The sequence below is a fragment of the Methylocystis iwaonis genome (assembly GCF_027925385.1).
Classification (GTDB): Bacteria; Pseudomonadota; Alphaproteobacteria; order Rhizobiales; family Beijerinckiaceae; genus Methylocystis; species Methylocystis iwaonis.
The window spans coordinates 540,001-595,641 of record NZ_AP027142.1 but is presented as its reverse complement, the minus strand read 5'-3'; the positions used below and the strand labels follow the sequence as shown (position 1 = coordinate 595,641).

Sequence of the window (55,641 nt, the reverse complement as noted above, 5' to 3'; positions counted from 1 at the left end):
CAAACGATGCGCCAGAGCGGATAATTTCAACTTCTGCGCGGCGGCCTTTCCGATGACCTCCCACTCCGGTGGGATGATCTCGACGAGCTCGACAAGAAAATGGGACAAGCTCGAGAGCCGCTGTTCGATAAGGTCGATCGATTGGGCCTCTTGCAAGAAGGCGTCCTTTTCCTTCTTTCCCGGGCCATCGACGCTCTGGGCGAGTGAATGCAACCGGTCGACGGATTGGGCGAGGTCTATCAACTCAGCCGAAATCCGCGACAAAATTTCAGTAATAGGCTGCGGCGTGCGGCTAGGCATGATCGTTCCCCCCTGATACGCAAAAATCGACTTCTATGCCGCGCCTTCGCCATGGCTGAGCGACATCGCACTCGCTTCAAAACAGCTCGACCGAGCCCGCGGAAGACGGCTTGATGACGCGTTCGCTCATGACCCTCGCGTCGTCGCCTCCCGAAAGGAAGATTTGCCGGGCCTGTCCGGAAACCGGGAAATATTCGATGCGCCGGCCACGCGTGCCGCCCAGCGCTTGCGCAACGATCTTGATCCCCTCGTTCGTCAAGAACCTTTGCGCAAAAGCGGCGTTTTTCGCGCCGATGTCGGACAATCCCTCCATCATCCGAGCGCCGCCGAAGAGCTTTCCCTCCAATCTTTCACGCCGCGCGCCCCGCTTCAAAAGCCCATTGACCAGCAACTCCATCAGGTGAACGCCGGCTCTTTCGGCGTCGCCGTTTCGGAAGGACTCCATATCGCCCGGGAGCAGAAAGTGATTCATGCCGCCGACGCGCGCCTCGGGATCGCGCAGGCAAGCCGCGACGCATGACCCGAGAACGGTCGTCAACACGACCTCGGGATCATCCACGACTTGATACTCGCCCTGAATGACGTGAATTCGCTTACCGGAGCGCTGAGTGGCGTGACGCATTAAAATTTACCGATGATGGCTTCGAGCGCCTTTTTCAGCGTCGCGACGGTGAAGGGCTTTGTGAGGTAGTTGTTCACGCCCAATTTGATTGCGCTCTCGAGAACCGCGCGCTCGGAGCGGCCGGTCAGCATGATGACCGGAACCTTCTTCGTCGGCCCATACTCCCGAATCGCTTTAAGCAACCCCAGCCCGTCGAGCTTCGGCATATTGACGTCCGAGATGATCAGATGCGCCGGCGTCGACATCATCATCTGAAGCGCCTGCTCTCCATCTTTCGCCAGCAAAATGTTGCGGATGCCCAATTCTTCGAGCCCGTCACGAATCAGCATCCTACTCGTGTTCGTATCGTCCACGACGAGTATCTTGATCTGGTTGGCTATGGACATGACACCCTCGCTTTTGCCGCATTTGTCGCCGCGATAATCCGCGGACCAATTTTGTGAAGCGGCAGCTGCGTCTCAACTGCGCCTATTTCATATGCCGCTCTCGGCATTCCGTACACGATACACGTCGCCTCATCCTGGCCGATGGTGCTCGCGCCGGCGTTCCTCAGCTCGAGCAATCCTTCGGCGCCGTCTCGTCCCATACCCGTTAAAATCGCGCCGACCGTATTGGCGCCGCTTACCCTGGCGGCCGACCTGAAGAGAACATCGACGGAAGGGCGATGCCCGCTCACCGTGTCCCCCTCGACCAGCCTGCAAATGGTTCGACTGCGCTTCACGAGCTCGAGATGGGCCGATCCGCCCGGCGCGATCAGCACGCGGCCGACCTCTAGCGGATCCCCGTCCTTCGCTTCCGCGACCGACGCCTTACACGCCCGATCCAAGCGCGCGGCGAAACTTTGTGTGAACAGCGCAGGCATGTGCTGCACGACGACTGTCGGCGGGCAATTGGCTGGCAGCGCGGACAGCACCGTGAAAAGCGCGTCCACCCCACCCATCGAAGACCCGATGGCGACAATTCGCCCGTCGGGAGAATATGCTCTATCGCCTGCGCCATTATCGTCGGTTCGAGAGCGAACCGGAGGACCCATCGGCTTCGGCGCCGCGCCGATTTGCACGACCTTTTGCGCAAGATCGTCGAACGAGGTCCGGTCTTTCGGCGACGGCTTGGCGATGCATTCCATCGCGCCGATTTCCATCGCCCGAATGGTTGTCGCGGCGCCGCGCTCGGTCAGGCTCGAAATGACGACGACGCGCGTCGGCCGCAGCCTCATAAGACGTTCGAGAAACTCCAGCCCGTTCATCTTGGGCATTTCGATATCGAGCGTGACAACGTCCGGATTGAGCTCCTTGATGGCGTCTCTCGCAGCAAGCGGATCGGCCGCTTCGCCCACCACTTCGATCCGAGGATCGCGACGAAGCGTTTCCGCAATCAACGCCCGCATGCTTCTGGAATCGTCGACGACGAGCACGCGGCAGCTCATGCCTCGCCCCCGCGCAGCTTGTACGTCGTGACCCCATCGATGACGAGTTCGGTGGACGCCGACCCGTTCACGCGCTCGGAATGTCCGATATAGAGGCGCGCGTGGCGCGCCATCATCGGAATGAATCTCTGCCATATTTTCATCTGAGTGGCCTCCTCGAAATAGATAACGACGTTCCGACAGAAAATGGCGTCGAACGGGCCTTTGAAGGGCCAGGAGCCGACCAGATTCAGTTCTCGAAAGGCGATCAACGCGGAAAGCTCTTCCGAAGCAATCCACGGGCCTTTCTGTCCTTCCTCCAGAGGCGCGAACCACCGCGACCGCATCGACGACGGCACCGCGCTCATCGCCTCCGCGTCGTAAACGCCCGCCTTGCCGGCGGCGATCATGTTCGGATCAATATCCGTCGCGAGAATACGGACGTCGTAATCGGCCGCGTCCGGCATGACGGACAGGACCGTCATCGCCATCGAAAACGGTTCCTGTCCGTTAGAACAGGCCGCCGACCAAAGACGCAAGCGTGCGCCTTTGCGCACCGCTCCCGCGCGCTCGGCGACGAGCTTCTTCAGACTCTCGAAGTGATGCGGCTCGCGAAAAAACTTGGTGACGTTCGTCGTCAGGGCGGCGAGCATTTTCTGACGCTCGTCGACCCCTTCCCGGCTTTTCACCAATTCGCAATAGTCGCGGAAACTTTCCAGACCGAGCGCCCGCAAGCGTTTCGCGAGACGCGAATACACGAGCGGCGCTTTGGCGTCGCTGAGGAAGATTCCCGCATCCTCGTGCAACATCGAACAGATCTCGCGGAAGTCGCGATCCGTAAAGGGAAAGGAACCGGAGCCGGAGATCTGAATCTGTCTTCCAGGCATCGAAACGCTCATCTATTCGCCCTTACCGTGTCGATCGCCCGAGATGCAAAACGACTGTCATCATTCCGCTGCGAGATTGAGGCCTTCCGCCGCATCGCTGTCCGCGCGCAAACTATTGATGATCCCGTCGACGTCGATGATGAGCGCGACCCTGCCGTCTCCGAGGATCGTTCCCGCCGCAATGCCGAAGACACGCCCATAATTCGCTTCCAGACTTTTGATGACCACCTGGCGTTGGCCTTGAATCTCGTCCACCAGCAGCGCGCATCTGCCGCCCGACTCCGACTCGGCCAACAAGGCCACCTGCGTGGTCGGATCGACGAGGCTCGGGCGGTTGTGGAGCACCGCGCCAACATCGACCAACGGAATAAAGGCGTCTCTGCTGCGAATCAGGCGCGTGCCGGACCCGATGAGGTGCACGCTTTCCTTCTTCGGCTGCATCGTTTCGACAATCGCCGTCAAAGGAACCACAAAGGTCTGCTCGCCGATCGTTACGACCATCCCGTCGAGAACGGCCAGGGTAAGCGGCAGGCTCAGGGAAAAAGTCGATCCCAGTCCCGGGCGCGACGCAATAGAAATGCGACCGCCAAGGGCTTGAACGGCCCGCTTCACCACGTCCATCCCGACTCCGCGGCCCGAAATCGCCGAGGCGGTCTCGGTCGTGGAAAATCCCGGCGCGAAAATCAGATTATCGATTTCTTCGTCGCTCAACAGGGCGTCCGGTGCGATCAGATTTTTCGACACTGCGATCTGCCGGACCCTTTGCCGATTGATGCCCGCGCCGTCGTCCGACACTTCGATGACAACCCGGCCAGATCGGTGCATCGCCGACAATTTGAGCGTTCCCTCTTCGGGCTTGCCGACCGAGAGTCGTTGCTCCGCCGATTCGATCCCGTGATCGACAGCGTTGCGAATCATATGCGTCAGAGGATCGGTGAGCCTCTCGACCACAGTTTTGTCGACTTCCGTCGACTCCCCCTCCGTGACGAGTCGCACGGATTTTTTCGTAATTGCCGCCACTTCACGAACGACGCGGGACATCCGCTGGAAGATCGGCTTCACAGGCTGCGCGCGAATCGCCATCACGCTGTCCTGGATGTCGCGCGTCAATTGTTCGAGCTCGTCCAACGCGATCATCACCGAAGACGCGCGCGACAGGCCCGCCTCCGAAACGCGCTGCGATAAAACCGCCTGATTTATCACCAGCTCGCCGACCAGATTGATCAAGCGATCGACTCGCTCTAGGTCAACGCGGATCGTCGGCTGCGGCGCCGGCGACGACGGCTCACTCTTCCGAGGCTCCGCCGACGGCTGCGCTTGTGGCTGAGGCTGCTGCGGCGCGGCTTCCGGAACTATGGCCGCTGCTTGCGCGTCATGAGTCGTGACTGTGAGTTTAGGCTCCTCGACAAAAACCGCCGGCTCCTCGACGTCCTCGATCATACTGGCTTGCCGCGCGTCATTCTCTTCTTCGATCGAAAGGTCGCAATCGAACTCCACGAATTCGAAGACAGCCTGAATATCCGCCCGCGCGTCGTCCTTGGTTTCGAGATGAACCGTCCAAGAGAAATAGGCGCCTTCCGGATCGAGCTCATCGAGAAAGGGCGTGTCGGCGGTGTTGCACGCCACACGGAATGAGCCCAACTCTCCAAGCGCGCGCAACAGCAAAAAGGCCTCATTCCCTTTGGCGTAAAGCGCCGGCCGGGGTCTGAAGCTCACGACGTAGCGGTGCGGCTCCGGCTCGCTGTCGTCGAAGTCCCCGAAGATAGTGTCGAGGGAAATAGCGACCGGCTCGAAGTCCAGATCGGCGAAATCTGCGTCTGAAGCAGCATCGCTTTCTCCGCCGGCTGCTTCGCAGAGCGACTGAAGCTCGCCTTTGGCCTCGGCGACTTTATCGGGGTTCACGGCGGACCCCTCACGCGCGCCACCGACCAGATCCGCAAGGACGTCGGATGATCTTAGAAAGCAAGCGGCGACTTGCTGGGTCGCCTCGATCCGGTTCGATCGCAGCAGATCGAGCGTCGTTTCAAAAACATGCACGAACTCGACGAGATCGTCGAAGCCGAAGGCGCTGGCGCCGCCCTTGATCGAATGCACGGCGCGAAACACGGCGTTGACCGTCTCGGGATCACGGTCGCCCTCATCTATCTTGATAAGCCCGCTTTCGAGGTCTGCGAGCTGCTCATCGCATTCCTGAAAGAACGTCTGCCTGATCGCCGCCATCGGATCCATAGATCATCCCCTACATCAGGCCGTAACGCGACGAATGGCGTCGACGAGTTTTGCTGGATTGAAAGGCTTTACGATCCATCCGGTCGCGCCGGCGCGGCGCGCCCGATCTTTCTTTTGATCGTCGCTTTCGGTCGTCAGGACGAGAATGGGCAGAGCGCGATGCGTCTCGTGAACGCGCACGTTCTCGATGAATCCAAACCCGTCCATGCGCGGCATATTAATGTCGGTGATGATGGCGTCGGGAGTTACGGTCTCGAGCACCTCCAGCCCGTGAACGCCGTCCTCCGCCTGAACGACGTTATATCCAGCATCGGCAAGCGCGATGCGTAGCATCTCGCGCATCGTTCGCGAGTCGTCGACCGTCAATATCGTTTTCGTCATCTTCTCGATTTCCTATTCGCCGATAGTCGGAATGCCGAGTATTTCGAGCGCGCCAAGGAAGGCGCTCGACGGGTTCGAAAGGGTGAGAGCGACTCCGTCGCGCGCCCATGTCTGCTGCGCCGAAACGAGAACCTGAACGCATTGCGCGCCGACTTTTTCGACCTCTGACGCATCGATGGCGAGGGGCCGCCCGCGAAAGCGGCCGAAATCAGCGGCGAGCGGCGCCGCCGCGCGTAGATCGAGCGTTCGAGGGAGGTTCAGTGTCGAGAACAACCCACCGCTGTCATTCGAAATGTCGGTCATGCCAGGAATGCTCCGATCTTGCATCTCAAGCCGCAACGGCCTCGCTCGACTCCGGCAGGAGATTCTTGATGATGAGAATGCTGATCACCTCGTCCTCCGTGGCGACGATGCCTTTTATGAAGAGGCGGGTCGGATCAGCGCCCACCTCCGGCGCCGGCTGGATCGCCGACGGAGCCAACATGAGAATGTTGGAGACGGCGTCGACGAGCAGCCCGACAACCGCGCCTTCATGCTGGAGCACGATGATCGCGTGTCGGGGTGTTGGTTCGCTCACCGGCAGGCCAAGGCGCGCGGCGAGATCGATCACGGGAAGGACCGCGCCTCTGAGATTGATGACGCCGCGAATATAGGACGGAACTTGTGGAAGCGGCGTCGCCGGAGACCAGCCGCGGATCTCCCGCACGGCAATAATGTCGATACAAAAGGTCTGCTCGCCGACATGGAAGGCAATATATTCGGAAGGCTGTTGAGCGTTAGTCAGTTCGGCGCGGTTTTTCATAATTTGAAACTCCTCACAACCTTCCGTTTCGATGTTGGTTCGGACACTCGAATTGCCAAACGCTCGATCGACGACCGCACCGCGGGATTGCGGTCTCGACGTCGCCCTCGCCGCATAGCGCCGCCCGCCGCCGCAATCGGAGCTATCCGGACCAAGTGAACGGCCTGCGCGTTATTGACGAAGGGCAAGCCGCCCTCGGAAGCTCCCGACCATAACGCTAGGGATTTTTTGACAGGGACATCCCGGAATCGACCGGAGGAGCGGGGGACGGCGTCATGCTGATCAACCCCGCCGCTGCGTTCGGGGTCTCCCCATTCTGGATTAACTAATGCGTTCCGCTTAAAATTTTCTTATGCGCCCCCGCAAGCGCCCACAGACGCGGAAAGCTTCGCGCAAGTTGCACTCCATAAAGAATGAACTCACCTGCGCAGACAGCCCTACCTGGAACGGATCTACGTTCATGTTTCCTGCCGCCATGCGAGCGCTACCCTCGATATGTCTGCTGGCTTTGCTCTGCGCGACCAGCGCCTATCTCGGCCAGGCGCACGCGGTCGAGGGCCAAGCCGGCGACAGGCCAACCGCCGATCGCGAGAACGGGCAGGACTACTGTTCGAGTGTCGCCAAGGCCGCATCCACCGCCAAGATGGCGGCGCAAGAAACCCGCCTGCGCGAGCTGGAATCGCTGATCAAGCGCCGCGGAGAAGAACTCGAAGCCAAAAAGCGCGAGCTCGAGGCAGTCCTCGAAAAATACGAGGCGTTGCTGAAAAGAGCCGATGAGAACCTCGTCACCGTCTACTCGAAAATGAAGCCCGACGTAGCGGCTGCGCAATTCGCAGTGCTCGACGACGATGTCGCCATCGCCGTGCTCAGTCGCCTGAACCCGAAAGCCTCGAGCCAAATCCTCTCGGAAATGACCGCATCCAGGGGCGCGGGCCTCATTAAAAAACTGGCTGCGTATAGTTCGGCAAAGCCTTCAGGAAAGCCGCAATGACAAAAAAACTAGCCGCTTTGCTTGCTCTATTTCTTTGCGGCTGCGCCACTGATCCGCGTGACATCGGCCGCGAGCCTCATATGACGGCGGTTGGCAGCGGTTTGACTCCCTTTGACGAGAACCTCCCCGTTGGGGCAACGAGACTCCCCGCCCCAGGTCGGGGAATGCGTTTCGACGACAACCGCATCAATATGTTTCGCGATGTGCGCGCAATGACTGTCGGAGATCTCGTCACCATCACGATCTCGATGGACGACAAGGCGATCGTGGGTAATTCCACCGACCGCTCTCGCGACTCGAAGGTCCACACCAAATGGCAGTATCTGGCGGCGTTCCTGCCCGGCTTCCTCGGCGGCGGACCCGTGAACGCTACGGGCAACTTCGAAAACGAAATCGACTCGACGACCTCCACGCAGGGCCAAGGTTCGATCAACAGACGGGAACAGATAAAGCTCTCCGTCGCGGGAATGGTCACGGCTGTCCTTCCGAATGGCAATCTTGTCGTTCAGGGGTCGCAGGAGTTTCGAATCAACTACGAAATGCGCGTCTTGACCATCGCCGGCATTGTGCGCCAGCGCGATATTTCGAAGGACAACACCGTTGCCTATGACAAAATCGCCGAGGCCCGCATCTCCTACGGCGGACGCGGACGTTTGATGGAGGTCCAGCAACCGGCCCTCGGGCAGCAGCTTTACGATCTCGCTTGGCCATTCTAGCGAAAGGCCAAAGGTCAGAGTCTCATGAGCGACACCGAAAGCAAAACTGCGTCGGACACGATGACCGTCATTGCAATTACGCTGGCAATGACGGTCGTGATCGCTATAGCGGGCGCTTTTGTCGGAATGATGCTTGCGCGCACGCCCGAACCCCTCAAATCTCCCGAGCCTCCAGCCAGTGAGGCCCCGGCGAGCGATGGCAAGCATGTTTCTTCCACGCCGGCTCATGGAGAAACGCCGTCACGCGCAAGCGCGCGCAAAGCGGGCAAGACCGCATTGAAGGAGCTCGCGCCGATCGTCACGAATTTGTCGGATGGCAATTCGAGTTGGATCAGACTGCAAGTCGCCATCGTCTATGATCCCGACGCACTCACGCATCCGGATATTCTCATAAGCGAGTTGACCGGAGATATCGTCGCTTATTTGCGGAGTCTCTCCCTTCGCTCGATCGAAGGAAGCGCCGGCTTGCGCAGGCTCAATGAAGAACTTTCGGAGCGCGCTTCTATCCGCTCGGAAGGCGCTGTCCAGGAGCTCGTCATCCAATCTCTGGTGGTGCAATGAAGCGCGCTCTGATCATCCTTCTCCTCGCCCTTGTTCCGACTGCCGCCTGGGGAGCAAATCAGACCTTAGATCTGAATGCGCTAATTCCAGCCGGCAGCGCCTCCGCCTCCGGTCGAATCATTCAATTGGTCGCGGCGCTGACCGTCTTGTCGGTCGCGCCCGGCCTCCTCGTCACCGTCACGAGCTTCACCCGCTTCTCTATCGCTCTTTCATTCTTGCGTGCAGGTCTTGGGCTGCAAAGCACCCCTGCGAATCTCGTCATGATCAGCCTTGCTCTCTTTATGACCTTTTACGTTATGCATCCCGCGTTCGACGAAGCCTGGAACGCTGGGCTCAAACCTCTGCTGGAGAACAAAATTGCCGAACCCGAAGCGGTCGACAAGATTATCAAGCCGTTTCGATCGTTCATGGTGGCGAATGTGCGCGACAAGGACATCCGCCTGTTCGAGGACCTCACAAAAAACAAGGCTGCGGCCAATGTCTCCGCCGATCCGGATCTTTACGTTCTGATCCCTGCCTTCATGATTTCGGAGCTGCGGCGAGGTTTCGAGATCGGTTTCCTCATCGTCCTTCCCTTTCTCGTAATCGATCTGGTCATCTCGATCGTGACGATGTCGATGGGCATGATGATGTTGCCGCCAACAACGATCTCACTGCCGTTGAAGGTCTTGTTTTTCGTCCTTATGGACGGTTGGCATCTGCTGGTTGGCAGTCTCGTGCGTTCCTATCCAATATGATCTCTCGGCTGCCCTTGCTCGCCACTTCAGGGCAGTTCAACGCAAGGCGTAATATTTGGCCCTGAACCGACGCAGCAGGCGCTCGTCCAAGGCGACGTCGGAACCTCTATAGCGGCAGCCGACAACGCCGCCGTTTTGCCACACCACTTCAGCGCCCCAGCAAATATGATTGAGATCCTCGTATAGCCAGATCCTCCTCGGGAGCGCCAGATGACGCGTAAGCGTTATGCGCACGCCGCCAGAGCCACGATTGACGAAAAGAAAATCGGCAAGAAAACGCCCGTCGACGTCGAGGACTTTGCCTGATTGCAGGCGGACGGCCACTCTCTTTTCCTGCCTGCGTTCCGATTGCACGGTCTTGACCGTATAGGTCAAAGCCTGTCCATCTCGCAGAAACGATATCCGGCGGAACTTCTTCTCGTCCACCTTCTGCGCGTCGAGAACCGTGTGGCGTCCGTTTTCTGCCATGGTAAACCGCTCATAGCCTCTTTCGAGAGGCAATTTTGCCAAAGACCGAGACTCAAAATAGCTGCCTACCGATTTTCAATCCATTAACTGCACTGGATCAGAGCCCCTGCTCCGATTGTTTTCGCAGTCTCGCGTAAGCTACGGGTCTTACGAATTGTCGTCGAGCAGATTCAGTCTGTAGCGGAGCATAGTGCAATGAGCTCAGGATCCAGCCTTTTCAACACGTCCGTTATGGGAATGTCGGCTCAAACAGATTGGCTTGCCGCAATTTCCAAAAATATCGCGAACTCGAACACGGCCGGATACAAGAACGCTCGAACCGATTTCCTGACGGTGTTGAATGGCTATGACTCTGTCGGCGGCGGCGTGACGACCGTTACACGCAATGAAGTGTCTCTCCAGGGTTCACCGTTGACCACCGGCACAACCACCGATCTCGCCATCTCCGGCAACGGCTTTTTTCTCGTCTCCAACGACGCTGGCCAAACGTTCCTTACCCGAGCCGGCAATTTTGTTCCCGACGCTCAAGGACGATTGGTCAACTCTGCCGGCTATTATTTGATGGGATACGACTCGAAGCTTGGCATGTCAGGCCCCTTGTCCACCATCAAGGTCGACATGAACAAAATGTATTCCAGCCCAACGACGCAAGGCATATTCGGCGCCAATCTCCCTTCGAACTCCAGTGTCGTCCCCGCCGCCAACCTGCCCTCCACCAACACGGTAGGCGCCCAATTCGCCGGCAAATCGTCTCTAACCGTCTACGACAACCTCGGCAACGCCGTGGTGTTCGATCTCTATTTTGCCAAGACAGGCGCCAACACATGGGAGATGACCGCCTACAACCACGCGGACGCAGCCTCCGGAGGCAGTTTTCCATATGCGAGCGCCGCTCTAACGACGCAGACGCTCAACTTCAGCACGACAGATGGAAGCCTAACAAGCCCGAGCTCTGTAACGCTCAACGTACCAGGCGGCGGCGCCATGTCGCTGAATCTTTCCAAGATGACGCAACTCGGAGGCGGCTATACTCCCACAGATAATGACGCCGACGGATATGCAGCGTCGACCATCGACGGAATTCATGTCGGTAAGACGGGAACCTTGAGCTATCAGCTCGCAAACGGCCAAACCATCTCGGCCTATGAGATTCCCTTGGGCAAAGTCGCGAGCCCCGATAATCTCACAAGTGAAACCGGCAATGTATTTTCCGCCAACGCGGAATCGGGCCAGCTCTTTATCGCCGCGGCCGGGTCGAGCGGCTATGGCACTATTCAAGGTTCGAGCTTGGAAGGCTCAACTGTCGACCTTGCGTCGCAACTGTCATCGATGATCGTCGCGCAACGCTCGTTCACGGCAAACAGCCAAGTGTTCCAAGTCGCCTCCGATATCATGCAGGTTCTCACCAACCTGAAATAGCGCGCCTCTCGAACCAAGCTGGCGCCGCTTGCGATGCGCGCGGAAAAAACAATGCCCAATCTTCGGTGAGGCAGGATGTACCAGAGACTCTACAACGAAATCGCCAGTGATTCTTATACGGCCGCTCGCCAGCGCGAGAAGGAGCTGCTCGAAAAAGGCGTCAAGCTTCTGTCGATGGCGCGTATTCGCGGCGTCAAGACCACCGAATCATTCGAGGCGACTCACTTCGTACGCTCGCTTTGGACAACCTTCATTCTCGACCTCAGCAATGACGAAAACCGCCTGCCCGACTCGCTCAGAGCGTCGTTGATCTCCATCGGCCTATGGGTTTTGCGCGAACTCGACAAGATCGACTCGGGCGAATCCGCGAATTTCGACGGCGTAATCGAAATCAACCGGATGATTGCCGACGGGCTGCAATGAGGATCAAATGAATATCTCTCTCAAGCGTGGCGAAAAGATCTATATCAACGGAGCGGTGTTCAGAGTTGATCGCAAGGTGTGCATCGAGCTGCTCAACGACGTGACTTTTCTTCTGGAAAATCATGTGATGCAAGCCGTTGACGCCACAACGCCGTTGAAGCAGCTCTATTTTGCTGTGCAACTCATGCTCATCTCTCCAAACGACATCGACGCAGCGCTCTACCTTTCGCGCGATATTCTGGCGACGTGCTCGAAGACGATGCCTGATCCCCGCATTGTCGAGGGCTTGTCCTCTGTGGCCAAGCTTATCGAAAGCAAGCGTTACTTCGATGCTCTCAAGATTCTTCGTGGCCTGTTTCCGCTCGAAACCGAGGCTATGGCGCAGTCGGAGACGGGCTGCGCCGCATAGCGCTAGAGAGGTCGATAAATGCAAGTCAACTCCGTCAATAACTCAACGACGTCTGCGACCACCAAAACAACCGGCGGTAGCGGTCTCGCCGACTATAACGCATTCCTCCAATTGCTGGTCACCCAGCTACAGCACCAGGATCCGACCAAGCCGATGGATCCGACGGAGACCGTTACGCAGCTAGCCACCTTCGCTTCTGTCGAACAATCTGTTCAAGGGAATCAGCTCCTGACCTCGCTGCTCGAGTCCTCTCGCCTCGATCAAGCGTCGAACGCAATTGGAAAAACCGTTACAAGCGCGGACGGAAGCATCAACGGCGTCATCAAGTCCATGTCGATCACGAGCTCAGGCCTCGTCGCCACGCTGACGAACGGCTCAAAAGTGACGATCGGGTCCGGCGTAACGATCAGCTAACAATCATGAACGAAGCCGATGCTCTCGAAATGCTGCAACGGTCCATCATGACCGTGCTGCTCATCACTGGGCCTTTGGTCGGGACCGCTTTGCTCGTGGGCGTCGTCGCCTCATTGATTCAGGCGCTCACGCAAGTTCAGGAAATGACGCTGACCTTCGTGCCGAAAATGCTTGCGATGCTGGTCGTTCTCAGCCTCGCATCTCCTTTTATCGGCGGGAAGATCAAAGGATTTACCGAAACTCTGTACGCACGAATCGAGACCGGCTACTAAAATAGCCGTTACAAATCCGCTCATGAAGAGACAGGATAAAAAGCCATGATGAAAATGGCGGAAGCAAGCGCACCGACTCGGCGACCGACCGACATCGGCTTCGCACTATCAATTATCTTCATCCTTTGTGTCTTCTTTCTCCCGATGCCGCCGGTCGCAATCGATCTAGGCCTCGCATTTTCCATTGGGCTTTCCGTTCTCATTCTCATGGTCAGCCTTTGGATACAAAAGCCGCTCGAGTTCTCTTCTTTTCCGACGATCCTCCTCGTTGCTACAATTCTCCGTCTAAGTCTGAACATCGCCACGACGCGACTCATCCTTTCACACGGCGCCGAAGGCACTGCCGCCGCTGGCTATATCATTAGCGGGTTTTCCCGGCTCGTGATGAGCGGCGACTTCGTCATTGGTCTCACCGTTTTTTCGATCATTGTGATCGTGAATTTCCTGGTGATTACCAAAGGCGCAACGCGCATAGCCGAGGTCGGCGCACGCTTTACCCTGGACGCGATCCCGGGCAAGCAGATGGCGATCGACGCAGATCTTTCGGCAGGCCTGATCGATGACCGGCAAGCGCAGGATCGGCGCCGGGAACTCGAGGAAGAAAGCGCCTTCTTTGGCTCGATGGACGGCGCCTCTAAATTCGTTCGTGGCGACGCGATCGCCGGACTCATTATTCTTGCGGTTAATGTTTTCGGCGGCATCGTCATCGGCGTAACGCGCCATGGAATGACATTGGCCAATGCGGCCGACGTTTACACCAAGCTCTCCGTCGGCGATGGCCTCGTATCTCAAATCCCCGCCCTGATCGTTTCGCTGGCGGCGGGCCTTCTCGTTTCCAAAGGGGGCACGCGCGGCTCCGCCGAACAGAATATCGTCCGTCAGCTCGGCGGCTATCCGAACGCGATTTTCGTCGCCTCGATTTTGATGTTTGTGCTGGCCCTGATGCCGGGTCTTCCAATGGCGCCCTTCGGGGCCTTGGGCCTGACGATGGCGTTTATCGCGCGAAAGGTGAGCGGCGAGACAAAGAAGCGCGAAGCAGACACTCAGATGCGCCGCGCCGAGGAGGAAAAGCGCGCTCTTCAGGAGAACAAGACCTCCCTCGCAGAGGCGCTGCGCCCGGCGGGCGTCGAGCTCCTGCTCGGAAAGCAGCTTTGGACGCGCTTTCTGGTCTCCCAGGAAGAGCTTACCCATCGGGTCGGAAAGATGCGACGCAATTTTGCGAAGCTCTATGGTTTCATTATTCCCGACATCAGAATGGCGGATGATCTTCAGGTCAAACCCAAGGGCTATCAGATACGAATTCACGGCACGACGATCATTTCGGATGAGCTCCGTCTCGGGCAACATATGATCGTCGTCGGGAACGGACGCATGCCGGATCTCCCTGGCGAAGAAGCTCGCGATCCCGCGTTTGGAATCAGGGCGATTTGGATTGCCGACGCTCTTGTCGAAGAAGCGCGACGCCAGAACTTCAACCCCATCGACCCGATGTCTGTCCTTTTGACGCACCTCGGCGAGATTCTACGGAACCATCTTTCGCAGCTACTTTCCTATAAGGACGTACGGCAACTATTCGAGAAGCTCGACCCGGAGTATCGCAAACTTCTTGATGAAATCGTGCCGAACTTCATCTCCAACTCGGCGCTGCAGAGCATTCTCAAGCTTCTTCTTGGGGAGCGCGTCTCGATACGTAATCTCGAAATGATTCTGGAAGCGGTCGCCGAGGTCGCGCCCTTCGCGCGCAGGCCAGAAGCCATCGTCGAACATGTTCGCGTTCGCATCGCCTCACAAATCTGCGGCGAGCTTGCGGTCGACGGCGTGCTGAGCGTTCTGAGGCTCGGCAGCAGGTGGGATTTGTTCTTCCACGAACATCTCAAGCGCGATGCAAAAGGCGATATTATCGGCCTCGACGCCGATCCGGCGCAGATCGAACGGTTCAGCCAGGACGCGATAGCGGCGGTGCAGAAATACTCCGATCAAGGCGAAATATTCGCGATCGTCACAACGCCTGACGCGCGTCCCTTCGTACGGCTGATCGTTGGCCGGCTCTATCCCGCGCAGCCCGTGTTGTCGCACCTTGAAATCGCATGCGGAGTGCAGCTTCGTTCCCTGGGGACCATATCTTGAACGCGCCACTCGACCTGATTCTCGAGGCCTGGTTCGTCGTGTTCTGCCGGGTCGCGGGATGCATCATGATGCTGCCGGGATTGGGCAGTGATCGCGCGCCCGTGCGCGTGAAGCTATATATTGCCATCGCCGTCTCTGCGCCCGTTACGATTTACCTATGGCCGAGGCTCATCGAACCGATTTCGGCGGCTCCGCTGGTCTCAACCGCAATTGCATGCGTGTCGGAGACGATCATCGGAGTCCTCATCGGCTTGACATGCCGAATGTTTCTGTTTGCGGTCGAGACCATGTTCACTGGCGTCACGCTCTCGATCGGCCTCGGAAACGCTCTTGGGGCGCCGATCAACGAGTCCGAACCGACGCCTGCGCTGACTGCCCTGGTCACAGTCGGCCTGACGGCGCTCATTTTTGCGATGGATCTACACCTGGAACTGCTTCGCGGCATCGGGATCTCTTATGACCACGTGGCTCCATTCGCGTTGCAATCATCGGAAAGCATGCTCCGCGAGGTGTTAAAGGCGCTGGAGGAGGCCTATCTTGTCGTTTTCCGCATCGCAAGCCCGTTCCTGATATTTGGCCTCATCAGCAACATTTCGGTCGCTTTTCTCAATAAGATGACTCCGATGGTCCCGGTCTATTTCGCGGTGACGCCAGCTCTCATCTTTGGGGGACTCGCTTTCCTGTATGCGTTCAGTTCGGACGCACTGGGCGAATTGGCGATGGAATATGCCGCTTGGCTGGCGAAAGGATAAGTCCCTTGCAAGATAAACAACGGCGTATCGCGAAATTGCTTGCTCTGCAGGAGCGCCGCTTGATGGCGGAAACGGCTAACTGCGCCACGGTCGAGAAGCGATTGCAGGAAATAGATAGTCAAATATGCGACCTACAGCGGATGTTGGAGCGTGACGATCCAACCGCTATGGCCTTTTCGACGCTCGTCCTAGATCGCCTGCGCCAAGCTTCCCGACAGCGTGAGGAGCTCGAATCAGAATTGGCCCGCCGCCGCGATGAGGCTTTGATTCTCAAACAGCAGATCAAACGTATCGATAAATACGCCGACCGAATTGATGACAAGGCGACGCGTAAGGAAAGCGAAAGGGAGCGTTCGGCAATTTTGGAGCGCTTTTCGACGCCCCGCGACGCCAGCGTCGAGTAAGTCACATACAATATCATATCTTTTCGAAAATTCCGGAGACGTGGCATGTCTATCTTTCCATCGACGGATCTCATCGTCGACGTCGCAAAAGCGGCGGACCCGCGGCGTCAGCAGGTTGCTCTGCGCCGCCTCGAAGCCGCAGCCAACGCGCCATCGGTTTCCTTTGCGTCGCTCTCCAGCGAAACCCCCATCAAAGCAAATGTGTCCGGTTCTTCGAATTGGCGCGCAGCCGGCGTGGGGCTCCGTGCGTCCTATCAGACGCCAGCGAGCGGGGCAGCCGTCGCGCCCGCCGCAGCCAATTCCGCTGCGGACGCCGCGAAGAAGTTCGAAGCGTTGGTGCTTCAGACATTTTTTGAGGCGCTCCTTCCAAAAGACGACGAAAACTTCGGCTCCGGTGTCGCTGGCGGCGTGTGGCGCTCGATGATGGCGGAGCAACTTTCGGCGAAATTCGCGGCTTCCGGCGTTATCGGCTTGAACAAGATGCTGGACGCGAAAATTTCGTCGCCATCCTCGGCGCAACCGATCGCGCCCTCGAAGACCTCCTAGATTGTTCGATACTCACTTGGGGCCACGTAAACTCGTGAACGACTCTCTATCTCAGCCAGACAATGGGCGTTGGGACTTGCTTGTGGAACACTCACCAGCCGAAGCTGCTCTCATGCGGTGGATCGAGCGGATGGATGCTCTGGCGCGCGCGGAGACAAAAGCGCTATTGGCCGGAGATAAGATCGAATTCGAAAACTTCAATTCAAAAAAGAATCACGCGCTGCTGGAATTCATGGTCGTGTCGCGAAGCGTCGCATCCCTTTCGCCACAATTACTCTCGGCTCTGCAACGCCTCAACGAAAGCTTGGCGCAGAATGGCGAAGTCTTGAAGCAGCATCTGCAGGCCGCGTCGGAAATTTCGAGACTGATAATCGATACGATCCGCGCTGAAGAGTCCGACGGCACCTATTGCCGTCACGTCTCGCTCCGAGCGACCCAGAGGCTCGGATGATCCGCACAGTGCTGGTGGGCCTCTGGTGTGGCCTCGTCGCTCTGGCGTCGACTTATGGCGGCGCCTATTGGCAGGCGCATCGGACCAGCACGCCGGCCGCCGCCGACCATCCCGTGAAAACGGAGACGAAAAAAGTTAAACCCATTTCCGTGCCCGTCATCTCTAATGGCGTGCTCAGAGGATATGTTTCCGTCGAGTTCATGTTTGTTATGGAGGCGAGTGAGGGCCACGGGAGCGGCGAAGTCGACCCCGAAGGATTTCTCATGGATGAGGCTTTCCGGCTTATTTATTCGGATACCAAGATCGATTTCGCGAAGCTCGAAAAGATGGATATCGATTCACTGACGAAGCAGATTACCGCCAATGTGAACGCCCGCCTTGGAAACACGCGAATCAAAGAAACCTTGGTCAAAAACCTCACTTTCGTTCCGAAAGACGAGATCCCCCGCTAGAGCGCATTCCGCAAAGTGCATGACTCTTGCAAAAAGAATGCAGCCCAACTTTTCGAACTCTCGCGCTTTTTCATCGCTCGCATGATTCCATGCGAGCGGTTGAAGGGTCCATCAGCCTCAACCGTTGTGGCAAGCCTCGCGTTAGGTACGGCGATTAATTTTGCGTTACCGCTGAAGGAGCCGCGCGATGCAGACGATGACGCAATTGAAGGCAATACATGCTCAGATGTTGACTGAGCTGGGTAATCTCCCTCAGTATCGCGCACTGAAGGCCATTGATCGCTTTATCGTGCAGATGAATGAGATATACGACGTCGCGCAAGCTCCATGCGAGACTGCGGCGCACACGCTCCAGCAAAAGCTCGACGCCGCCATCGAGAGCCGGGTGTCGAATGAGCAGACCTCGGGTGCCGAGCCTCGTGTGACACCCCATATTACCGACGCTCATGCGGCCTGAGCGATAGGCCGACCTCCCCAAGATGAACACGAACGCCGATCGACGAAAGTCGATCGGCGTCGGCTGTCATAAGGCTCCATTCTCTACCAATTGCTCAGTTCAGTCCGACGCAAGCGATGCCGGATAAATTCTTTAACGAAAGGAAAAGAGCGACATGGAGCCTGTTCATCTCTTCGGCCTCTTGAACCTCCAGAGGGGGTGGCTCTCGGCCCGGCAATCGATTGTCTCGCAAAACATCGCGCATGCCAACACGCCTGGATACAAAGCCCAGGATCTTTCGGATTTCGCCAAGGTGCTCGACAAAAGTGCCGGCCTTCAAATGGCGACGACAAGCGCATCGCATCAATCGATCACGCCATCGGGAGAATCCGTGTCAGCCAAGGACGGCGAGGCATGGGAGGTCTCACACTCCGGCAATGACGTCTCTCTCGAGGCCGAGCTTATCAAGGCTGGCGACGTCCGCAACAACTTCTCGATGGATACCAACGTGCTCAAGACCTTCCACGCGATGTGGCTTTCGAGCCTCAAAGGGTAAGTGCCATGGATCCGCTTTTCGCCTCGCTCAAAGTCGCCGGATCAGGCCTGGCCGCACAGTCGACCAGGCTGCGCGTCGTTTCCGAAAATCTGGCCAACGCCCTGTCGAGCGGAAAAACGGCCGGCGCAGACCCGTATCGGCGCAAGACCGTCACATTCAACAGCGAGCTCGATCGCGCTTCTGGCGTCGCCCTCGTCCGAACGAGCGCAGTTGGCGTCGATCGTTCGCCATTCAACGTCGAATACGACCCGGGCAATCCGGCGGCTGACTCAAACGGCAATGTTACGCTACCGAACGTCAACATGATCGTCGAAATGTCGGACATGCGCGAAGCGAATCGCGCCTATGAAGCCGACCTTCAGACCATGAAACAAACCCGCGATCTTCTTTCTATGACGATCGATCTCCTGAAAGGATAATTCGTGAGTGAGATTTCCGCCCTCAGCCTCTCCTACGGGACAAAGGCCGTCGAACGTGCGACTTCTTTCGCACAATCGACGAAGGTCGCATCTTCGGACGTGTCTTTCGGCGACGTGCTGAAACAATTGGCTAACGAAGGAGCCGATACGATCAAGAATGGCGAATCGGCAGCGATCGCCGGGATTCACGGTCAGGCTTCTATGCTGCAAGTCGTAGACGCAGTAATGGCTGCTGAGCGCTCGCTCCAGACAATGATCGCGGTACGGGATAAGGCCGTGAACGCCTATCAAGAAATCAGCAAAATGGCGATCTGAGGAGTTTCAAAATGCGGGCCCTTGCTATTGCGGCGACCGGAATGAGCGCGCAGCAACAAAACATCGAGGTCATCTCGAATAATATTGCAAACATCAATACGACCGCCTTCAAACGGTCTCGCGCAGAATTCACGGACCTGCTGTATCAAGCGGAAAGACTGCAGGGCGTATCGAACCGAGGGCGCGATGCTATCGTGCCGCAGGGATCTCAGACGGGTCTCGGCGTGCGGCTGGCGGCCATTCGCAGTCTCGAAATGCAAGGCCCTCTTTCTCAAACTGGCAACAGCTACGACCTTGCCATCAATGGATCTGGCTGGTTTCAGATCACCGGACCGAACAATGAGATTCTCTATTCGCGTTCCGGCTCCTACAGCACCAATGCGAACAGCCAGCTTGTAACGGTCGACGGTTATCTGCTGTCTCCGACGATCACGATCCCGAATAACGCCGTAAGCGTCTCCGTCTCACAGTCCGGCCTTGTCACCGCGGTCATTGCCGGCCAAACTGCGCCGCAGCAATTAGGGCAGCTTACGACCGCAACATTCCCCAATGACGCAGGTCTCGAAGCGCTCGGCGGCAATCTCTTTCGCGAAACGGCTGCGTCCGGCACGCCCGTCGTGGGTGTCCCGGGCGACATCGGTTACGGCGTGATCGCGCAAGGCTACGTCGAGAGCTCGAATGTCGATCCGGTGAAAGAACTGGTCAGCATGATCTCGGCCCAGCGCGCATTCGAACTCAATTCCAAGGTCATCCAGACTGTCGATGACATGGCTGGCACGATCACGAAGGGAATTCGTTGATGGCGACGCGGCCCCGGGGATTCATGCTTGCTGTCGCCGTGGCCGCCGCGGCGGGGCAATTTTGCGCGGCGTCATCTTTGGCGTCGGAAACGAGCATTCCCACGCCTCGGGTAACGATCTATCCGGGCGACCGGCTCGACGACAGCGTTTTGGACGATATGGAGGCCCCGCTGGACGCGGGGGCGCGACGCGGCGTCGTCGAATCGCGAAAGGATCTCGTCGGCAAGATCGCGCGACGAACCCTATTGCCCGGTCAGCCCATTCTCACGATCGCCGTGGATAACCCGCGCCTGATCACGATCGGAACGCTGGTCAAAATTGTCTTCTCCGAGGGTGGGCTAACGATCACTGCTCTCGGAATGGCCATGCAGGCTGGGGCAGCGGGCGATCTCATTCGCGTGCGCAACCAGGATAGCAACTTGGTCGTCGTCGGCGTCGTTCAGCCCGATGGAACTGTAAAGGTCAACGAGGGATGAAGCGTCATTGGCTCGTGCTGGGCGTATTTCTGCTCGCTTCGGAGACGTCGCTCGCGGGAGTGCGAATCAAGGACATCACCTCGACATACGGTCTTCGAGACTACCAGCTTGTCGGCTACGGCCTCGTCGTGGGTCTGCAGGGCACCGGCGATACGTTGAGGAACTCGCCGTTCACCGAGCAGTCCCTATCGTCGATGCTCAGCCGCATGGGCGTCAATCTCAATAACGGCCCCAATACTCCTGGCGGTCCGCCGCAAATGAACCTCATGCGCACGAGGAATCTCGCGGCAGTCATGGTGACTGCATCAATGCCGCCCTTTGCCGCTTGGGGCACGACGCTCGACGTGACGGTGTCCTCGCTCGGCGATGCTTCGTCACTCATGGGCGGCACGCTAATTCTGACGCCTTTGACCGGCGTCGACGGCGCCGTTTATGCGATTGCGCAAGGACCGCTTGCCGTATCAGGCTTCGCTGTGTCGGGACAAAATGAAACGCTGACCCATGGCGTCGCGACGGTTGGGCGAATAGCCAATGGCGCGACTATCGAGAAGGAGCCGCCACGACCGAGTTCAGGCGACGGCACGCTTGCGCTCGAACTCCACAACCCTGACTTCGCCACCAGCGTCCAGATCACAGATGCGATCAATCATTTCACCAAGCGGCGCTATCATGCGGCTGCGGCGGTCGAACGCGACAATCGAACTGTCGCCCTTCGACTTCCGCCCGGCGTCCACGCAACGCGTTTCCTCGCAGAAATTGGAGATCTTCACGTATCTCCGAGCACGCCCGCCAAGGTTGTCATCAATGAACGCTCGGGCACGGTCGTTATCGGCGCCGATGTTCAAATTTCGCCCGTTGCCGTGACGCATGGCGGTCTCACCCTCCGCGTGACAGAGTCGCCGCAAGTGTCGCAGCCGGCGCCTTTCTCGAATGGGCAGACTGTCGTGACGTCGCAGACCGCGGTAACGGCCTCCGAACCGGCCGGGCAGGTCGCGACCCTCGCGGGGCCGAATTTAAAGACGCTCGTGAAGGGGCTCAATCAGATCGGTCTCAAGCCGACCGATATTATCTCGATCCTGCAGGCGATCAAAAACGCCGGAGCGATGCAGGCTGAAATCGTCGTGCAATAATTGGAAAGCTATTCCTTCACGGCGTCAAAAACGCCGTGAAGCCATTTCGCTGCGAACCATGGTGCAGAAAGCTTTCGACTGCTCTGTCCAGGAACCGAATCCGCTGGCGATCATATTTCCGATAACCGCGCACACATAGCTTTTTTGAGCAGGCGCATTGCCTGGCCCCGCATGGTACCGCGCAACGGCGCTCGTCCAAGTCTTTTCGCTTCGGTATAAATCGCGCAGAAACGTGGCCGCATAATCGACATTCTGACGCGGATCGAACATCGCCTCGACAGACTTGAACATGCGGCCGTGATAATGATGATTGACTTGCATGCAGCCAATGTCGATCAGCTTGACGCCACGGGCGCGCGCGTTTTCGAATACTGCGACCGCTTCCGGTAGAGAGGGACTAAAAACCGGGCGTCCGCCCACATTCATCGCGAATTCGTGTAGATCGCCTTTTTGGCCGGTCTCCGTTAAGGCGACAGCGTAAAGCACCGCGACCGGCACGTTATGCTCTTGGGCGGCGCGAATCATCTCGCGCTCGCACACATTGCTGGGCGTTCCGGACCGAACGTCCGCTCGTGCGTCAGAGATAGACGCCGGAAGCGCCAGGAGCGCCGCTATCGCGCGCCACGGCGCCATGTTCCTGGGACTGGTCTTTTCGCGGCGCGCGTGAAAAGCTTTGGCCATCCCGATTGTTTCCTGCGCCATCGTTTTCGCCAAATGATCCCCCTTCGCCTCGTTGATCGAACGGCGCCTGAGAGTCATTCTGGCGCGCATCGTTAACTGTATCCGAGGGAACGGGAGCGGGGCTGACCCTGATGGCTATATCGTCGACGGAGTGGCCGGAAACGCTCAGCGCCTGAGAGAGTTGATCCCGAGACTGCGTCAAAAGGTTTTGTACCGCCGCCGAATTAACGTCGATCTTCAAGGAAACGCGCGTCTTTGTGAGCTGCATTCTCACAGTGACGGCGCCGAGATCCTCGGGTTCCAATTGGAACGTCAGAACTTTTGTAGGGTTATCCTTCGCGTGATCGCTTATCGCTTTGGTGGAGGCCGGAGCTGTCGCTTGGGAGACGCCGCCAGACAGAGAACTGCCTCCGGAGGCGGGCGAACCAACCGACACTGGCGTTGCCGCCGCGTTCGGCGATTCGAGCTGCAGACGAAAAGCGTCATTTGCAGCGGCGGAAACAGATTCTTCCTTCGATTTATCGATGCCCGCAAAAGGAGGCGCGTCCATAGAATCCGCGTTTCCGACGGAGGCGCCCTCCATGGCTAAAACTGGCGTCTGCGTAACTGGAAGATGCGTGGCGAGCGACACGATCGTCAATTTTGGTGACGCGGTCGACTCCTCCGTTCCCGTCGCGGCTGGAGCGGACAGAGGCTGATTCGAGGCGCCGGCGAGCGACGCGCCTTCCGCGTTCGCGCCTTGCGAAGAGGCGGCCTTCCCGGAGAGCGCCTGCGTCAGATCATCTGGCAAACGCGCGATGAAATCCTCGAGCGTCATACGCTTGGGCGCCGTTGTCGCTACTGAGAGAGAAGCGTTCGCTGACTCAAGCGCCGCGAGCTTCGACGGCTCTTCAGTGTTTGCAGCCGATTGGGCAGCGTCAGCCATCGCGGGCGACAGAGTCGGAAGTGAAGGAATGCCCGACACAATGGGCATCGCTGGGAAAAGAGCCGCAAGCTCGTCCGGCGTCATCGAACCAGATGCTTCGACGCCAGACGCTGTTGCACCCGAATCGCCTGGAGCCCCAGCGTCACTGGTTTTTCCAAATCCGGCGAAAAGCGCTGATAATTGGCTGGGGCCTAGCGCGCTCAACGGCCAACTGGCGGCCTCTCCGCCGGTTGCGTCAAAAGCAGCCGACTCGTCTGGTTTGTCCTTTTCAGCCGGCTGATCGTTCTGATCGGCCTTTTGCAACCGCGATAGTCGCAGCATAGTCAGGCTTTCGACAATCGGACGGGGCGCTCCCGGGCGGCCCGACGCCTGCTCGTCGCCACCCTCGCTAACGCGCGCATTGCCATGTGAGGGCGCTTGCGCCTTTTCTGCGCTCGCGTCGTTATGGAGCGCGGTGACTTGCGCCTCGAAGGTCGAAGCCTGCGCTCCATTCGAGTCGGACGGCTCGCGACGGTTCATCGTCGAAGCAATGCCGCTGTCCGACAGAGTGGTCCGTTGCATGGTCAACGAATTCATTAGCGGCCCGCCCTTTCCAGGAGTTTTCCCGAGTCTTCGAGCGACTGTTCCAAGTTCTGAAATTGCGGCGTGTCGTCCCGGTCGTGAGACGCCGTCGCCGCTTGCGCCGGCGCAGGCTCGTCCCCGGCTCCAAGCCTCGCGCCAACGCTCCGAAGCGTCTTCAAGATAATGGCTTCTTCTCTATTCAAGTAAGAAGCGTCGACGTCTTTGAGATCGGAATCGCTTGGCGGCGAATCGCCGCCCATCACGCGAAGGGCCGCCTGATAGAGCTTCATGCGCTCTTTCGCCTGTGCGCTTTCAGCGAAAACCGCGGCGGCCTGTGTTTGCGCCTTCAAAACGTCCGGTCGGGACATTTGAATGCTCGTACGAGCGAGCGCCGCGTGGAGTTCGAATCCATAGCCAGCAGGCGCCGCTTTGAATAATTCTTCGAGCTCCGCCAGATGCCCTCCCAAGCCCATCTTGGAAAGCGCCCCGGTTAACGCCTGCCAATATTTCGTAGCAAAGGGCGAATGCGAATAGACGAATTGGTAACGCCTCGCGAGCAGCAAGTACCGGTCCATCTCGACGCTCGGATCGCTTATCGCTATTTCACGGCGCAGCGCCGCCTCCTCGACTTGAGACCCCGGCATCGTCAGCCGTGCATAGGCCAACGACCTCGCGGCTTCTTTGTTGTCGACGCCGATCAACAACCCTCCTCTGACAAGCGCCAAGTGCCCCGCGAGGATCGGAGGGTAGCTTCTTACGTCCAGCGGGGTCATCAGTTTCGTGGCGTTCTGCCGATCGCCGTCGGCAAAAGCCAGACTCGCTGAGAGAAGCGGCGGGTCTTTCTCCTCGATCGTGTGATCCTGCAACAGTCGTTTAAGGCGCGCCGATCCGCCGCCAGCCAACACATAAATGACTGCGGCCCGGTAATTTCGCAGCTCTTTCCAATTCTCGGCCGAAAGCGACGAGATGCAGGCCTCGATTCGCGGCGCTATCTTCGCTTGACGCGAGGTCTCGCCAGCGACAACGCGGTCCTGCCCCTCTATCAACTCCCATACGCTACCGACGAGGTCGCATGCGCGCGCCTGTATTGCCGTGCAACTAAGCGCGACCATAGACAACGATGCGAGGAGCCGGCGGAGCTTCAATTGCGATCCCCACGCAGAAGGATTTCGATGCGGCGGTTAGCTGGAGCGAGCGGCGCTTCAGGCGTCTTCAGGCGTCGATCGGCATAGCCGGAAATTCTCGTCACGCGCGCTGCGGGCAGCCCGCCACGCACAAGCATGTAAAGGACCATGTTGGCGCGATCGGCGGATAAACGCCAGTTATCATACGACCCAGACTTGTAGGCGCGTCCATCTGTATGGCCGCCGATTTCTATATTGCCGGGACGCTTTGTCAGAACGCCGCCGATTTTTTGCAGAATGCGGACCAACTGCGGCTTTGGCTTAATCGAGCCGACGTCGAACATTGAAAAGTTGGCGTCGTCCGTCAGGCTGATCAACACGCCGTCTTCGACGCCTTTCACCTCGAGTTTCGGGACCGCGTGCGTTCCCTGCGCTTCGGCCTTGATGACCGTTTCGATAGCGCTACCGACTGTGGCGTTGGCGTTGGCGTTGGCGTCGGCCTTGGTTGGATTGGTGGGAGCGGGTTGGTTTTGTCGTTCCTGTGCATCGCTTTTTTTCTGCAGGCTCGATTTCGGCGCGCTCGCAGCGGCCTCGTCGGGCATTGCCCGCTGATCCATACGATCGAATGGATCAGGCAGCGTATTGCCGGGTGATCCGGCCCCTGCGCCAGGAGGGGGATCGAGCTTGGCGATCGCATCGAGCGCCTTGATCGGATCTTTGTGCAGAGAGGCGGCGTCCGCCTCCGCCGTATCCTGGCCCGACTGCCGCTGATTTGAAGATTTGTCCTCAACGGTACGCTGCATGCTCGAGCCCTGACCACTATCCTTGGGATCTTGAAGACCTTTTTTGGCGGGTTTCGAGTCGACGAGTTGCACCGGATTGAAATATTGGACAATCGACGCTTTCGTCTCCTTCGTGGTGGAGTTGATCAGCCACATCACGAGAAAAAACGCCATCATCGCCGTCATGAAGTCCGCGAAGGCAAGCTTCCAAACGCCGCCGTGATGATCCTCTTCGCCATCGCCGTGCCGCTTGCGGACAATAATCACGTCATTCGGGTCTTCGCGGCTCATTGTCGATTATTCTCCATTGCGCAGACGCCGGACCCATTCTTCCATGCGCGTTTCGATAACCGTGCTGTTTATTTTCGCTGCGATGTCGACGCCGTCCGTCTCGACCGTGCGCAACGATATCTGTTCTCGGGACAAGCGCTCTTTCACGACGTCGAGCAGGTCGGGCGGTCCGTGCAGTTCGACGAGCGGATTTGCCTCGTCCAGAGCGGCCGAACGCACTGTCTCGATAAAGTCCTCCAGCGAACGCGCCAGCGCACTGTGTGTCAGGAATGGCGTCAATATATGCCCGAGCGCGTCACGAATGTTCCCGAGGCACGATTCGATGTCGTGTTGGATCACCTGCGCGATTCGTGTTCCTTCTTCCTCCGCCCATGTGGCTCGAAGGGCTTCCAACCGCTGGTCGAATGCTTCACGCTCTTTTTCGAACGCCTGCCGTTCCTCTTCGAGCTTCGCCTCGTATTCTCGTTCGAGTTCGGCTCGCAGCTCCTCTCTCGCCTTTTCCCTTTCTTCGGCAAGGAGATCTTCGCTGGGCGGCGTGTCGGCCTCCAGGGCGAACATGGGCGCTGCCTCTGGAATCGCGAAAACCTGTTCGGCCTCCGCCATCCCAGCGTCGAAGTTGGTAAGATAGGACCCGATCGGGCGAAGCTGTATCATGCCGCTTCATCCGATCGCATCCACCGTTTCAGAACCGAAGCCGCCTGCATTTCATCTATTTCGATGAGCTGCTCCAGCTTTTGGCGCGACGAGACGCGGCCCATTCCCCCAATTCCGGCGAAGGGTTCGAGATCAGAGTCGAACGCCAGAGTCGGCGCGTTCATCTGCGGGAGCAGACCTTCATCCTCGTCTCCCGCTGCTTCACTTTCAATTCCGAGCAATGGAGAAGACTGAAGGGAATTGACCTGGGGCGCTTCGGCGAGGAGGGCGCGCGTTGCCGGCATGAGGCCGAAGATGACGAGGGCTGCGGTGATCGCGAGCATCGTGGCCGCGTTGATCATCGTGCCAAAGTAGTGGCTCAGAGTCTCGATGATCCCAGGCGACTCGACCGGGTTCATCTCGTGCTCATTGAAGGTGAACTCGACGGCCGAAACCTTCAGGACGTCGCCCCGCTCTTTTCTGACGCCAGCGGCGGACGCCACGATCTGCTCGATTTCCTTCACCTGCCGCTCGATCACATCCGCGCTCGGCGCCGGCTTGCCTGCCTCCGCCAGAGCCGCCCGGTTGATCAAAACCGCGATCGCCAGATTTTCAACCGTGTAACCGCCGCTGACCGTCGTGACGGTCTTCGTCGAAACCTCGTAATTGGTCAGTTCCTCGTGCTTTTTGTTTTCGTCGTTGGATTGCTTTCCGTCTCCGCTTTGTTGCGGCGGTTGCGGGACGTTTCTTTCAACAGTTGTGGGCGACGAGTTGCTGGCGTTTTGCGAAAGCGATGACTCCTTCACCGTGCGCGTCGAACGCTCGACCTTCGACTCGGGGTCGTAGATCGTCTCATTTGTTTGGCGGCGGTCGGTATTCACCCGCGCACGCACGCTTACTTGAAAATTTGGAAGACGCAGATAGGGCGTCAATGTGCGCCGAACATTGTCCTGAATGTCTTTTGCGACGCTTTTCTCGAGCGCCAGCGTTTTGGTCGGAACGGCTTCCGACGGATCGCCGTCTGTGGCGGAGAGGATCATTCCATCGGTGTTGAGCACCGTGACTTGATCGATCGACATGCCGGGCATCGCAGAGGCCACCAGATGGCGAATGGCATGCGCGGCGCTCGAATCGTCCGGACCTTCGGTCCGTATCACAACCGATGCAGAAGGGGGTTGTTTGGCGCGGCGGAACGAACCTTCGTCGGGCATGACGATATGGACGCGCGCGGCCTTCACGCCTCGCATCGACTGGATGGTTCGAGCAAGCTCCCCTTCGATCGCTCGAACGCGCGTGACCTCCTGCATGAAAGACGTCAGGCCCAGAGCGCCGACCTTGTCGAACAGCTCATATCCAGCGTTGGCGCTCTGCGGCAGGCCGCGCTCGGCCAACAGCATGCGCGCGCGGCCCGTCTGTCCATAAGGGACCAGAACGGCGGTGCCCTCCGGATTGACGTCGAATGTGACGCCCATCTCCTTCAAAGCGGCGCCGATCCTGCTCACGTCGTCGCGATCGAGGCCGGCGTAGAGGGTCTCTTCGTTGGGCCGCGACAGATAATAGGTCCCGGCCAGCACGACGCTGACAATCAAGCCGAACACCAATGCGAGAGCCGCCAGCTTCTTGCTTCCGAGGCTCTTTAGATTGTCCAAGACGAGCGACACTTGTTCCATCGAGGCAAACTTCTGCTTTCGGGCCGGGTAAAAGATCAGATTGCGTTATTGGAACAGCTTCATGATGAGCTGGGAGTTTTGGTTGGCGATCGATACGGATTGAACGCCAAGCTGTTGCCGGGTCTGAAGCGCTTGGAGTCGCGTCGAGACTTCGTTCATATCCGCGTCCACAAGAGAGCTGATTCCCGTCTTCAGCGCGTCGTGGAGCGATTGCACGAATGTTATTTGCAACGAGACTCGCGACTGCACTGCGCCGATCTGCGAGGCGTAATCGGCCAGCTTGGCGATGACCAAATCCGCGTTGGAAAGCGTGTCGGCGACAACGGCCGAACCGATATTCGTGGCGTTGAGGTTGGTGAAGTCGGTCGCCGTGACGGCGCCGATCGCTTGCGCCGATTCCAGCAACCCCGCGCCGGCGCTGACGAGGGCCGTCGTGGACAAGTCGATCGTGCCGGTTTGAGACGGCGCGGCGCCGCCATTGTTCTTGTAGGACGTAATGAAGCTCACCTTTCCGGCCGCGGCGGTCGAACCGTCGAGCAGATTGAGGCCCATGAGCGACGCAGAAGCGACAATGCTCGACAACTGCTGGCCAAGCTGAGTGAGGTAGGAGCCAATCTTATCGAGGTCCGCCCCGGGCGTCTGAGCCTGCACGACAGCGTCCTTGATGCTGTCCATGACCGAGATAGCGCTGGTCACCGCACCAGAGGCTACGGCCAGAATCGAGACGCTTTCGCCCAAGGAGTCGTGCAGCACGCTGGTGACGCCTTGATCCGAGCCCATGGTTGTGGCGATCGCCCATGTCGAGGCGTTATCCGAGGCCGCGGAAACTTTGAGGCCGGTGGAAATTTCCCTTTGGGCGTCGCCAAGGGACATCTGGGTCGAACGCAGCATTTGAAGCGCAAGCAAGGACGAAGGATTAGTCAAAATGCTGGACATGCCGGCCTTTCCGAATCTCTCGGGCGCGAGGACTGCCAGATGCTCGCCCCGGCCCTTCGGAAGGATAATTCTTATCTAGCCTTGTGCGAGGCTGCCCGCATTAATGTAAAAATTAACAGACACTTAAACGATGCTTAACAAAAAATAAACAAAATGGCCACCCGATCGCCTCGGGCGGCCACCTATTTCTTTCTCGGTGAGAAAGATTACTGGAACAGCTTGAGAATCAGCTGCGAGTTCTGGTTGGCGATCGAGAGAGACTGAACGCCGAGCTGCTGCTGGGTCTGGAGCGCTTGCAGGCGCGTCGAAACCTCGTTCATGTCGGCGTCGACGAGCGAGCTCACGCCCGAGGTCAAAGCGTCATTCAGCGACTGAACGAAGGCCGCCTGCGAGGCGACGCGCGACTGAACGGCGCCGATCTGCGAGGCGTAGGTGGTCAGATCAGCGATCACCTTATCGACATTGGACAGCGTGTCCGCCACGGTGCCCGCGGCCACGTCGGCGGCGCTGAGGCTCGTGAAGTTGGTCGTCGCGGTCGAGCCGACCGCCGTCGCGGCTTGCAGAATGCCGGTGCCGCCAGCGTTGGTGAGATCCGTCGTGGCAAGGGAGATGAAGCCCACGCTGGACGCAGCGGCGCCGCTGTTATTCTTATAGGAGGCAGTGAAGTTCACGCCAGGTACCGCGCCGCCCGCAACAGTGGTCGTCGTCGAGCCATCCAGCATATTAATGCCGGTGATGCTCGCCGAAGAGACGACGCTCGAGAGCTGCTGGCCGAGCTGAGCGAGCTTGGTGCCGATTTTGGCGAGGTCAGCGCCGGGCGTCAGGGCCTGGGCGACAGTGTCCTTGATGCTGTTCACGACCGAGATCGCGCCGGTCAGCGCATTGGCGGCGACGTTCAGCGTCGAACCGGCGAAATTCAGCGAGTCGCTCAGCGTGGACATCACGCCCTTGTCCGACTTCATCGTTTCGGCGATCGACCAAGTCGAGGCGTTGTCGGAGGCGCTGGAGATTTTCAGACCGGTCGAAATTTGCTTCTGGGCCACGCTCAGCGAATTCTGCGTGTTGCGCAGAGACTGCAAGGCGGTGATGGCTGACGGGTTGGTGTTGATGCTCGACATGACTCGTCGATCCCTTTCGATAAATCTTTACAAGAGGGACATACCGGACTTCCACCGGTTCGACGGAATTGGCGTCATGCCTCGGAAACTCGATCCGATCCGTTGTCTTCATCGGAGGCGCTGCTGATTTCGACGCCCGCTCGACAGCTCGACAGTCTCATTCCGGCGAGCCACGAGCAAATGAATACACGGCCTATAATTAAGAATGCGTTTAACCGGTTTCAGCGCGCCTTTCTGCCGGACGCGCCACCAGGATGCTACGTGCGAGGCTGGAAACCAACTGCAGGACCTTCCAAGGCCTTTCCCAGGAGCGTCAAGCAGACTTTTTATAAGCCAATTCGCGCGCGGCGACGCCTTGCTCGCTTTTCGATTCACCGCCGAGGGCAGCCGCGTAGCGGTTCGCAAGTTCGTTTGCGCGTTTGACGAAGCGGGTCGGCTCACTCGGCGAATCGAACATGCCGCTCATCAGAAAGCTGAACTCGCGCAAATCTCTCGGGCTGTAACCCTTGTTCAATACGCAGTCCAGCGCCACGACGTCCCGTTGATCCAAATCGGCGTCGCCCGCGATTCTCGCCAGATCCTCCCGGCAAGCGCCCCGATGCGCCGAGAGGGCGGGTTCCGTTGGGACCCTCTTTCGAAAAAAGGGAGAAGCCAGCACGGCGGTCCAACCCGACGTTTTTGCCCAGCCTTGGGGCGCAGCGCTTGCCTCCAGAACCTTGTCGCGCGCCTTGAAATCGACAAGGGACACACAGGGACGTTCCGCGATGAGTCGGCGCAGCTCCTGCGCAGCGGTGCGCGCCGCCTCGATGGCCTCGTCGCCGGCAAGACGTCGCCGACAAAGGCTGCCGATTTCCATCAGCTTTAGCCGTAGCACCGCCGGTCCGGCCGTCTCGATGAACTCCTTCTCGACCTGCAGGATTTCGAATGCTTCATCGGCGGTCATGGACATCCTCGATCGCGCCGCCCCTCGAGGGAGACATTCCGAAACATCTCGGTCGTTGCGCTTCATCAAATGTATACGGCGCAGCTTTCGCGAAGCTGGACCCTACCAGGGGCTCCGACGCCGCTTTGGCCCGGTCGCGAAGACATGGCCTCGCGCGGGCGCACTGCGCAAAGTTGATAGACTTCAGCGGAAAAGATGCGCTCTGCGGGTTTTCTCATCGCTCGCACTATTCCGTGCGCGCAAAGCGCGCCAGGTGGAGAACGCCCTCACCCTCCTCCACGATTGATCCGCTCCGCCAATTCTTCGAGCGCCACAACGGCTGGCGGGTCTTTAGGAGCTTGCCGCAGGGCGTCATATACGACCGGCGAGAGGACGACCGCGCGATCGAGCTCGGCGTCCACGCCAGCGTGATACCCGCCGAGCATGCGCAGATCGCGCGTTTCCTCGAATTTCGCGAGCATGGATTTCAGCCGCATCACCATCTCGCGTTCGTCTGACGTCCAGACGCGATCGGCAAGGCGAGAGATGGATTTGAGAAGGTTTATCGCCGGATAGCGGCCCTGTTCGGCTATTTCTCGGTCGAGAACAATATGCCCATCGAGCGTGCCTCGAATGCAATCGGCGATGGGATCATTATGGTTGTCGCCGTCCACGAGGACGGAATAAATTCCCGTCACGGCGCCCACGCCATCCTCGCCGGGCCCCGCGCGTTCGAGCAGGCGCGGCAGGTCGGCAAAAACGCTTGGCGTGTAGCCGTTGGCGACAGGCGGCTCGCCCGACGCCAACGCCACTTCGCGCGCGGCGTGGGCATAGCGCGTCACCGAGTCGACGATCAAAACCACAGAGGCGCCCGCGTCTCGGAAAAACTCGGCAATCGTAGTGGCGGTCAGCGGGGCCATCCGCCGCATCATCGGGCTTTCGTCGGCGGTGGCGACGATCGTGACGACGCCGCCGGGGTTGGCGGAAATCACGGTGTCCACGAAATCGCGCACTTCGCGTCCGCGTTCGCCCACCAGACAAATCACCGCGACAGAAAAGCCGCCCGCCCGGGACAGCATTTCCAGCAAAGTGGATTTGCCAACTCCCGAGCCCGCGAAGATTCCGATCCTTTGGCCCTCACAGATCGGCGTGAATGCGTCGATCGCCCGGACGCCTGTACGCAATGGTTTCGTGATCGGCGTTCTGCGCATTGCCGCGGGCGGGGGCGCATCCAGGTAATAGGGCTTCAGGCCGGCCGAGACAGGCCCTTGCCCATCGACCGGCCGGCCGAAAGCGTCGAGAACCCTGCCTCTCCATGACTCATGCGGCAAGAGTTCGATCGGACCGACGAAGCGCACTTTCGAACCTAACCCGACAGGGGAATTATTTTCGAAAGCCTTGACGATGACGCCGTTCTGGTCGATTCGCACGACCTGTGCGAGCATCTCGCCGCGCGCGGTTTCCACGCCAACGCAATCGCCGAGCTTGACGAATTTCGAGAGCCCGGCCGTTCTGAAGTAAGTCGGCGTCACCTCCACCACCGCGCCAGAGATGGCGATCTGTCGCTCCGTGCGAGCGAAAAGCTCGGCCGAACGCTGCAATTGCGCGAGTTTGGACATGCGGGCGCCTCAGGCGCCGCCGAGCGTGCGGATAGCGTTTTGCTGGGCCGAATCCAGCGTGTCGTACATGGAGGTGACATTATCGAATGATCGGGAGGTGGCGATAAGTTTTGTCAATTCCGTTATCGGATTGACATTGGCGCCCTCAAGAAACCCTTGCGACACGCCATTGACGGAAAATTCGAGAATAGGCGTCGCCGGCGTTGACGGTATCACGCTGGAGTTCGGGCCCCTTGTCAGAGCGGCGCTGGGATCTATCGAGAACAGGCCCAGGGCGCCAACCTGATTGGCCCCCTGGCTGATCATGCCATCGCGGAAGATCATCGGCGGGCCCTGCGTCGGATCGAGGACGATCGGCGCATTGCCGGCGTCCAGGACTGGAAATCCTTCGATCGTCTGGAGCTCGCCCGTTTGCAGCATCTTCAGACGGCCATCCCGAGTGTAGGCGACGCCATTAGGGGTTCGGATCGCCAACCAACCGGATCCTTGCACGGCGACATCGAGCGGATTGTCGGTCTTTGTGACGGGACCCTGCACCGTCGAGATGAAATCCTTCCCGGTGGAAGCATAAGCAGTTTGCGCGGGGCCCGATTTGGAGAGAGCCGTCTCGAAAGAAACGCCCGCTGCACGAAATCCAACAGTATTCGCGTTGGCGACATTCATGGCAATCGTCGACATGCGCTTGTCCAGAGCGAGCTGTGACGACAAAGACACATAATAAGACGAAAGCATTCTTGGTTCTCTTCTCGGGAACGCCGCAGGGATTCGCTCGGAAGATAACGAGCCCGCCTTACGCGAAGCTGCATTTAGCAGGCGGGGCCGCCGCCAGTAATGGCAAGCCTTGACTTAGGTCTTAGCCGTTGACGACCCTCTGGGGTTACGACTACACCCAGTAGAGGGGTCGATTCGCATGAACTGCCCGACATGCTCGCCCATCCGCCGGGAGACGCCGAATGTTAATCATTGTGGATGAAAGGGAAATAGTAACGAGTGCGTATACTAGTCGGTTTGGTCAAGAGGGTGTGTTCTCTACGGGGTTTGGCTTCGAGCAGTTCTTGGAGTGGGTCGACTCGGCTCGTGAAAAGGACTTGCAGGCAGTTGAGGCGTTTTTGATTGGCGATTGCCCGGATCGGGAAGAACTCCCGCGGGTTATCCGGCGGCATTCCCAGGCTCCCGTCATCGCGATGAACGACACGCTATCGTTGGAACAAACACTGGGCCTGTTCAGCGCCGGCGTCGACGACGTTGTCCGCAAGCCGATTCACGTGCGCGAAATACTTGCGCGTGTTCACGCTATCCGGCGACGCGCCGAAGCCCGGCAAGACTATGCGACATTCGACCGCATCCAAGTCTTCTTCGATGGCCGCGATCCGGTGATCGACGGCGAGCCCTTCCCGCTGCCGCGCCGGGAAAGGCGCGTTCTGGAATTGCTCGTTTTGAACAAGCGCCGGCGGCTGACGAAGACTCAAGTATTCAACGCCGTCTACGGCCTCTTCGACGAGGAAGTGGAAGAAACGGTGATCGAAAGCCACATCAGCAAGCTGCGCAAAAAGCTGCGAAAGCAACTGGGGTATGACCCGATCGACTCGCAGCGGTTCCTTGGATACCTTCTTGTTTCACAAACGGAAGCCACGGGCAAATAAAGCCAGAAAAATCCCCGAATGAGGACGCTCTCGTTGCGTCCTCCGGGGTGTGTGCCGCACTGAAAGCGGGCCAAGGCACCAAACTAGAGCGCATTCCGCACCGTCGCTCGCTCGCACGATTCCATGCGAGCGGAAAGCCCGCTAGAGATATTTCGTAAGGCTCAACTGTTGAATTCGGGCCGTCAGCGAATAGGACGTTTCGATCTGAGTCATCAAATTGGTGACCGTGACAGAGGCCAGCGAAGGATCGACGCCCTCCAACGCGCCGATCTGGGCGCTCAATAGATCCTTCTGTGTCGCCATGTTGTCCAGAGCGCTTTTGACGTCGGCCTGCATGACCCCGACTTTTTCCTGTAAATTTGTAAGCCCCGATACGCCTTGATCGATGGCGTTCGTCGCCGCCGTAACGACAGCCTGGAAAGTATCCTTGCTCAGATTGCTCGCGCCGAGACTGGTCAGCATCGTATAGCCGGCCGCAAGCTTCTGGAACGACGCGTCATTCGCCGTAACGGAAGTGGCGCTCGTGCGGGTGATCGATATGCGATTTTGCAGCGGCGAGCTCGACGCCGAGGACCAGTCCGTGGTCCAGCTCGCCGGTGAAAACAAAGCGGCCATAGGACCGGAAATAAAGGCGTCCATCTGGGACGCCGTTATCGTGGAGACAAGCGGATCCGAGGGCGGAAAGCCAAAATTACTGGTAAAAGCGGCGTCGAGGGCAGCTTTTGCTGCGCTCGGCGGCGCCGATGCGGTATCCGTAATCGGCGCCGTGTCCCCCTTGACGCCGCCAAAGACAAACACGCCGCCGCTCGAAGCGTTCAAGCCCGACATCATGGCGCCGAGTGCGGTTTGCGCCTGCTGAATGATCGCGCCCCTGTTGCCGATGCCGTTTTGAGCCGTCATCAGCGCGCTTCGCATGGCTTGCGCGTCTGTCGAGAGCTTCTGCAACGACGTCTGCGTAATCTCGAGGCGAGAAGCAACCACATTGTTGCTTGCAGTGATTGCGTCGATGTCGCTTACGCTGAGATGCAGGAGGGAATCCCGCGTCTGCTGAGAACCGATCGCCACGCTCATATCGGCGTGCTGCCCGGTCGTCAGTTCTTTCTGGGCGATCGACAGGCGCTTTTGCAGATCGACAATTGAATTGCTCAAAGCGTTCGACATGGCCGATGTGGAAACGGATGAGATCATCGATCTGCGCTCACGGTCTGATAGCGTTGAAGAGGGTCGTATAGAGGGCGTCGATCGACGCAAGCAGTTTCGCCGTCGCCTGGTAGGAATTCTCCAGCTCGAGCATTTTGGCCATCTGGCTGTCGAGATTCACGCCCACCGCATTCGACAAAGCCTGAACGCTCTGGTTGAGCATGGCGCTCTGATAGGTATCGGCGCTGTGGGCCTGCTGCTTTTGCGCAGAGAGCCAGCCGTCGGAGGCGCTCGCAAAAGCCGTCAGCGACGTATTCGTATTGAGGCCAGCCGCGGGATCGAAAGATTGAGTCGCAGACAGCGACGAGATCATCTGCTCGATACGGGCAGTATAGAGCGCGCCCCCGGAGGTGTTGTAGGTGTAGGCAGGGTTTCCGGGATCCGAGATTCCACCGTCGCGTAAGCGCGTCGGATCGCCGCCTTGGCTGGGATCGGCGTTGGCGTTGACTTGAATTTGCCCAGCGAGGCCAGAAACCATGGCGCCGGGTATGCTCGTCGCGCCGGGATAAGTGAAAAGCCCAGGGAGCGTCGGCGCGCCGCCGCCGGTCTGATCGCTCTCGGAAAAGGCCGAAACAAGCCCACGCGCAATCTCGTCGAGCTGGTTCTGATATGCTGGCGCGATAGAGTCCCGCAACTGCGTCAAACCCGCGAGCTTGCCGGAATGCACGCTTGTTGCGAAGGTGCTATTTCCCGTCACCTGCACGCCGTCAACATAGACGGCGTTTCCACTGGCGCCCGCCGTGAGCGCAGGATTGCGCTGGAACGTCACCGCGCGCGGGGCTGTCTCGAACAGCGTCACGCCGCTGTCCGTGAAGATCATCATATCGTTGTTGGGGCGCGTGACCGTCGTTATGCCAATCTCGGAGGAGAGCTGCGTAAGGAGAGAGTCTCTCTGGTCGAGGAGATCTGTGATGTCCCTCTTGGCGCCCGCGCCCGCGACAATCGCGTTGTTGACCTGCTCGAACTTGCTCAGAATCGAATTGATGTTCGTGACCGAGTCTTCGATCTGTTGATCGGCGTTCCGGCGCACATCCTGAACCGTGGTCGTCGCCTGGTTCAACGAATTGGCCAGGTCCTTTGCTGCGGTCACAGCGCCCGCCGCCGCCGTCGGATTGGAGGGCGCGGCGTCATAGCTCTGCAAGGCGCTTGAAAGCTTCCCGATCAAGGAAGACGGGGAAGAGCTATTGCCGTCGCTGTCGGTAGTCAGCAATTGGGCGATGGCGGAGAGACCGTCATAAACAGCAGACGCCTGAGCGCCGCCGGACGTCGATTGAAGCTGGCTCTTGAATAAGGCTGGATTCGTGATGCGCGCAACGCCGTTCACCTCCGCCGCGCCCCCGGCCCCTGTGCTCGTCTGCGCGACCCGCGTGGAGTATCCCGGCGTGTTGGCGTTCGACACGTTCCGCGAGAGAATGCTGATCTCGTTCGAGATCGTCCCGAGCGAGGTGTTGGCGATCATTCCCGCGATCGAGAGATTCATGAATTATCCCATTCGCTAAGAGAGCGGCTGCGCAGACGACAGATCTCGCGTGCGCGCCAGCGAGGCGCAGGTCGCAAGAAACATCGCATCGGGTTTTGAATGAGCGGCGCTTATCGTCCGAGCGACTCATAAAAGGAGCCTGGAACGATGGCCGCCTTCATGGCGGCGCATGTGATCGAAGGCGAAGCAAGCACGCTTCTCGACAACGATCTCCGCACGCCCATTTAGGCGACGATCTCTTAATACTTTGTTTAACACAAAAAGGAGATTCTTCTCGCATTCGCAATTGCTCGATTCTCGCGAGCTTTCGCGAAACTTGCGAGGGATCGGCGAAGAGCGAACTCGATCGTTCAACACGCCGCGACAGCGCGACGCCAGTAAACACCAATAGTGATTCTTTTGTCCTGAACCAGAGGCTGTGAGAGCCGCCATGCAACGACCCGCGTCTTCTTCGAATCAAAATTCGCTCGCGCCCAAGAAAAAAATTGCCAAGATCGGCCGCAAACAAGCGCCGTTCGCGGAACGCGCTCTGCATGTCGCGACAGTCGCGCTCGCTGTCGGCGCGACAGCTTTCGCGGCGGAGATGATCAGCGCTTCCGATCGCATCCCTACTTTCGCCGGGGCGGAGCATTTGATGATCTTCGCACGACCTTCCACCGTCGCGGCGCGGCGCAACCAGGAAAACCCGGCGCTGGTCGTCGCGAACAAAAATGGCATCGATTACAGCCCGGTTGGAGGCGTCGGGAAAAACCCGGCGCCCGTGCGAAATGGTCCGATCGATTACAAGCTGATCGAGGCCGACCAGAATTGGGCTCTCATCCGCGATCCTCGCGGATCGATTATGCGCGTTTCGAAGGGAGAGTTCGTGACGGGTCTCGGCAAAATCGAGGACATTGTCAGGAAGAACGACCGCTGGACCGTCGTCACGCCGCGGGGCGTCATCGCAGAGAACTCGGCGTCAGGATCGAAAGAAAACTGAACAACGCTCGGACTTATCGATCTGCCTCGTAAAAGAGCGCCGAAATCTGCCGCTTTCACAAAAACAGTGCATTGATATGATAAATATCAACAATTTCGCTTAAATTTACGGCGATTTGCACACTTATTTACTTGTTGGATACCAGTAGGTGTTTTTACCTAGATTAGGCATGACGCCTCCCTGCCGCCGAATGCGATCGGTTTCCGTTTACCAGCCGCGCGCAAGGACGCAGCGCGGCTTTCCCTTCATGTGGAAGAGGCGTTTATGGCCCAGTCTCCAGCCCCCCAGACCACCGTTTCGTCGATATCGATGGATGAACGCCTCACGTTCATTGGCATAGACGAGCGCTCGAAAACACGGTTGCGAGAACTGAAGCCTCTTTTGAGCGTCGCCCTCGACCAGGCTCTGACGGTCTTCTACGACAAGGTGCGCGCGACCCCTGAAACGCGGCAATTTTTCTCTGACAACCAGCATATGGCTGCCGCCAAAACCCGCCAGCAGCAGCACTGGGGTCTGATTGTCGAAGCGCAATTTGGCGACTCATACGCGCAAGCCGTGCGCGCGGTCGGCAAGGCGCATGCGCGGTTGGGCCTGGAGCCGCGGTGGTATATCGGCGGATACGCCGTCATTCTGGAGCGGCTCATTCATGACGTCGTCAAGGACCGCTGGCCGAGATTCGTTTTTCGCGGCCAGAATGTCGCCGAAGGCATGGCGGAAGCGATAACGAGCCTGGTGAAGGCGACCTTTCTCGACATGGATCTTTCCATTTCGGTCTATCTCGAAGAGCTGGAGGCAAGACGCCGCCAGCAAGAGGAGCTTCGCGCCGCCGAGGAAAAGAATCGGTCCGAGGCGCTGGCGGCGATGAGCTACGCGCTCGAGCAACTCGCTAACGGAAATCTCGAAATCGGCATCAACGCCAATCTGTCGCCGGAGTTCGAGAAGATCAAAACCGAATTCAATCACACGGTCGAAAAACTGCGCGAAGCTTTCGGCGTAGTTTCGGCGTCGGTTTCGGTTATCGAAAGCGCGACCAACGAAATCGGCGCCGCGGCCGAAGACCTCTCTCGCCGCACGGAGTCTCAAGCCGCAGGGCTGGAAGAATCGTCGGCGGCGCTCGCCGAAGTGACCACGACCGTCAAGGCAACGGCCGCCAGCACGCAGAACGCCAATCAGATCGTCGCGGCGACGAAGTCCGACGCAGAAAAGGGCGGCGAAATTATCGTCTCGGCCATCGACGCTATGGGCCAGATCGAAAAGGCCTCGAAAGACATCGGCCAAATCATCGGCGTCATCGACGAGATTGCCTTCCAAACGAATCTGCTTGCATTGAACGCTGGCGTCGAGGCCGCGCGCGCAGGCGAAGCCGGCAGGGGCTTCGCGGTGGTCGCCTCCGAAGTGCGCGCCCTCGCCCAGCGCTCCGCCGACGCCGCCAAGGAGATCAAGGGACTGATCGCCGCCTCCAATTCGGCGGTCGAACAGGGCGCCAATCTCGTCGGACAGACGGGCCGGGCTTTGAAGGCGATCGTGTCTCAGGTGGGCGAAGTCGCGACGGTGGTCGGCACGATCGCCGATGGCACGAGAGAGCAGGCATTGGCGCTGAGTCAGGTGACGGAAGCCATCAATCAGATGGACCAGATGACGCAGCATAACGCGGCCATGGTCGAGGAAACGACCGCAGCGACGAAAAACATGGGCCAGGAAACCGAACGGCTGGCGGCGGCCGTCCGGCGCTTCAACATCGGAAAGCCGATTGCGGCGCACGCCGCTCCCAGACCCCCGGCGCGCAAACCCGCCAAACCGGCGTTGAAGACGCGCGGCTCAGCGGCGCTCGCCGAACCCAGATACGAGGAAGAGAGCTGGGAAGAGTTCTGATCAAACCCGGCGCGGTTTGAAGCGGAGACGAGCAAAGCCCGTCTAAAAAAAGGAAAGACCAGCGCACGGAACTCCGTGCGCTGGTCTTTTTTTCATCCGACTTTTCGAAGGTGTCGCTCTGGGCAAACGGAAAGAAGGACGGGAGAAATCCCGGAGGCCGCGACTGCCACACTGAAACCCAATCAAAAGCGGATCGCGTGTTTAAAACTCCGTCCAGTCCACTTCATCGGGCTCTTGAACGCGGAGCTTGCGCGCCGTCGCGCCCGAGGCGACGGCACGTTCGCGCGCCCGCCTGTTCTCCCGAATCGCGGGCGCATGCGCGCTTTGATGCAGTCGGAAACTTCCAACCGAGCGCGCCAATTCATCCGCCTCGTGCCGGAGACTATGGCTCGCCGCCGTGGTCTCTTCCACCATGGCGGCGTTCCTCTGCGTATCCTGATCCATCTGTCCGACGGCGACATTGATCTGTCGGATTGCCGCAGCGCCTTCCGCGGCACCGGCGGCGATCTCGGACACCATCGAGCTGATCGACACCACTTCCGAGGCGATGCGCTCCAAAGCGGCGCCAGTGGAAACGACGAGCTCGACCCCATCTGCGACCTCCGTCTTGGAGGATAGGATCAGTCCTTTTATTTCTTTCGCCGCTTCCGCCGATCGCTGTGCGAGCGCGCGCACTTCCGACGCGACAACAGCAAATCCCCTGCCCGCTTCGCCGGCTCTCGCGGCCTCGACGCCAGCGTTGAGCGCCAGCAGATTCGTTTGGAAGGAAATCTCGTCGATGAGCCCGATGATACTCGCGATATCGGTAGATGATTTCTCGATGCGCGCCATCGCTTCGGTCGCGCTTTGGACGACGGCGCCGCTGTTTTGCGCCTCTGATTTCGCGCGCGCGACAATATCCTGCGCGCGTTTCGCTGCGTCCGAGTTGCGGCTGACGGCGGTCATGACCTCCTGCAATGCAGCGGCGGTTTGCTCGAGACTTGCCGCCTGTTGCTCCGTGCGCCTCGACAGATCATCAGCGGCCGAAGCGATTTCAGCGGTCGAGGAAGAGATAACTCCGGCTCCGTCACGCACCTTCGTGAGCGCCGATTCCAGCGCTTCCAGCGCGGAATTGAAATCCGCCGTCAAGCGTCGATATGCTGCTGGGACCTCTTCGCTCAATCGGAAAGAGAGGTCGTGATCGGCGATTTTCGACAGCCCTGCTCCCAGCGTCTCGATAAGAATTTCTTGTTCGGCAGCGACGGCCGCCCGCTCGGCGTCGCTGCGCGCGCGTTCGGCTTCCAGTATCGCTTGCTGTTCCGCCGCCTGATGCTGCGCCTGCAATCTCTCCTTGGCGATGAGGCGGAATTTTCGATAGACGATCCCAAGCCGGCCGATTTCGTCGGTTCGACCGGCCTCATAGACGTCATAGTTGAGATCGCCTTCAACGAGGCGCGAGAAAGTGAATGTGATCCAATCCAAGGGCTGCGTCGCCCAGCGCCGCGCCAACCAGCAAGCCAGCGCCGCCGTCGCTATGATCGTCCCGATCGCCATGAGCGCGGCGATCTGCGCCCACGTGCGCAACGCCTCCAGAGCAAGGCCGGCGTTCGCCTTTTTTCTGTCGATACGTTTGCGAAGCGCGTCGACTTCGCCCCTCGTATTGTCCACCGCCATCTGCACCGAAAGCGCAAGCTGGTCGAATTTCAGCTTTCCGTCAGCGGGCGCGGTGGCGTCGCTCGTCTTTGCGCTTTCGGCGGCTTTTGCGGCGAAAGCGTAGATGTTTTTTTCAGCCTGGGTCAGGACGCGGACAAGATCCGGACTGTCCAGAACCTTGGCGGCTTCCAAGGCGCCTTTGACGTGGAGAGAGAATCGCTTGGAATGCGCGCCGAAATCGCGGAAAGCGTTCTCGAGCCCCTCCGGATGACGAGACGCCATGAAATCGACGAGGGAAAGCCGCGCCTGGGCGATGTCATATCTTGCGCTTTGCAGCATCTCGACGAGCTGCGCAAATAGCCTGTCGGTTTTCGCCTGGCTTTGCTCTCGGTCCGCGGAGGCCGTCGCTTCCTGCCTGAGGACAAGAAACGCATATGACGAAGCCGAAAGGTCGAGCAGCGCCATAACGAGGAAAAGCATGAGCGCCGCTCGCGAAAGAGTCCCCGCGAGTGATCGGCGCAAAGCGGAAAACAGGCCGGCGGCGTTAAAGGCCATAGTTGGCTTATCCCTCATAGGAAGGCCGCCTCAGACGAAGGCGTCGGCCAGGTAGGAAAAGGCGGCTGGGGGAGACGCCATCTGGATCGGCGTCGCAAAGAAGACGGCGCCACCGCCGTTATCCATCAGGCGAGCGCTTCGACGAAAGATTTGCCGTAAACGCCGGCATTGATGCGCTTACGGAGAATAGGCGCGGACCCGCTGAGTCACGTTTTCCACCGGCCCCTCGACAATGCGCTTTTCGATCGCCTTCGCGGCAGAATTCGCGTCGCTCTGATTTTTATTCTCGACGGTCGGCGCATCGGAGCCGTAAATCTCGGACATCTCGTCGATGAATTTCTTCATGGCCTGAACGGCCCGATACTCGGGCATCTTGCTCAATTCGTCGATCATCTCCTGCCGCATCTGCTTCAACTGGGCGATCGTTTGCATAGGAGGACCCCTTCGAGAATCTGACAGCCAATCATACCGAAGGGCCCTCGCGCGAGGCTTACGCCGCAGGGACTTTAACTCCTCAGAGATTTTCTGGGCCTAGTGTCGATGCGCACGAGTTGGAGGAGTAGGCGCATGCCGTCTTTTGGGCATATCCGACAGAATGTCGAGAAACAGCGCTGCGCCACGGACCTCGACCGGGCCGGGCATTTCGCGGGGCTTTGGAACGCGAGCCTGGAGATTTTCGAGACGCGCGCCCCCTCCGGACGGATGGAGCAGGTTCAGTGGGTGCGCGCCCTTGGGAAAATAGCGACCGGTTTCGACGGGCCGCGGTCGGAAATGGAAGCAAAAGCGCGCAAAGACTTTCGGGCGCTATGCCGGCTGAATATGGCGGCGCTTCACGCGAGATTGCCAGAGGCGGCAGTCGGCTTGCGTCAAATGGCGCAAGCGACAGCGCTGGTTGTTCCCGATCGCGTGAGCGCGCATCTCATAGCGGACCAGATTGCGCGGAGTCTGGGCCCTCGCAAAACCGCGTGACCCCGAGCAGCGATTACGCGCTTTCGCACACCAGCCGCGCCAGAGCAAAACGCACCAGTTCCGACGCTGCTGCGTCGTCGATCAAATCCATCGCCTCGAAAAGGACGAGAATAGCGGCTTGCTTGCGATCGAGCGGCTCGGCGGCGGACCGAATCACGTCGCCAGGATTGCGCGCGGCGCGAAGCGCCCGAGTCTTACGCGTGGTCATGCGTCTCTCCTTATTCAATTACTCAACACGTTAACGATTAATTAACCAAGCTTGCGCGGACCTGTCGTCAAGACGATTCGTCGCAAGCGTGAAGGTTGCGACGCCCAGCTAGATACAGATCAACATTTTGATTTTATTGCGTCTTCTAAGAGAACGCCGCACCACGGGCGGCTCGTTGGCGCGAGCCGCCGCGCGGTGCTAGTTTCCCCGCCAGAATGTCGAGAGGCATCGAAGCTCAAGGAGATGCGGCCCATGACCCTCCGTCTCGCCGTCACCGGCCTCAAAGGTCAGGTCGTCAGCGCTTTGATCGAGCGGGCGCCGAAGGACGTCGAGATTATCGCGCTGGGAAGACCGCAATTCGATCTCGAGATGCGCACCGCCGTGCTCGCGGGTCTGCGCCACGCGCGTTGCAACGCAATCATTAACGCCGCGGCTTATACGGCCGTCGACAAGGCGGAGAGCGAGCCCGATCTCGCGATGCGGATCAATGGCGAGGGGGCGGGCCATGTCGCAGAGGCCGCCGCCGAGCTTGGCGTCCCCTTGCTGCATCTCTCGACCGATTATGTCTTCGACGGCGCGCTCGGCCGGCCCTATCGTGAGGACGATCCAACCGGGCCAACGGGCGCCTATGGGCGCTCCAAGCTCCTGGGCGAAGAAAAGATCGCCGCGACTCACGGCGACCACGCCATCTTGCGCACGGCATGGGTTTACAGTCCCTATGGCGCGAATTTCGTCAAAACCATGCTGCGCCTGGGCGAATCGCGCGACGAGATCAGCGTCGTCGCGGATCAGCTCGGTAATCCCACGAGCGCTATCGACATCGCCGACGCGCTGGTCCTCATCGCGCGCCGCCTTGTCAGCGACAATTCGACGTCCTTACGCGGGATATTCCATCTCACCGGCCAGGGCGACGCGAGCTGGGCCGATATGGCGGAGGCGACTTTTGCGGCGGCGGAGAGGTACGGCCGCAAGCCTGTGCGCGTCGCGCGGATCACAACCGCGGATTACCCAACGCCCGCGCGCCGACCGGCGAATTCGCGCCTCGATAATGAGAAGCTCGCCGCCCGTTACGGCGTAACCCTGCCGCCCTGGCGCGAATCCCTCGAAAATTGCGTCGCCCGCCTGCGGCGAACGCCGTAACAATCATACCCGCAATGCCCGCAGTCGCTCGGCAAAGGCGGGGATTTCGAAAGGCTGCTTGATCTCCACCACTGCTTTCGGGGTAACGCGTCCCGTCGCCTCCCCGATACGTGGCTCCGCCTGCGCGACCGCAGCCTCTATGGCGTCCGCCAGGGACGCTGGCTCGAGCAAATCGAGCGAGACGATGTTGTCGAAACGGCTCGTGAGGTTCTTGCCCTCGAAGGAATTGGTGATGGTGAGCAGACCGGCCTCGGCCATCTCGAGCGGCGGATAGCTTGGATGCGGCGAGAGCATCAGCGACACGCCGACGCTCGCACGACTGAGATAGCCCGCATAATCCTCCAGGCTCGCCTTGCCGCCGACTGTTGCGTTCTGAACGGGATAGACAAGCGTGTCCGGAAATTCTTCGCCAAGGAAGACGAGCCGCCAGCGACTCGCCCGAATTGGATCGCGCTGCTGCCAGCGAAAAAGTGCGTCGCAGACAAGTTCGAACGCATTCCGGTTCACATTCGGCCGGCCGTAGATGAGGATGAGACGTTCGCGCGGCGTCGGGCGCAAAGCCGCTGAAATGGCGGTATTCATTTGATAGGGGACGCAATAGGCCTCCCCGAAGGCATGCTTTGCTTGCATCACCGAGAAAAGCTCCTCGGAATTGATGATGGCGATTCCGCGCGCGCCATGCCGGTACGTCGCTTCGGCCAAGGCGGAGCGGGAACTGCGCCCCTGGAAATAGGGTTCGTCATCCTGAATAAGATAGACAAAAGGCAGTTCGCCGCCGAAGAGGCGGGCGCGATCGCGCTCGAGATCGAGCGCGAATAAGGCCGTCCACCATGCGGTCGCGATAAAAATATCGTTCGCCCGCACATCCAGCCTGCCGCCATCGCGCTCATAGGCGTCGACGAGGAGACGCCGGCCGAGGTCGAGACTCGCGGCGTGCGGCACGGCCTCGTAGTCCGAGAACTTCGTATAGGCTTCAGGCTCTATGTCTGCGTCCGTCGCAATAATACGGCGGTCGTAATCTTCGCCGAGCGCGTCGGCGATTTCCGTGAAGAGCTTTATCGCCGTTGCGACGCCGCCGAAAATCTGCTGCGGGTTGACAGTAGGGGTCAGGAGATTGAGCCGGGGCCGGGTGTTGCGGGAGGGATAGGAGAGGAGCGGCTTTATTTCGACGATACCGCGGTCCTGCGGCCGCAGCCCATTGTCGACATTGCCGAGGCAGGGCTGGAAGACCTTCAGCCGGTGCGTTGGCAGTTCGTCCGGGCTTTGCACGATCAAGAGCGTCTGCGGCATGGGGTAGAGGTCGCGGCGCGCGACCTTGAGCCATTCGAACCCCTGCGACTCGGCGATCATCAGCAGGCAGCGCTCGATCGCATGGGCGAGCGTGCCGTCGACATGGCCGCCTTCCTCCGGGAAATCCTCGAAACCGAGATCGAGGTCGAGCAGAGGGCGAAAGGCGGCGCTGCGGCCCCAAAACATGGAGCCCGACGGAAACTCCAGCACCATGTTTTTGTCGATCTCGACGCCCATTCGCTTCATCAGCCCGCGCGCGAGATCGTAATCGTAGCCCCAGTTCAATATGCCGCGCAGCTCGAATAGATGTTGCGCAAAGACAACGCCGATCTTCGGATCGTCGAAAAGCGCGAGGTTCGAGCGCACGATTTCCGGCGAGCCGAGAAGATGGTCCAAGAGATAATCGCACCAGCGCGCCAGGGCCTCGCCGCCATGGGGCGATCGCTTAGTGTGGAGATGAATGAAGAGGTCGTAATTCGCATATACGTCACGGAAGCCGAAGAATTTTGCGGCAATGTCGCGGCCCCTGTTCGGGGTGATGCGAATGTCCGTCTTCCCCTTCCGCCAACAGCGGCACGCTTCCTCGATCTCGCGCCTTTTTTCCTCGGTATCCGTTGAGACGAACAGATCTACCGGACCCGGAATATTCTCCAGCCTCTCCAGAACGAGCGGCAGAAGCTCCGGATAGAAGGCGTGGACAATCGCGGCGATTGCGCCTTGGCGCGCGCAGGGCTCGAAGGCGAAGGGAATCTCGAGCGCGAAATCCATTTCGTTCGAGGGCCTGCGCGAGGGCACGACGCCATCGGGCTTGGTGAGCTCATAGCTATGGTAATAAGTGATCGCCCGTTCGCGGAGTGGATCGTTGATAGGGTTTCGGCGGCGCCCCAGCGGCGGGTCATAGGTCGCGGCGGTCTGTCGAAGAACGGCGCCGATGGTGGTTCTGACGCCGTGCTCGCGCAAGAAATGCCGCCCGTCGCGGAGAATATCCTTGGGGGCGAGAAAAACCCCGACCGGCGAATCGACGAGCTTGGCCGCCTCCCGCATCGCCGCGCCGTAAAGGGCAACGAGACCGCGGCTGGTCAAAATGATATAACCGTTCCGCAAGTGCCTGCGGACTGCCTGAAAAGTCGTTTCTTGCTTCATGCCCTCTGTCTACTCTAGCTTTGGCGGCAATGGCCAGCGTAGAAGAGGGGAGCGGGCCGCCTTCGATTAGCCGAAAAGGGGGCTCAAATTGCCCAGCTCGGAATCGCCTCGACCTTTGCCGCGACATGATCAAACTCGAGAATGTTTTCAAATATTACAGGTCGAGCGGACATCGGAAGATCGTCCTCAATCACGTCACGTTGGATTTCAAGCCTGGGCGTAGCTATGGCGTTCTCGGCGTGAACGGCGCCGGCAAATCGACTTTGATCAGACTCCTGGCTGGAAACGAGCTGCCAAATGGCGGCCGCATCGTCCGCAACGCCCGAATTTCATGGCCGCTCGGCTTCGCCGGCGTCATGCATCCGTTGATCAGCGGCCGGGAAAACGTCAAATTCATCGCGCGCGTCTACGGCCAGGACCCACGCAAAGTCATGAGCTTCGTCGAGGACTTCGCCGAAGTTGGGGCCTATATGGATGCGGCGGTCTCGACTTACTCGTCGGGCATGATGGCGCGTCTCGCCTTTGGCCTCTCGCTCGCAATCGATTTTGAGTGCTATCTGATCGACGAAGTGACGGCCGTCGGCGACGCGCGCTTTGCCGCGCGATGTAAGGAAGAGTTTTCCAGGCGGCGGAAAAAGGCCGATATCATCATGGTGTCGCATTCGATGTCGACCATCACGGAATATTGCGACCACGGGATCGTTCTGGCGGGCGGGCAGATGCATGTCTTCCGCAATGTCGACGACGCCATCGACCTGTATAAGAAGCTCAATGCCTGACCCTGCGATGACCAAAGGCGCCGCCGCCCGGCAAGTTGCTCTGCCCGGGCCCCGAGAACCCATAAGCCCCGACGAAGCCGGCCGGATTGCAACATCCATCTCGCGGGCCTTGCGCCGCGCCGCCAATCGCTCTCGCTCGCCGACAAGCATGATCGCAGGCGGCGGCGGCTTTGCCGCACGCCGTGGCGAAAGAGCTTTTCAGAAAGGGCTTTTGATCAGCTTTGTCCTGCTGGTGCTGGCGCCGCTGCTCGGCGCGTCGCTCTATTGGGGCCTGATCGCGAGCAAACAATATGTGACGACGGCGAAATTCTCGCTTCAGTCCGCCGATAGCGCCTCGTGGACGGCGCTGGGGGTCAGCAGCCGGAATGAAAAACAGATTCAAGAGTCTCAGGCCATCGCCAAATACATCACGAGCCGCGCCGTCATCGAGATTATCGACAAAAAGATCGGCCTGAAAAAAATGTTCTCCCGTCCCGAAGTCGATTATCTCTCTCGATTCGACCCGGACGACCCCATCGAAAAGCTCGAGAAATATTGGAAAAAGAAGGTCGAGGCCACGGTCGACGTCATGTCCGGCATCATTGCGGTCGATGTTCGCGCCTTCACGCCGGAGGATTCCCTTCTTATCACTCGAAACATCGTGGAATTATCTGAGAGGCTCGTGAACGAACTGTCGACGCGCTTGCGGCAAGACGCGCTTTCGAAAGCCAGTTATGAGCTCAAGCGCGCCGAAGAGCGTGTGAAAGCCGCAACCGCCAGCCTACGCGACGCACGCAATGCCGAAGGCGTTCTCGATGCGACGTCCGAGGCGCAGGCGGTCAACAAAATCGTCACGCAGCTCAGACTCAATCTCGCGCGCGCGGAAGAAAGCCTTGCCCTACAATCTGGCGCGGCTGCGACGGACTCTCCTCAAGTAAAGCTGCTGACAACGCGCATCGAGAATCTAAAAAAACAGATCGCGGACTACACGGCGCAGATTGCGAGTAAAGAGAACAGCAACTCAATGGCGGGGCACGCGGTCATCCTGTCCGAGCGCCAGGTTGATCTCGCTCTTGCGCAACAACAATATGCCTTGACCGCAACCGCCTATGAATCGGCGCGCATCGATGTCGACCGGCAGCAAACCTATCTGGCGCTTTTCCTCCGCCCGACGCTCGCCGAGAAATCGATGTATCCGCGCCGCTGGCTCGAGTGGTCGATTATTGTTTTTCCATCGGCTCTGGGATGGGCGCTTCTGGCTGGCGTCGCTTTCCTCGTGCGAGACCATATGGCGCATTGAAGAAAGCCCGGTCGGCAAGTGTTGGCCTCACCGGCGCCGCGGCGACCGTTGGTTCGCCAAGGCATCCCTCGCGATCGTCTGTGTCGCCGCCACCTGTGCTATCCGTTTGAACAGCTCGCATGGGAAATGTCATTCCCGGCGGGCTGAAAGCCCGACCGGGAATCCAGAGCCGCAAAAACGCTGATCGGCTCTGGATTTCCGATCGATCGTGCGAGCGAGCGGCGGGAATGACCGCAAGCGGATATCGTAATCAAATCATCTGATCCTCAAAAAGCGCGACCATCAGCGAAACGATCGCCCAGACAACAAGCAGAGACACAAACATCAGCAACGTACTGCCGATGACTCTCGGATAAGTCGCGGATTCTGGCAGGCTCGGCGCGACGATGGTCACAAGATAAAGCTGCTGACGTTGGAGATCTTGTCGCGCTTGCTCATAGGCCGTCACCGAGATCGAATACATCCGCTCGGCAAATTGCTCTTCCAGTTTCACGCGCTCGTAACCGGCGATTTGAGACGAAACGGCGTCCGCCCCCTGGTCGTCCGTGAGCTTCTTTTTCAGTTCGGCCAGTTGCTTATCAATCGCGGCAAGACGCGTCTGCTGGAGGCGTTGGCTCGGCGCATCCGCAGATAGGGACGTAGAGGTCGTCGATAGAGCGTTCAAAAGATCGATCCGATCGAGCGTCAGCTTGCCGATCATTTCCCCCAGGCTGGTTGCCCGGGAGGCAGGATCAATGAGGAGATTCTGATTGCGAAATTGCAGGACCCTCTCACGCGCCTCCGCGAGCTTCTCACGCGAGAGCTTGACTTCGCTTTCGGCGCGCGCGAGCGCGTCGTTGCGGTTCCTGAGAGTTATCCGGTTGATGAGCTCTTCGCTCAGCCTGATGACGTCCTTGGTTAGATCCAGGGAATCATGCGGGTGAAAAGCATCGATCCGCAGAGTGAGGATGCCAGAGACGCCATCGACGCTCGCCTGTATATGGTTGAGCCAGTATTTCCAGAGATCTTCGAGGTTGATATCGGACGAAATCCGGGAGAAAAAATCCACGTCGGCCCCGCCGAATTTTTTCTCGAAATAGCCTTTGCCGCCGAGATCGAGCAAAATCGCCCGGCTCTTGATGTAATTCAGCACCATGTAGGAGTTCTGCGTATCTTTTGACGATCCCCCGGCGCCGCCTGTAATACTGGCCATGATCGATGCGGCGCTCGTCCCGCGTGTTTCCTTCTTTTGTGCTTCTCTGACGGTGAGACGCGCCTCTGAAACATACTGATCGGATTGCCATAGGGCCGCATAGAACCAGTAGATAACGGTCGGCAGGATAACGAACGCAAGGAAGCTTCGGCGCAGTAAACCGCCGCCCCTGGCGTTTGCAAAGGCCTCCGACACGAGGTCGACGCCCTGTGACAGGGCGGGAAGCTTGCTTTTGATCTCACCGCCCAAATTCTGGAGATCTCTGCGCGGCAGGCGCTTCGCAACGACGTCACGCGCCTCCTTCATCCATCCCAACATTGGGGTCTTAGGGCGCATTTGTTTTGTCATCTCCAAGAGATTGCCGCTGGTAATCCAACGCAGGCGGATAGGGCGCGGGCCGTGACGCATCGACCATGAACAGCATGCCGGCAACGCCCGAAAGGCCGGGGAAAATACGAAGCGCGCCGCCTCGGCGCAAGCGATTCACGGCAGAGCCGCTTCGGCCGCATATAGCGATAGAGCGGGGTGAAAATATGGATCGTCACGAATAACTGCCCGCCAGCGTTCCATGAAAAAACGCCTTTCCTTGGCGTAAACCTTCTGAAGCCGCAGCCCGCCGCCACGGCTTGCGGATTGATGGTGCACGAGGACCGCCTCGGCATTGCAGATTGTCCGCCAGCCCCGCTCTCCCAGACGAAGGCAAAGATCGACATCGTTCAAGTCGATTGGCAGATTAACCGCGTCGAAACCGCCGACCGCCTCGAATTTGCGCCGTTCGACCATCAGACATGCGCCGGTGACCGCCGAAACCTCGTGGGGAACGCGATTTCGCTCCATCCACCCGGGCGCCTGAGCGTGTAGCCCGGCTCCAAAATGCCCTGCAACCCCGCCCATGCCGAGTAGAACGCCGACATGTTGTACCCGTTGATCGGGATAAAGAAGCTTCGCGCCCACCGCCCCAATATCCTTCTGGATTGCGAAATAAAGCAGTCGTTCGATCCAGTCGGGCGTCATCACGCATGTGTCATTGTTCAAGAAAAGCAGGACATCGCCTTCGACGGCATTTGCGCCGGCGTTGCTCAGCGCAGAAAAGTTGAATGCGCCCGGCTGCTTGAGAATTGATAAGCGAGGCTCGGCAGCCTCCATTTGCGCCATCAGATCAAGGGTCCGCGGGTCGCGGCTATCATTATCGACAACCACCACCTTGTAGTTCGAGTAGCTTGTTCTGTTGAAAAGACTCTCCAGACAGACTTGCAGAAGGTCGGCGCGGTCTCTGGTTGGGATAACAACGCCCACGCAAGCCGATTGCCTTCCGTAAATCGCATCGGGAGCCTTCGCAGGACGAAACTTCCCGCCCGCGGGTGCGAGTCCAAAGAGCGGCCGCCTGATCGATCCAACTTTTGCCGTTTGTGCGCTTAATGCGTTGTCGAAGATCGCCTCTGCGCCATCGGATATCGTTAAGCCGGCGCTCGACGCGATGGAGCTCGCGAAAAAGGCGGATCTTCCGACGTAAGGCGCGAAGGCTTGCAGCGTCGGGCTCCAACCCGGCTTGAGAACAGGTCGTTGGCCCAGTTCATCCGCGTAAACGATCGTGTGGTCGGGGTAACGCTCGAGGTGGCGCGCACAGCTTTCGAGAGCGTTTCCAGCCAGAATATCGCCCGCATGCAAGGCGGTGAGGTAATCAGACGATAGGGGAGGCTCATCTCCCTGCATTATTTTGAAATCGGATTTATCGAGCCAGGCGGCGAGGGTTCGCTCCGCCGTTGGATCCAGCGGCGCGCCGTGAAAGATCGTCCGCCAGTTTGCGTAGGATTGTCTCGCGATCGACGTGCAGGTTTTGTCGATCGCAGAGACGCTCGCCCCGGTGATATCGACGTATAATGAGAATGCGAGCTGACCACACCTTAGCTGGCGGCGGCTGTCGGTCCCCTCGCGTCGCCGGCGCCAGTTTTCGTAGTGCGAAAATGGTTCCGAGCCGAGGGCCCAACGCCAATTGAGCTCGGCTTCTTGATCGAGGCCTACCATGCCCGCGGAGACTGCGAAGAACACCCGCTTCGGCGAATGGCGCGCTCGCTTCAGCAACTCGAGAAGATGCGGTTTCCTTATGTCGATAATCTCGAAGTCGAATCTGCCTTTTCGATTCGTTGGACTGATCCAGACGCTGCTAAAATCGGGCGGGGTATGACCAAGCCATGCGCCGACGCCGTCGTACGGAGCGGGCAAGATGTGATCTCGGTAGTCTCCGTCTTTCAACCAGAAACGGAGAACGGGGCGAACCGGCGGGTCATAAGGGTCTGCGGCGTAGCGCAGGGACAGAAACCTGCCGCCGGAACGAAGGTCGACATCGGGAAGCCCGAGCCATGGTTCGGCGCTCGTCGCGTTGAGGAAGCCATCCTCCAAAACAACGTCCCTGCAAATGCGCAGAGGAATGGCCGAGGGCTTTAAGTCGGTTTTCAAGGGCGCCAGGGAGCTTTTAGGGGGCGAGACGCGATGGCCGAACCTGGACAAAGCAGGATAATGGCAAAGAATTTCTTGCTGTCGCACTGGGTGCGACAGAACATCCGTTTACCCGGCCCCCAGCGACGCGTCAATAATTGCGACGCGAGGCCAAGAACGCAATTGAAGGATTTCTGAGTTGGGTTTTTCGCCCTACGGGCTTGGATGCGGGGGCAGGATTTGAACCTGCGACCTTCAGGTTATGAGCCTGACGAGCTACCGGGCTGCTCCACCCCGCGACAAGCGAGAAGCGCCGCTTTTTTGGAGCGGCGCTTTTGTGTTTGGGATCGGAAGAGGAGTTGATTTGATGTGTTTGGCAGGCCTGGCGACGACCTACTCTCCCAGGTCTTGAGACATAGTACCATTGGCGCGGAAGCGTTTGACGGCCGAGTTCGGGATGGGATCGGGTCTGATCGCTTCGCCGAAGGCCACCAGGCCGGCGAAACACATCGAAGCAAAGGGTCTCTATCGTCATCACGTTTTTTGCACATGTCCTGATCCGAAAACCGCTACGCACTTTTCGGGGACATGTGAGTTTGTGATGGGCGTTGATAAATGAGAGCGATCAAGCCAATCGAGCGATTAGTACCGGTAAGCTACGCAGGTCGCCCTGCTTCCACACCCGGCCTATCAACGTGGTCGTCTTCCACGGCCCTCGAGGGAGCACTGGTTTTGAGGTGGGTTTCCCGCTTAGATGCCTTCAGCGGTTATCCCGTCCATACATAGCTACCCTGCACTGCGGCTGGCGCCACAACAGGTCCACCAGAGGTATGTTCATCCCGGTCCTCTCGTACTAGGGACAAATCCTCTCAATACTCCTACACCCACGGCAGATAGGGACCGAACTGTCTCACGACGTTCTGAACCCAGCTCACGTACCACTTTAATCGGCGAACAGCCGAACCCTTGGGACCTTCTCCAGCCCCAGGATGTGATGAGCCGACATCGAGGTGCCAAACAACCCCGTCGATATGGACTCTTGGGGGTTATCAGCCTGTTATCCCCGGCGTACCTTTTATCCGTTGAGCGATGGCCCACCCACTCGGGACCACCGGATCACTATGACCGACTTTCGTCTCTGCTCGACTTGTCTGTCTCGCAGTCAGGCAGGCTTATGCCATTGCACTCGACGACCGATTTCCGACCGGTCTGAGCCCACCATCGCGCGCCTCCGTTACTCTTTGGGAGGCGACCGCCCCAGTCAAACTGCCTACCATGCATTGTCCCGGACCCGGATGACGGATCGCGGTTAGACATCCATGACGATAAGGGTGGTATTTCAAGGGTGGCTCCACACGAGCTGGCGCCCATGCTTCATAGCCTACCACCTATCCTACACATGCCGACACGAATGCCAATGCAAAGTTACAGTAAAGGTGCACGGGGTCTTTCCGTCTGACCGCAGGAACCCCGCATCTTCACGGGGAATTCAATTTCACTGAGCTGACGTTGGAGACAGCGGGGAAGTCATTACGCCATTCGTGCAGGTCGGAACTTACCCGACAAGGAATTTCGCTACCTTAGGACCGTTATATTTACGGCCGCCGTTTACCGGGGCTTCAATTCAAGGCGTGAACCTCTCCTCTTAACCTTCCGGCACCGGGCAGGCGTCAGACCCTATACGTCATCTTGCGATTTCGCAGAGCCCTGTGTTTTTGTTAAACAGTTGCCACCCCCTGGTCTGTGCCCCTCCGATCTGGTTGCCCAAACCGAAGGCCTCCTTATCCCGAAGTTACGGAGGTAAATTGCCGAGTTCCTTCAACGTCATTCTCTCAAGCGCCTTGGTATACTCTACCAGTCCACCTGTGTCGGTTTCGGGTACGGTCTGATGCAGGGGCTATTTCCTGGCGCGAGTTCACTGCCCGGACAATCCAGTAAGTCCGAACAATTTACCCCACGCGTCACCACCTGCTGGCCCACGAATATTAACGTGGTTCCCATCGACTACGCCTTTCGGCCTCGCCTTAGGGACCGGCTAACCCTGCGAAGATTAACTTTACGCAGGAACCCTTGGACTTTCGGCGACACTGTCTTTCACAGTGTTTCTCGTTACTCATGTCAGCATTCGCACTTCCGATACCTCCAGGATGTCTCACGACTGTCCCTTCACAGGCTTACGGAACGCTCCGCTACCGCTCACCCTTGCGGATGAACCCAAAGCTTCGGCTCGTGGCTTGAGCCCCGGTACATCTTCGGCGCGAGAACCCTTATTTAGACCAGTGAGCTGTTACGCTTTCTTTAAAGGATGGCTGCTTCTAAGCCAACCTCCTGGTTGTTTTGGGATTCTTACATCCTTTCCCACTTAGCCACGAATTGGGGGCCTTAGCTGTTGGTCTGGGTTGTTTCCCTCTCCACAATGGACGTTAGCACCCACTGTGTGTCTCCCGCACAGTTCTTCCAGGTATTCGGAGTTTGGTTGGGTTTGGTAAGTCTGTGGGACCCCCTAGCCCATCCAGTGCTCTACCCCCTGGAGAATAAATGCGAGGCGCTACCTAAATAGCTTTCGCGGAGAACCAGCTATTTCCGAGTTTGGTTGGCCTTTCACCCCTAACCACAAGTCATCCGAGTCTATTTCAACAGACACCGGTTCGGTCCTCCAGTGCATGTTACTGCACCTTCAAC

General features: G+C 58.8%; 58 protein-coding genes, 1 tRNA gene and 2 rRNA genes (2 of these 61 cut by a window edge). 29 read left to right on the top strand and 32 right to left on the bottom strand.

Going from position 1 to position 55,641, the window contains the following annotated elements; all coding sequences use genetic code 11:
* The 9 genes from QMG84_RS02850 to QMG84_RS02810 all read right to left on the bottom strand — a co-directional run.
* Nucleotides 1-300 carry the 5' portion of a DUF8776 family protein gene (locus tag QMG84_RS02850; RefSeq protein WP_202074065.1) on the bottom strand. Its footprint begins 60 nt before the window's first position, so the window shows 300 of its 360 coding nt (coding positions 1-300); it begins with the start codon at nt 298-300; its stop codon lies beyond the left edge, outside the window.
* Nucleotides 301-376: 76 nt separating this feature from the next.
* Complete coding sequence (locus QMG84_RS02845; protein WP_202074067.1) at nt 377-922, bottom strand: chemotaxis protein CheD; 546 nt, start codon at nt 920-922, stop codon at nt 377-379.
* On the bottom strand, nt 922-1,308 hold the full coding sequence (locus tag QMG84_RS02840; RefSeq protein WP_202074070.1) for a response regulator: 387 nt from the start codon (nt 1,306-1,308) through the stop codon (nt 922-924). Before QMG84_RS02840 ends, QMG84_RS02845 begins: the two co-directional genes overlap by 1 nt.
* Nucleotides 1,299-2,348 carry a protein-glutamate methylesterase/protein-glutamine glutaminase gene (locus QMG84_RS02835; RefSeq protein WP_281930325.1) on the bottom strand — a complete coding sequence of 350 codons (1,050 nt, stop codon included), beginning with the start codon at nt 2,346-2,348 and terminating at the stop codon, nt 1,299-1,301. The genes QMG84_RS02840 and QMG84_RS02835 overlap by 10 nt, the downstream gene beginning before the upstream one ends.
* On the bottom strand, nt 2,345-3,226 hold the full coding sequence (locus tag QMG84_RS02830; RefSeq protein WP_281930324.1) for a CheR family methyltransferase: 882 nt from the start codon (nt 3,224-3,226) through the stop codon (nt 2,345-2,347). The genes QMG84_RS02835 and QMG84_RS02830 overlap by 4 nt, the downstream gene beginning before the upstream one ends.
* A 48-nt stretch (nt 3,227-3,274) precedes the next feature.
* Nucleotides 3,275-5,443, bottom strand: a complete 2,169-nt coding sequence (locus tag QMG84_RS02825) for a chemotaxis protein CheA (protein ID WP_281930323.1) — start codon at nt 5,441-5,443, stop codon at nt 3,275-3,277.
* Between the two features lie 15 nt (nt 5,444-5,458).
* A complete protein-coding gene (locus QMG84_RS02820; RefSeq protein WP_202074074.1) occupies nt 5,459-5,824 on the bottom strand; it encodes a response regulator in 366 nt (121 codons plus the stop codon).
* A 12-nt stretch (nt 5,825-5,836) separates the two neighbouring features.
* Nucleotides 5,837-6,127, bottom strand: coding sequence for an STAS domain-containing protein (locus tag QMG84_RS02815; RefSeq protein ID WP_281930322.1), 291 nt, complete (start codon nt 6,125-6,127; stop codon nt 5,837-5,839).
* Between the two features lie 25 nt (nt 6,128-6,152).
* Nucleotides 6,153-6,626 (bottom strand): chemotaxis protein CheW, encoded by a 474-nt coding sequence (locus tag QMG84_RS02810; protein ID WP_202074076.1) that lies wholly within the window; start codon nt 6,624-6,626, stop codon nt 6,153-6,155.
* Between the two features lie 352 nt (nt 6,627-6,978).
* Here QMG84_RS02810 and QMG84_RS02805 point away from each other — a divergent pair, with 352 nt between their 5' ends.
* From QMG84_RS02805 to fliP, 4 genes are all read left to right on the top strand, one after another.
* Complete coding sequence (locus QMG84_RS02805) at nt 6,979-7,617, top strand: MotE family protein (RefSeq protein WP_281930321.1); 639 nt, start codon at nt 6,979-6,981, stop codon at nt 7,615-7,617.
* Between the two features lie 164 nt (nt 7,618-7,781).
* Complete coding sequence (locus QMG84_RS02800) at nt 7,782-8,333, top strand: flagellar basal body L-ring protein FlgH (protein ID WP_330083933.1); 552 nt, start codon at nt 7,782-7,784, stop codon at nt 8,331-8,333.
* A 24-nt stretch (nt 8,334-8,357) separates the two neighbouring features.
* Complete coding sequence (locus QMG84_RS02795; protein ID WP_281930320.1) at nt 8,358-8,894, top strand: flagellar basal body-associated FliL family protein; 537 nt, start codon at nt 8,358-8,360, stop codon at nt 8,892-8,894.
* Nucleotides 8,891-9,631 carry a flagellar type III secretion system pore protein FliP gene (gene fliP, locus QMG84_RS02790; protein WP_281930319.1) on the top strand — a complete coding sequence of 247 codons (741 nt, stop codon included), beginning with the start codon at nt 8,891-8,893 and terminating at the stop codon, nt 9,629-9,631. The genes QMG84_RS02795 and fliP overlap by 4 nt, the downstream gene beginning before the upstream one ends.
* A 36-nt stretch (nt 9,632-9,667) precedes the next feature.
* Here the strand turns inward: fliP and QMG84_RS02785 are convergent, their stop codons facing one another.
* Nucleotides 9,668-10,099 carry a hypothetical protein gene (locus QMG84_RS02785; RefSeq protein WP_281930318.1) on the bottom strand — a complete coding sequence of 144 codons (432 nt, stop codon included), beginning with the start codon at nt 10,097-10,099 and terminating at the stop codon, nt 9,668-9,670.
* A 195-nt stretch (nt 10,100-10,294) separates the two neighbouring features.
* Here QMG84_RS02785 and QMG84_RS02780 point away from each other — a divergent pair, with 195 nt between their 5' ends.
* The 18 genes from QMG84_RS02780 to QMG84_RS02695 all read left to right on the top strand — a co-directional run bounded on the left by QMG84_RS02780 (nt 10,295) and on the right by QMG84_RS02695 (nt 21,900).
* Nucleotides 10,295-11,518, top strand: coding sequence for a flagellar hook protein FlgE (locus tag QMG84_RS02780; protein ID WP_281930316.1), 1,224 nt, complete (start codon nt 10,295-10,297; stop codon nt 11,516-11,518).
* Between the two features lie 75 nt (nt 11,519-11,593).
* Nucleotides 11,594-11,941 carry a flagellar biosynthesis regulator FlaF gene (flaF, locus tag QMG84_RS02775; RefSeq protein ID WP_202074083.1) on the top strand — a complete coding sequence of 116 codons (348 nt, stop codon included), beginning with the start codon at nt 11,594-11,596 and terminating at the stop codon, nt 11,939-11,941.
* Between the two features lie 7 nt (nt 11,942-11,948).
* Nucleotides 11,949-12,350, top strand: coding sequence for a flagellar biosynthesis repressor FlbT (gene flbT / locus QMG84_RS02770; RefSeq protein WP_281930315.1), 402 nt, complete (start codon nt 11,949-11,951; stop codon nt 12,348-12,350).
* An 18-nt stretch (nt 12,351-12,368) separates the two neighbouring features.
* Nucleotides 12,369-12,764: a flagellar hook assembly protein FlgD gene (gene flgD, locus QMG84_RS02765; RefSeq protein WP_281930313.1), complete on the top strand. Its 396-nt coding sequence runs from the start codon at nt 12,369-12,371 to the stop codon at nt 12,762-12,764.
* 5 nt (nt 12,765-12,769) lie between these two features.
* Nucleotides 12,770-13,036 carry a flagellar biosynthesis protein FliQ gene (fliQ, locus tag QMG84_RS02760; RefSeq protein ID WP_202074086.1) on the top strand — a complete coding sequence of 89 codons (267 nt, stop codon included), beginning with the start codon at nt 12,770-12,772 and terminating at the stop codon, nt 13,034-13,036.
* A gap of 48 nt (nt 13,037-13,084) precedes the next feature.
* Nucleotides 13,085-15,163, top strand: a complete 2,079-nt coding sequence (gene flhA, locus QMG84_RS02755; protein WP_281931887.1) for a flagellar biosynthesis protein FlhA — start codon at nt 13,085-13,087, stop codon at nt 15,161-15,163.
* On the top strand, nt 15,160-15,915 hold the full coding sequence (locus QMG84_RS02750) for a flagellar biosynthetic protein FliR (protein ID WP_281930310.1): 756 nt from the start codon (nt 15,160-15,162) through the stop codon (nt 15,913-15,915). Before flhA ends, QMG84_RS02750 begins: the two co-directional genes overlap by 4 nt.
* A gap of 5 nt (nt 15,916-15,920) precedes the next feature.
* Nucleotides 15,921-16,319 carry a hypothetical protein gene (locus tag QMG84_RS02745; RefSeq protein ID WP_281930309.1) on the top strand — a complete coding sequence of 133 codons (399 nt, stop codon included), beginning with the start codon at nt 15,921-15,923 and terminating at the stop codon, nt 16,317-16,319.
* 45 nt (nt 16,320-16,364) lie between these two features.
* The gene (locus QMG84_RS02740; protein WP_281930308.1) at nt 16,365-16,865 is read left to right on the top strand and encodes a rod-binding protein; all 501 of its coding nucleotides are present in this window, start codon (nt 16,365-16,367) and stop codon (nt 16,863-16,865) included.
* A gap of 1 nt (nt 16,866) precedes the next feature.
* The gene (locus QMG84_RS02735) at nt 16,867-17,316 is read left to right on the top strand and encodes a hypothetical protein (RefSeq protein ID WP_281930307.1); all 450 of its coding nucleotides are present in this window, start codon (nt 16,867-16,869) and stop codon (nt 17,314-17,316) included.
* The gene (locus QMG84_RS02730) at nt 17,313-17,768 is read left to right on the top strand and encodes a flagellar basal body-associated protein FliL (protein WP_281930306.1); all 456 of its coding nucleotides are present in this window, start codon (nt 17,313-17,315) and stop codon (nt 17,766-17,768) included. The genes QMG84_RS02735 and QMG84_RS02730 overlap by 4 nt, the downstream gene beginning before the upstream one ends.
* A 187-nt stretch (nt 17,769-17,955) precedes the next feature.
* The gene (locus QMG84_RS02725) at nt 17,956-18,225 is read left to right on the top strand and encodes a hypothetical protein (protein WP_281930304.1); all 270 of its coding nucleotides are present in this window, start codon (nt 17,956-17,958) and stop codon (nt 18,223-18,225) included.
* 154 nt (nt 18,226-18,379) lie between these two features.
* Complete coding sequence (locus QMG84_RS02720; RefSeq protein ID WP_202074093.1) at nt 18,380-18,760, top strand: flagellar basal body protein; 381 nt, start codon at nt 18,380-18,382, stop codon at nt 18,758-18,760.
* Between the two features lie 5 nt (nt 18,761-18,765).
* A complete protein-coding gene (gene flgC, locus QMG84_RS02715) occupies nt 18,766-19,179 on the top strand; it encodes a flagellar basal body rod protein FlgC (protein WP_202074094.1) in 414 nt (137 codons plus the stop codon).
* Nucleotides 19,180-19,182: 3 nt separating this feature from the next.
* The gene (gene fliE / locus QMG84_RS02710) at nt 19,183-19,494 is read left to right on the top strand and encodes a flagellar hook-basal body complex protein FliE (RefSeq protein ID WP_202074095.1); all 312 of its coding nucleotides are present in this window, start codon (nt 19,183-19,185) and stop codon (nt 19,492-19,494) included.
* Nucleotides 19,495-19,505: 11 nt separating this feature from the next.
* Entirely contained in the window at nt 19,506-20,294 is a 789-nt protein-coding gene (flgG, locus tag QMG84_RS02705; RefSeq protein WP_281930300.1) for a flagellar basal-body rod protein FlgG, read from the top strand.
* Complete coding sequence (gene flgA / locus QMG84_RS02700; RefSeq protein WP_281930298.1) at nt 20,294-20,770, top strand: flagellar basal body P-ring formation chaperone FlgA; 477 nt, start codon at nt 20,294-20,296, stop codon at nt 20,768-20,770. Before flgG ends, flgA begins: the two co-directional genes overlap by 1 nt.
* Nucleotides 20,767-21,900, top strand: a complete 1,134-nt coding sequence (locus tag QMG84_RS02695; RefSeq protein ID WP_202074098.1) for a flagellar basal body P-ring protein FlgI — start codon at nt 20,767-20,769, stop codon at nt 21,898-21,900. Before flgA ends, QMG84_RS02695 begins: the two co-directional genes overlap by 4 nt.
* Before the next feature lie 24 nt (nt 21,901-21,924).
* On the opposite strand, the gene QMG84_RS02690 is transcribed toward QMG84_RS02695, so the two are convergent.
* The 11 genes from QMG84_RS02690 to flgF all read right to left on the bottom strand — a co-directional run bounded on the left by QMG84_RS02690 (nt 21,925) and on the right by flgF (nt 33,894).
* Nucleotides 21,925-22,425, bottom strand: coding sequence for a transglycosylase SLT domain-containing protein (locus QMG84_RS02690; protein WP_202074099.1), 501 nt, complete (start codon nt 22,423-22,425; stop codon nt 21,925-21,927).
* Nucleotides 22,426-22,477: 52 nt separating this feature from the next.
* Nucleotides 22,478-23,827: a flagellar hook-length control protein FliK gene (locus QMG84_RS02685; protein ID WP_281930295.1), complete on the bottom strand. Its 1,350-nt coding sequence runs from the start codon at nt 23,825-23,827 to the stop codon at nt 22,478-22,480.
* 254 nt (nt 23,828-24,081) lie between these two features.
* The gene (locus tag QMG84_RS02680; protein WP_281930293.1) at nt 24,082-25,179 is read right to left on the bottom strand and encodes a hypothetical protein; all 1,098 of its coding nucleotides are present in this window, start codon (nt 25,177-25,179) and stop codon (nt 24,082-24,084) included.
* 29 nt (nt 25,180-25,208) lie between these two features.
* Entirely contained in the window at nt 25,209-26,264 is a 1,056-nt protein-coding gene (locus tag QMG84_RS02675) for a flagellar motor protein MotB (RefSeq protein WP_281930291.1), read from the bottom strand.
* Between the two features lie 6 nt (nt 26,265-26,270).
* On the bottom strand, nt 26,271-26,918 hold the full coding sequence (locus QMG84_RS02670; protein WP_281930289.1) for a hypothetical protein: 648 nt from the start codon (nt 26,916-26,918) through the stop codon (nt 26,271-26,273).
* On the bottom strand, nt 26,915-28,567 hold the full coding sequence (fliF, locus tag QMG84_RS02665; RefSeq protein ID WP_202074104.1) for a flagellar basal-body MS-ring/collar protein FliF: 1,653 nt from the start codon (nt 28,565-28,567) through the stop codon (nt 26,915-26,917). Before fliF ends, QMG84_RS02670 begins: the two co-directional genes overlap by 4 nt.
* Before the next feature lie 45 nt (nt 28,568-28,612).
* The gene (locus tag QMG84_RS02660) at nt 28,613-29,503 is read right to left on the bottom strand and encodes a flagellin N-terminal helical domain-containing protein (RefSeq protein WP_281930286.1); all 891 of its coding nucleotides are present in this window, start codon (nt 29,501-29,503) and stop codon (nt 28,613-28,615) included.
* Nucleotides 29,504-29,709: 206 nt separating this feature from the next.
* Nucleotides 29,710-30,621, bottom strand: coding sequence for a flagellin N-terminal helical domain-containing protein (locus QMG84_RS02655; RefSeq protein WP_202074106.1), 912 nt, complete (start codon nt 30,619-30,621; stop codon nt 29,710-29,712).
* A 313-nt stretch (nt 30,622-30,934) separates the two neighbouring features.
* Nucleotides 30,935-31,564 carry a hypothetical protein gene (locus QMG84_RS02650; RefSeq protein ID WP_281930284.1) on the bottom strand — a complete coding sequence of 210 codons (630 nt, stop codon included), beginning with the start codon at nt 31,562-31,564 and terminating at the stop codon, nt 30,935-30,937.
* A gap of 266 nt (nt 31,565-31,830) precedes the next feature.
* Nucleotides 31,831-33,162: a FliI/YscN family ATPase gene (locus QMG84_RS02645; RefSeq protein ID WP_281930281.1), complete on the bottom strand. Its 1,332-nt coding sequence runs from the start codon at nt 33,160-33,162 to the stop codon at nt 31,831-31,833.
* Nucleotides 33,163-33,171: 9 nt separating this feature from the next.
* Nucleotides 33,172-33,894 (bottom strand): flagellar basal-body rod protein FlgF, encoded by a 723-nt coding sequence (flgF, locus tag QMG84_RS02640; RefSeq protein WP_202074109.1) that lies wholly within the window; start codon nt 33,892-33,894, stop codon nt 33,172-33,174.
* A 221-nt stretch (nt 33,895-34,115) separates the two neighbouring features.
* Here flgF and QMG84_RS02635 point away from each other — a divergent pair, with 221 nt between their 5' ends.
* Complete coding sequence (locus QMG84_RS02635; protein ID WP_202074110.1) at nt 34,116-34,805, top strand: response regulator transcription factor; 690 nt, start codon at nt 34,116-34,118, stop codon at nt 34,803-34,805.
* Nucleotides 34,806-34,946: 141 nt separating this feature from the next.
* On the opposite strand, the gene QMG84_RS02630 is transcribed toward QMG84_RS02635, so the two are convergent.
* Together QMG84_RS02630 and flgK are read right to left on the bottom strand one after the other, a co-directional pair.
* Complete coding sequence (locus QMG84_RS02630) at nt 34,947-35,993, bottom strand: flagellar hook-associated family protein (protein WP_281930278.1); 1,047 nt, start codon at nt 35,991-35,993, stop codon at nt 34,947-34,949.
* Nucleotides 35,994-36,003: 10 nt separating this feature from the next.
* Nucleotides 36,004-37,485, bottom strand: coding sequence for a flagellar hook-associated protein FlgK (gene flgK / locus QMG84_RS02625; RefSeq protein ID WP_281930277.1), 1,482 nt, complete (start codon nt 37,483-37,485; stop codon nt 36,004-36,006).
* Between the two features lie 430 nt (nt 37,486-37,915).
* Here flgK and QMG84_RS02620 point away from each other — a divergent pair, with 430 nt between their 5' ends.
* Complete coding sequence (locus tag QMG84_RS02620) at nt 37,916-38,464, top strand: hypothetical protein (protein WP_281930275.1); 549 nt, start codon at nt 37,916-37,918, stop codon at nt 38,462-38,464.
* A gap of 264 nt (nt 38,465-38,728) precedes the next feature.
* Nucleotides 38,729-40,336 carry a methyl-accepting chemotaxis protein gene (locus QMG84_RS02615; RefSeq protein WP_350356503.1) on the top strand — a complete coding sequence of 536 codons (1,608 nt, stop codon included), beginning with the start codon at nt 38,729-38,731 and terminating at the stop codon, nt 40,334-40,336.
* 201 nt (nt 40,337-40,537) lie between these two features.
* Here the strand turns inward: QMG84_RS02615 and QMG84_RS02610 are convergent, their stop codons facing one another.
* Together QMG84_RS02610 and QMG84_RS02605 are read right to left on the bottom strand one after the other, a co-directional pair.
* Nucleotides 40,538-42,448 (bottom strand): methyl-accepting chemotaxis protein, encoded by a 1,911-nt coding sequence (locus QMG84_RS02610; RefSeq protein WP_281930273.1) that lies wholly within the window; start codon nt 42,446-42,448, stop codon nt 40,538-40,540.
* A 252-nt stretch (nt 42,449-42,700) separates the two neighbouring features.
* On the bottom strand, nt 42,701-42,955 hold the full coding sequence (locus QMG84_RS02605) for a hypothetical protein (protein WP_281930271.1): 255 nt from the start codon (nt 42,953-42,955) through the stop codon (nt 42,701-42,703).
* Between the two features lie 135 nt (nt 42,956-43,090).
* Between QMG84_RS02605 and QMG84_RS02600 the strand changes: the two genes are divergently transcribed.
* A complete protein-coding gene (locus QMG84_RS02600) occupies nt 43,091-43,492 on the top strand; it encodes a hypothetical protein (protein WP_281930270.1) in 402 nt (133 codons plus the stop codon).
* A 13-nt stretch (nt 43,493-43,505) separates the two neighbouring features.
* Here QMG84_RS02600 and QMG84_RS02595 read toward each other — a convergent pair whose 3' ends face one another.
* On the bottom strand, nt 43,506-43,700 hold the full coding sequence (locus QMG84_RS02595; RefSeq protein ID WP_202074116.1) for a hypothetical protein: 195 nt from the start codon (nt 43,698-43,700) through the stop codon (nt 43,506-43,508).
* 252 nt (nt 43,701-43,952) lie between these two features.
* On the opposite strand from QMG84_RS02595, the gene rfbD reads away from it, so the two are divergent.
* Entirely contained in the window at nt 43,953-44,840 is an 888-nt protein-coding gene (rfbD, locus tag QMG84_RS02590; RefSeq protein ID WP_281930267.1) for a dTDP-4-dehydrorhamnose reductase, read from the top strand.
* Between the two features lie 3 nt (nt 44,841-44,843).
* Here the strand turns inward: rfbD and QMG84_RS02585 are convergent, their stop codons facing one another.
* Nucleotides 44,844-47,213 (bottom strand): rhamnosyltransferase WsaF family glycosyltransferase, encoded by a 2,370-nt coding sequence (locus QMG84_RS02585; protein ID WP_281930265.1) that lies wholly within the window; start codon nt 47,211-47,213, stop codon nt 44,844-44,846.
* A 185-nt stretch (nt 47,214-47,398) separates the two neighbouring features.
* Here QMG84_RS02585 and QMG84_RS02580 point away from each other — a divergent pair, with 185 nt between their 5' ends.
* Both QMG84_RS02580 and QMG84_RS02575 read left to right on the top strand, forming a co-directional pair.
* Entirely contained in the window at nt 47,399-48,052 is a 654-nt protein-coding gene (locus QMG84_RS02580; RefSeq protein ID WP_202074119.1) for an ABC transporter ATP-binding protein, read from the top strand.
* On the top strand, nt 47,997-49,331 hold the full coding sequence (locus QMG84_RS02575; protein WP_281930263.1) for a KpsE/RkpR family capsule polysaccharide export protein: 1,335 nt from the start codon (nt 47,997-47,999) through the stop codon (nt 49,329-49,331). The genes QMG84_RS02580 and QMG84_RS02575 overlap by 56 nt, the downstream gene beginning before the upstream one ends.
* 250 nt (nt 49,332-49,581) lie before the next feature.
* On the opposite strand, the gene QMG84_RS02570 is transcribed toward QMG84_RS02575, so the two are convergent.
* The 5 genes from QMG84_RS02570 to QMG84_RS02550 all read right to left on the bottom strand — a co-directional run.
* Entirely contained in the window at nt 49,582-50,871 is a 1,290-nt protein-coding gene (locus QMG84_RS02570) for a KpsE/RkpR family capsule polysaccharide export protein (protein WP_281931884.1), read from the bottom strand.
* A gap of 135 nt (nt 50,872-51,006) precedes the next feature.
* Nucleotides 51,007-52,776 (bottom strand): glycosyltransferase family 2 protein, encoded by a 1,770-nt coding sequence (locus QMG84_RS02565; protein ID WP_281930262.1) that lies wholly within the window; start codon nt 52,774-52,776, stop codon nt 51,007-51,009.
* A 405-nt stretch (nt 52,777-53,181) separates the two neighbouring features.
* Nucleotides 53,182-53,258: transfer RNA gene (locus QMG84_RS02560), tRNA-Met, on the bottom strand.
* An 81-nt stretch (nt 53,259-53,339) separates the two neighbouring features.
* A 5S ribosomal RNA gene (gene rrf, locus QMG84_RS02555) occupies nt 53,340-53,455 on the bottom strand.
* Between the two features lie 125 nt (nt 53,456-53,580).
* Nucleotides 53,581-55,641: ribosomal RNA gene (locus QMG84_RS02550) — 23S ribosomal RNA — on the bottom strand; it runs 879 nt beyond the window's last position.

Bases quoted from the DNA above. Each gene is read 5' to 3' on its own strand.
- QMG84_RS02845 (WP_202074067.1), bottom strand. From the start codon at position 922: ATGCGTCACGCCACTCAGCGCTCCGGTAAGCGAATTCACGTCATTCAG.
- QMG84_RS02840 (WP_202074070.1), bottom strand. From the start codon at position 1,308: ATGTCCATAGCCAACCAGATCAAGATACTCGTCGTGGACGATACGAAC.
- QMG84_RS02835 (WP_281930325.1), bottom strand. From the start codon at position 2,348: ATGAGCTGCCGCGTGCTCGTCGTCGACGATTCCAGAAGCATGCGGGCG.
- QMG84_RS02830 (WP_281930324.1), bottom strand. From the start codon at position 3,226: ATGAGCGTTTCGATGCCTGGAAGACAGATTCAGATCTCCGGCTCCGGT.
- QMG84_RS02825 (WP_281930323.1), bottom strand. From the start codon at position 5,443: ATGGATCCGATGGCGGCGATCAGGCAGACGTTCTTTCAGGAATGCGAT.
- QMG84_RS02820 (WP_202074074.1), bottom strand. From the start codon at position 5,824: ATGACGAAAACGATATTGACGGTCGACGACTCGCGAACGATGCGCGAG.
- QMG84_RS02815 (WP_281930322.1), bottom strand. From the start codon at position 6,127: ATGACCGACATTTCGAATGACAGCGGTGGGTTGTTCTCGACACTGAAC.
- QMG84_RS02810 (WP_202074076.1), bottom strand. From the start codon at position 6,626: ATGAAAAACCGCGCCGAACTGACTAACGCTCAACAGCCTTCCGAATAT.
- QMG84_RS02805 (WP_281930321.1), top strand. From the start codon at position 6,979: ATGCGCCCCCGCAAGCGCCCACAGACGCGGAAAGCTTCGCGCAAGTTG.
- QMG84_RS02800 (WP_330083933.1), top strand. From the start codon at position 7,782: ATGCGTTTCGACGACAACCGCATCAATATGTTTCGCGATGTGCGCGCA.
- QMG84_RS02795 (WP_281930320.1), top strand. From the start codon at position 8,358: ATGAGCGACACCGAAAGCAAAACTGCGTCGGACACGATGACCGTCATT.
- fliP (WP_281930319.1), top strand. From the start codon at position 8,891: ATGAAGCGCGCTCTGATCATCCTTCTCCTCGCCCTTGTTCCGACTGCC.
- QMG84_RS02785 (WP_281930318.1), bottom strand. From the start codon at position 10,099: ATGGCAGAAAACGGACGCCACACGGTTCTCGACGCGCAGAAGGTGGAC.
- QMG84_RS02780 (WP_281930316.1), top strand. From the start codon at position 10,295: ATGAGCTCAGGATCCAGCCTTTTCAACACGTCCGTTATGGGAATGTCG.
- flaF (WP_202074083.1), top strand. From the start codon at position 11,594: ATGTACCAGAGACTCTACAACGAAATCGCCAGTGATTCTTATACGGCC.
- flbT (WP_281930315.1), top strand. From the start codon at position 11,949: ATGAATATCTCTCTCAAGCGTGGCGAAAAGATCTATATCAACGGAGCG.
- flgD (WP_281930313.1), top strand. From the start codon at position 12,369: ATGCAAGTCAACTCCGTCAATAACTCAACGACGTCTGCGACCACCAAA.
- fliQ (WP_202074086.1), top strand. From the start codon at position 12,770: ATGAACGAAGCCGATGCTCTCGAAATGCTGCAACGGTCCATCATGACC.
- flhA (WP_281931887.1), top strand. From the start codon at position 13,085: ATGAAAATGGCGGAAGCAAGCGCACCGACTCGGCGACCGACCGACATC.
- QMG84_RS02740 (WP_281930308.1), top strand. From the start codon at position 16,365: ATGTCTATCTTTCCATCGACGGATCTCATCGTCGACGTCGCAAAAGCG.
- QMG84_RS02730 (WP_281930306.1), top strand. From the start codon at position 17,313: ATGATCCGCACAGTGCTGGTGGGCCTCTGGTGTGGCCTCGTCGCTCTG.
- QMG84_RS02725 (WP_281930304.1), top strand. From the start codon at position 17,956: ATGCAGACGATGACGCAATTGAAGGCAATACATGCTCAGATGTTGACT.
- QMG84_RS02720 (WP_202074093.1), top strand. From the start codon at position 18,380: ATGGAGCCTGTTCATCTCTTCGGCCTCTTGAACCTCCAGAGGGGGTGG.
- flgC (WP_202074094.1), top strand. From the start codon at position 18,766: ATGGATCCGCTTTTCGCCTCGCTCAAAGTCGCCGGATCAGGCCTGGCC.
- flgG (WP_281930300.1), top strand. From the start codon at position 19,506: ATGCGGGCCCTTGCTATTGCGGCGACCGGAATGAGCGCGCAGCAACAA.
- flgA (WP_281930298.1), top strand. From the start codon at position 20,294: ATGGCGACGCGGCCCCGGGGATTCATGCTTGCTGTCGCCGTGGCCGCC.
- QMG84_RS02695 (WP_202074098.1), top strand. From the start codon at position 20,767: ATGAAGCGTCATTGGCTCGTGCTGGGCGTATTTCTGCTCGCTTCGGAG.
- QMG84_RS02690 (WP_202074099.1), bottom strand. From the start codon at position 22,425: ATGATTCGCGCCGCCCAAGAGCATAACGTGCCGGTCGCGGTGCTTTAC.
- QMG84_RS02685 (WP_281930295.1), bottom strand. From the start codon at position 23,827: ATGCTGCGACTATCGCGGTTGCAAAAGGCCGATCAGAACGATCAGCCG.
- QMG84_RS02680 (WP_281930293.1), bottom strand. From the start codon at position 25,179: ATGGTCGCGCTTAGTTGCACGGCAATACAGGCGCGCGCATGCGACCTC.
- QMG84_RS02675 (WP_281930291.1), bottom strand. From the start codon at position 26,264: ATGAGCCGCGAAGACCCGAATGACGTGATTATTGTCCGCAAGCGGCAC.
- QMG84_RS02670 (WP_281930289.1), bottom strand. From the start codon at position 26,918: ATGATACAGCTTCGCCCGATCGGGTCCTATCTTACCAACTTCGACGCT.
- fliF (WP_202074104.1), bottom strand. From the start codon at position 28,567: ATGGAACAAGTGTCGCTCGTCTTGGACAATCTAAAGAGCCTCGGAAGC.
- QMG84_RS02660 (WP_281930286.1), bottom strand. From the start codon at position 29,503: ATGTCCAGCATTTTGACTAATCCTTCGTCCTTGCTTGCGCTTCAAATG.
- QMG84_RS02655 (WP_202074106.1), bottom strand. From the start codon at position 30,621: ATGTCGAGCATCAACACCAACCCGTCAGCCATCACCGCCTTGCAGTCT.
- QMG84_RS02650 (WP_281930284.1), bottom strand. From the start codon at position 31,564: ATGACCGCCGATGAAGCATTCGAAATCCTGCAGGTCGAGAAGGAGTTC.
- QMG84_RS02645 (WP_281930281.1), bottom strand. From the start codon at position 33,162: ATGTCCAAACTCGCGCAATTGCAGCGTTCGGCCGAGCTTTTCGCTCGC.
- flgF (WP_202074109.1), bottom strand. From the start codon at position 33,894: ATGCTTTCGTCTTATTATGTGTCTTTGTCGTCACAGCTCGCTCTGGAC.
- QMG84_RS02635 (WP_202074110.1), top strand. From the start codon at position 34,116: ATGTTAATCATTGTGGATGAAAGGGAAATAGTAACGAGTGCGTATACT.
- QMG84_RS02630 (WP_281930278.1), bottom strand. From the start codon at position 35,993: ATGATCTCATCCGTTTCCACATCGGCCATGTCGAACGCTTTGAGCAAT.
- flgK (WP_281930277.1), bottom strand. From the start codon at position 37,485: ATGAATCTCTCGATCGCGGGAATGATCGCCAACACCTCGCTCGGGACG.
- QMG84_RS02620 (WP_281930275.1), top strand. From the start codon at position 37,916: ATGCAACGACCCGCGTCTTCTTCGAATCAAAATTCGCTCGCGCCCAAG.
- QMG84_RS02615 (WP_350356503.1), top strand. From the start codon at position 38,729: ATGGCCCAGTCTCCAGCCCCCCAGACCACCGTTTCGTCGATATCGATG.
- QMG84_RS02610 (WP_281930273.1), bottom strand. From the start codon at position 42,448: ATGCTTTTCCTCGTTATGGCGCTGCTCGACCTTTCGGCTTCGTCATAT.
- QMG84_RS02605 (WP_281930271.1), bottom strand. From the start codon at position 42,955: ATGCAAACGATCGCCCAGTTGAAGCAGATGCGGCAGGAGATGATCGAC.
- QMG84_RS02600 (WP_281930270.1), top strand. From the start codon at position 43,091: ATGCCGTCTTTTGGGCATATCCGACAGAATGTCGAGAAACAGCGCTGC.
- QMG84_RS02595 (WP_202074116.1), bottom strand. From the start codon at position 43,700: ATGACCACGCGTAAGACTCGGGCGCTTCGCGCCGCGCGCAATCCTGGC.
- rfbD (WP_281930267.1), top strand. From the start codon at position 43,953: ATGACCCTCCGTCTCGCCGTCACCGGCCTCAAAGGTCAGGTCGTCAGC.
- QMG84_RS02580 (WP_202074119.1), top strand. From the start codon at position 47,399: ATGATCAAACTCGAGAATGTTTTCAAATATTACAGGTCGAGCGGACAT.
- QMG84_RS02575 (WP_281930263.1), top strand. From the start codon at position 47,997: ATGTCTTCCGCAATGTCGACGACGCCATCGACCTGTATAAGAAGCTCA.
- QMG84_RS02570 (WP_281931884.1), bottom strand. From the start codon at position 50,871: ATGACAAAACAAATGCGCCCTAAGACCCCAATGTTGGGATGGATGAAG.